The 54,658-nt window shown below is 66.4% G+C and carries 59 protein-coding genes and 1 tRNA gene (1 of these 60 cut by a window edge); 19 read left to right on the top strand and 41 right to left on the bottom strand.

Annotated features, from left to right (window positions below; translation table 11 throughout):
- The 9 genes from hisF to AC5JDC_RS03575 all read right to left on the bottom strand — a co-directional run.
- Positions 1–271, bottom strand: the beginning of a protein-coding gene (hisF, locus tag AC5JDC_RS03615; protein WP_495839185.1) for an imidazole glycerol phosphate synthase subunit HisF. 524 nt of this gene lie to the left of the window's left edge; the window shows 271 of its 795 coding nt (coding positions 1–271); its start codon is at positions 269–271; its stop codon lies beyond the left edge, outside the window.
- 8 nt (positions 272–279) lie between these two features.
- Positions 280–840: a Uma2 family endonuclease gene (locus AC5JDC_RS03610; RefSeq protein ID WP_106774185.1), complete on the bottom strand. Its 561-nt coding sequence runs from the start codon at positions 838–840 to the stop codon at positions 280–282.
- Between the two features lie 12 nt (positions 841–852).
- Entirely contained in the window at positions 853–1,689 is an 837-nt protein-coding gene (locus AC5JDC_RS03605) for an arginase family protein (RefSeq protein ID WP_495839182.1), read from the bottom strand.
- Positions 1,690–1,700: 11 nt separating this feature from the next.
- Complete coding sequence (hisA, locus tag AC5JDC_RS03600) at positions 1,701–2,429, bottom strand: 1-(5-phosphoribosyl)-5-[(5-phosphoribosylamino)methylideneamino]imidazole-4-carboxamide isomerase (RefSeq protein ID WP_495839180.1); 729 nt, start codon at positions 2,427–2,429, stop codon at positions 1,701–1,703.
- A gap of 4 nt (positions 2,430–2,433) precedes the next feature.
- Positions 2,434–2,724 carry a DUF1330 domain-containing protein gene (locus AC5JDC_RS03595; RefSeq protein WP_495839178.1) on the bottom strand — a complete coding sequence of 97 codons (291 nt, stop codon included), beginning with the start codon at positions 2,722–2,724 and terminating at the stop codon, positions 2,434–2,436.
- Positions 2,721–3,371 carry an imidazole glycerol phosphate synthase subunit HisH gene (hisH, locus tag AC5JDC_RS03590; RefSeq protein WP_495839176.1) on the bottom strand — a complete coding sequence of 217 codons (651 nt, stop codon included), beginning with the start codon at positions 3,369–3,371 and terminating at the stop codon, positions 2,721–2,723. The genes AC5JDC_RS03595 and hisH overlap by 4 nt, the downstream gene beginning before the upstream one ends.
- Positions 3,371–3,865 carry a DUF2628 domain-containing protein gene (locus AC5JDC_RS03585; protein WP_495839174.1) on the bottom strand — a complete coding sequence of 165 codons (495 nt, stop codon included), beginning with the start codon at positions 3,863–3,865 and terminating at the stop codon, positions 3,371–3,373. The genes hisH and AC5JDC_RS03585 overlap by 1 nt, the downstream gene beginning before the upstream one ends.
- A gap of 2 nt (positions 3,866–3,867) precedes the next feature.
- Positions 3,868–4,467: an imidazoleglycerol-phosphate dehydratase HisB gene (hisB, locus tag AC5JDC_RS03580; protein WP_495839172.1), complete on the bottom strand. Its 600-nt coding sequence runs from the start codon at positions 4,465–4,467 to the stop codon at positions 3,868–3,870.
- A gap of 86 nt (positions 4,468–4,553) precedes the next feature.
- Positions 4,554–5,066, bottom strand: coding sequence for a hypothetical protein (locus AC5JDC_RS03575; protein WP_495839170.1), 513 nt, complete (start codon positions 5,064–5,066; stop codon positions 4,554–4,556).
- Between the two features lie 154 nt (positions 5,067–5,220).
- Here AC5JDC_RS03575 and hslV point away from each other — a divergent pair, with 154 nt between their 5' ends.
- From hslV to AC5JDC_RS03550, 5 genes are all read left to right on the top strand, one after another.
- A complete protein-coding gene (hslV, locus tag AC5JDC_RS03570) occupies positions 5,221–5,769 on the top strand; it encodes an ATP-dependent protease subunit HslV (RefSeq protein WP_106774193.1) in 549 nt (182 codons plus the stop codon).
- Positions 5,759–6,280: a GNAT family N-acetyltransferase gene (locus AC5JDC_RS03565; protein WP_495839168.1), complete on the top strand. Its 522-nt coding sequence runs from the start codon at positions 5,759–5,761 to the stop codon at positions 6,278–6,280. Before hslV ends, AC5JDC_RS03565 begins: the two co-directional genes overlap by 11 nt.
- Entirely contained in the window at positions 6,277–6,885 is a 609-nt protein-coding gene (locus AC5JDC_RS03560; protein WP_106774195.1) for a DUF2585 domain-containing protein, read from the top strand. The genes AC5JDC_RS03565 and AC5JDC_RS03560 overlap by 4 nt, the downstream gene beginning before the upstream one ends.
- 8 nt (positions 6,886–6,893) lie before the next feature.
- Positions 6,894–8,204, top strand: a complete 1,311-nt coding sequence (gene hslU, locus AC5JDC_RS03555) for an ATP-dependent protease ATPase subunit HslU (RefSeq protein ID WP_495839165.1) — start codon at positions 6,894–6,896, stop codon at positions 8,202–8,204.
- Positions 8,205–8,355: 151 nt separating this feature from the next.
- Complete coding sequence (locus AC5JDC_RS03550; protein ID WP_245428534.1) at positions 8,356–9,294, top strand: DUF1402 family protein; 939 nt, start codon at positions 8,356–8,358, stop codon at positions 9,292–9,294.
- 58 nt (positions 9,295–9,352) lie between these two features.
- Here the strand turns inward: AC5JDC_RS03550 and AC5JDC_RS03545 are convergent, their stop codons facing one another.
- The 5 genes from AC5JDC_RS03545 to AC5JDC_RS03525 form a co-directional block, all read right to left on the bottom strand.
- Positions 9,353–9,727 carry a DoxX family protein gene (locus AC5JDC_RS03545; RefSeq protein WP_495839163.1) on the bottom strand — a complete coding sequence of 125 codons (375 nt, stop codon included), beginning with the start codon at positions 9,725–9,727 and terminating at the stop codon, positions 9,353–9,355.
- Positions 9,728–9,789: 62 nt separating this feature from the next.
- Entirely contained in the window at positions 9,790–10,161 is a 372-nt protein-coding gene (locus AC5JDC_RS03540) for a helix-turn-helix domain-containing protein (RefSeq protein WP_495839161.1), read from the bottom strand.
- Positions 10,158–10,700, bottom strand: coding sequence for a Smr/MutS family protein (locus tag AC5JDC_RS03535; protein ID WP_495839159.1), 543 nt, complete (start codon positions 10,698–10,700; stop codon positions 10,158–10,160). The genes AC5JDC_RS03540 and AC5JDC_RS03535 overlap by 4 nt, the downstream gene beginning before the upstream one ends.
- Positions 10,697–11,806, bottom strand: coding sequence for a murein transglycosylase A (gene mltA / locus AC5JDC_RS03530; protein WP_495839157.1), 1,110 nt, complete (start codon positions 11,804–11,806; stop codon positions 10,697–10,699). The genes AC5JDC_RS03535 and mltA overlap by 4 nt, the downstream gene beginning before the upstream one ends.
- A gap of 24 nt (positions 11,807–11,830) precedes the next feature.
- Positions 11,831–12,532: a Tim44/TimA family putative adaptor protein gene (locus AC5JDC_RS03525; RefSeq protein ID WP_495839155.1), complete on the bottom strand. Its 702-nt coding sequence runs from the start codon at positions 12,530–12,532 to the stop codon at positions 11,831–11,833.
- A 190-nt stretch (positions 12,533–12,722) separates the two neighbouring features.
- On the opposite strand from AC5JDC_RS03525, the gene AC5JDC_RS03520 reads away from it, so the two are divergent.
- Both AC5JDC_RS03520 and secB read left to right on the top strand, forming a co-directional pair.
- A complete protein-coding gene (locus tag AC5JDC_RS03520) occupies positions 12,723–13,226 on the top strand; it encodes an FxsA family protein (RefSeq protein ID WP_495839153.1) in 504 nt (167 codons plus the stop codon).
- A 147-nt stretch (positions 13,227–13,373) separates the two neighbouring features.
- Positions 13,374–13,877 carry a protein-export chaperone SecB gene (gene secB, locus AC5JDC_RS03515; protein ID WP_495839151.1) on the top strand — a complete coding sequence of 168 codons (504 nt, stop codon included), beginning with the start codon at positions 13,374–13,376 and terminating at the stop codon, positions 13,875–13,877.
- Here the strand turns inward: secB and dnaQ are convergent.
- The 5 genes from dnaQ to AC5JDC_RS03490 all read right to left on the bottom strand — a co-directional run bounded on the left by dnaQ (position 13,870) and on the right by AC5JDC_RS03490 (position 17,654).
- Positions 13,870–14,595 carry a DNA polymerase III subunit epsilon gene (gene dnaQ / locus AC5JDC_RS03510; protein WP_495839149.1) on the bottom strand — a complete coding sequence of 242 codons (726 nt, stop codon included), beginning with the start codon at positions 14,593–14,595 and terminating at the stop codon, positions 13,870–13,872. The two genes, secB and dnaQ, sit on opposite strands and share 8 nt — an antisense overlap.
- 78 nt (positions 14,596–14,673) lie before the next feature.
- Positions 14,674–15,267, bottom strand: a complete 594-nt coding sequence (gene coaE / locus AC5JDC_RS03505) for a dephospho-CoA kinase (protein ID WP_495839147.1) — start codon at positions 15,265–15,267, stop codon at positions 14,674–14,676.
- Entirely contained in the window at positions 15,264–16,109 is an 846-nt protein-coding gene (locus AC5JDC_RS03500; protein ID WP_495839145.1) for a shikimate dehydrogenase, read from the bottom strand. Before AC5JDC_RS03500 ends, coaE begins: the two co-directional genes overlap by 4 nt.
- Positions 16,102–16,695 carry a Maf-like protein gene (locus AC5JDC_RS03495; RefSeq protein ID WP_495839143.1) on the bottom strand — a complete coding sequence of 198 codons (594 nt, stop codon included), beginning with the start codon at positions 16,693–16,695 and terminating at the stop codon, positions 16,102–16,104. The genes AC5JDC_RS03500 and AC5JDC_RS03495 overlap by 8 nt, the downstream gene beginning before the upstream one ends.
- 137 nt (positions 16,696–16,832) lie before the next feature.
- The gene (locus AC5JDC_RS03490) at positions 16,833–17,654 is read right to left on the bottom strand and encodes a pyruvate, water dikinase regulatory protein (RefSeq protein ID WP_495839141.1); all 822 of its coding nucleotides are present in this window, start codon (positions 17,652–17,654) and stop codon (positions 16,833–16,835) included.
- Positions 17,655–18,161: 507 nt separating this feature from the next.
- Between AC5JDC_RS03490 and hemJ the strand changes: the two genes are divergently transcribed.
- The 7 genes from hemJ (at position 18,162) to AC5JDC_RS03455 (ending at position 25,959) form a co-directional block, all read left to right on the top strand.
- Positions 18,162–18,644 carry a protoporphyrinogen oxidase HemJ gene (gene hemJ / locus AC5JDC_RS03485; protein WP_495839203.1) on the top strand — a complete coding sequence of 161 codons (483 nt, stop codon included), beginning with the start codon at positions 18,162–18,164 and terminating at the stop codon, positions 18,642–18,644.
- Positions 18,645–18,810: 166 nt separating this feature from the next.
- Positions 18,811–20,076, top strand: a complete 1,266-nt coding sequence (rho, locus tag AC5JDC_RS03480; protein ID WP_106774212.1) for a transcription termination factor Rho — start codon at positions 18,811–18,813, stop codon at positions 20,074–20,076.
- A 202-nt stretch (positions 20,077–20,278) separates the two neighbouring features.
- Complete coding sequence (mnmE, locus tag AC5JDC_RS03475) at positions 20,279–21,622, top strand: tRNA uridine-5-carboxymethylaminomethyl(34) synthesis GTPase MnmE (protein WP_495839138.1); 1,344 nt, start codon at positions 20,279–20,281, stop codon at positions 21,620–21,622.
- Between the two features lie 87 nt (positions 21,623–21,709).
- Positions 21,710–23,590, top strand: coding sequence for a tRNA uridine-5-carboxymethylaminomethyl(34) synthesis enzyme MnmG (gene mnmG / locus AC5JDC_RS03470; protein WP_495839136.1), 1,881 nt, complete (start codon positions 21,710–21,712; stop codon positions 23,588–23,590).
- Positions 23,587–24,222, top strand: a complete 636-nt coding sequence (gene rsmG, locus AC5JDC_RS03465; protein ID WP_495839134.1) for a 16S rRNA (guanine(527)-N(7))-methyltransferase RsmG — start codon at positions 23,587–23,589, stop codon at positions 24,220–24,222. The genes mnmG and rsmG overlap by 4 nt, the downstream gene beginning before the upstream one ends.
- Positions 24,223–24,247: 25 nt before the next feature.
- The gene (locus AC5JDC_RS03460) at positions 24,248–25,045 is read left to right on the top strand and encodes a ParA family protein (protein WP_106774216.1); all 798 of its coding nucleotides are present in this window, start codon (positions 24,248–24,250) and stop codon (positions 25,043–25,045) included.
- Positions 25,046–25,083: 38 nt separating this feature from the next.
- A complete protein-coding gene (locus AC5JDC_RS03455; RefSeq protein WP_495839132.1) occupies positions 25,084–25,959 on the top strand; it encodes a ParB/RepB/Spo0J family partition protein in 876 nt (291 codons plus the stop codon).
- A 69-nt stretch (positions 25,960–26,028) separates the two neighbouring features.
- Here the strand turns inward: AC5JDC_RS03455 and holA are convergent, their stop codons facing one another.
- The 8 genes from holA to AC5JDC_RS03415 form a co-directional block, all read right to left on the bottom strand.
- Positions 26,029–27,081 (bottom strand): DNA polymerase III subunit delta, encoded by a 1,053-nt coding sequence (gene holA / locus AC5JDC_RS03450; RefSeq protein WP_495839130.1) that lies wholly within the window; start codon positions 27,079–27,081, stop codon positions 26,029–26,031.
- A 48-nt stretch (positions 27,082–27,129) separates the two neighbouring features.
- On the bottom strand, positions 27,130–27,918 hold the full coding sequence (locus AC5JDC_RS03445) for an ABC transporter ATP-binding protein (protein WP_495839128.1): 789 nt from the start codon (positions 27,916–27,918) through the stop codon (positions 27,130–27,132).
- Positions 27,915–28,700 carry an ABC transporter ATP-binding protein gene (locus AC5JDC_RS03440; RefSeq protein WP_495839126.1) on the bottom strand — a complete coding sequence of 262 codons (786 nt, stop codon included), beginning with the start codon at positions 28,698–28,700 and terminating at the stop codon, positions 27,915–27,917. The genes AC5JDC_RS03445 and AC5JDC_RS03440 overlap by 4 nt, the downstream gene beginning before the upstream one ends.
- Complete coding sequence (locus AC5JDC_RS03435; RefSeq protein ID WP_495839125.1) at positions 28,697–29,524, bottom strand: ABC transporter permease; 828 nt, start codon at positions 29,522–29,524, stop codon at positions 28,697–28,699. The genes AC5JDC_RS03440 and AC5JDC_RS03435 overlap by 4 nt, the downstream gene beginning before the upstream one ends.
- Positions 29,521–30,504: an ABC transporter permease gene (locus tag AC5JDC_RS03430; protein ID WP_495839123.1), complete on the bottom strand. Its 984-nt coding sequence runs from the start codon at positions 30,502–30,504 to the stop codon at positions 29,521–29,523. The genes AC5JDC_RS03435 and AC5JDC_RS03430 overlap by 4 nt, the downstream gene beginning before the upstream one ends.
- 61 nt (positions 30,505–30,565) lie before the next feature.
- Positions 30,566–32,179: an ABC transporter substrate-binding protein gene (locus AC5JDC_RS03425; RefSeq protein WP_495839121.1), complete on the bottom strand. Its 1,614-nt coding sequence runs from the start codon at positions 32,177–32,179 to the stop codon at positions 30,566–30,568.
- 133 nt (positions 32,180–32,312) lie between these two features.
- Complete coding sequence (gene cysQ, locus AC5JDC_RS03420) at positions 32,313–33,146, bottom strand: 3'(2'),5'-bisphosphate nucleotidase CysQ (RefSeq protein WP_495839119.1); 834 nt, start codon at positions 33,144–33,146, stop codon at positions 32,313–32,315.
- Positions 33,147–33,255: 109 nt separating this feature from the next.
- The gene (locus AC5JDC_RS03415) at positions 33,256–33,678 is read right to left on the bottom strand and encodes a metallopeptidase family protein (RefSeq protein WP_106774224.1); all 423 of its coding nucleotides are present in this window, start codon (positions 33,676–33,678) and stop codon (positions 33,256–33,258) included.
- A 181-nt stretch (positions 33,679–33,859) separates the two neighbouring features.
- On the opposite strand from AC5JDC_RS03415, the gene AC5JDC_RS03410 reads away from it, so the two are divergent.
- The 3 genes from AC5JDC_RS03410 to AC5JDC_RS03400 are packed head-to-tail and all read left to right on the top strand — an operon-like array spanning position 33,860 to position 39,595.
- Positions 33,860–34,825, top strand: a complete 966-nt coding sequence (locus AC5JDC_RS03410; RefSeq protein ID WP_495839116.1) for an ImuA family protein — start codon at positions 33,860–33,862, stop codon at positions 34,823–34,825.
- The gene (locus tag AC5JDC_RS03405) at positions 34,707–36,209 is read left to right on the top strand and encodes a Y-family DNA polymerase (RefSeq protein WP_495839114.1); all 1,503 of its coding nucleotides are present in this window, start codon (positions 34,707–34,709) and stop codon (positions 36,207–36,209) included. Before AC5JDC_RS03410 ends, AC5JDC_RS03405 begins: the two co-directional genes overlap by 119 nt.
- On the top strand, positions 36,206–39,595 hold the full coding sequence (locus AC5JDC_RS03400) for an error-prone DNA polymerase (protein WP_495839112.1): 3,390 nt from the start codon (positions 36,206–36,208) through the stop codon (positions 39,593–39,595). The genes AC5JDC_RS03405 and AC5JDC_RS03400 overlap by 4 nt, the downstream gene beginning before the upstream one ends.
- Before the next feature lie 173 nt (positions 39,596–39,768).
- Here AC5JDC_RS03400 and AC5JDC_RS03395 read toward each other — a convergent pair whose 3' ends face one another.
- The 4 genes from AC5JDC_RS03395 to AC5JDC_RS03380 form a co-directional block, all read right to left on the bottom strand.
- Complete coding sequence (locus AC5JDC_RS03395) at positions 39,769–39,987, bottom strand: Trm112 family protein (protein ID WP_495839110.1); 219 nt, start codon at positions 39,985–39,987, stop codon at positions 39,769–39,771.
- Between the two features lie 14 nt (positions 39,988–40,001).
- Positions 40,002–40,673 carry an LON peptidase substrate-binding domain-containing protein gene (locus tag AC5JDC_RS03390; RefSeq protein ID WP_495839108.1) on the bottom strand — a complete coding sequence of 224 codons (672 nt, stop codon included), beginning with the start codon at positions 40,671–40,673 and terminating at the stop codon, positions 40,002–40,004.
- A 186-nt stretch (positions 40,674–40,859) separates the two neighbouring features.
- Positions 40,860–41,825, bottom strand: a complete 966-nt coding sequence (gene trxA / locus AC5JDC_RS03385; RefSeq protein WP_495839106.1) for a thioredoxin — start codon at positions 41,823–41,825, stop codon at positions 40,860–40,862.
- Positions 41,826–41,882: 57 nt separating this feature from the next.
- Positions 41,883–42,383, bottom strand: a complete 501-nt coding sequence (locus tag AC5JDC_RS03380; RefSeq protein ID WP_495839104.1) for a prolyl-tRNA synthetase associated domain-containing protein — start codon at positions 42,381–42,383, stop codon at positions 41,883–41,885.
- A gap of 193 nt (positions 42,384–42,576) precedes the next feature.
- Between AC5JDC_RS03380 and AC5JDC_RS03375 the strand changes: the two genes are divergently transcribed.
- Positions 42,577–42,651, top strand: a tRNA-Gly gene (locus AC5JDC_RS03375).
- A gap of 385 nt (positions 42,652–43,036) precedes the next feature.
- Here AC5JDC_RS03375 and AC5JDC_RS03370 read toward each other — a convergent pair.
- From AC5JDC_RS03370 to AC5JDC_RS03330, 9 genes are all read right to left on the bottom strand, one after another.
- Positions 43,037–45,232 (bottom strand): xanthine dehydrogenase family protein molybdopterin-binding subunit, encoded by a 2,196-nt coding sequence (locus AC5JDC_RS03370; RefSeq protein ID WP_495839102.1) that lies wholly within the window; start codon positions 45,230–45,232, stop codon positions 43,037–43,039.
- Positions 45,229–45,693, bottom strand: a complete 465-nt coding sequence (locus AC5JDC_RS03365) for a (2Fe-2S)-binding protein (RefSeq protein ID WP_495839100.1) — start codon at positions 45,691–45,693, stop codon at positions 45,229–45,231. The genes AC5JDC_RS03370 and AC5JDC_RS03365 overlap by 4 nt, the downstream gene beginning before the upstream one ends.
- 302 nt (positions 45,694–45,995) lie before the next feature.
- Positions 45,996–47,321 (bottom strand): NAD(P)/FAD-dependent oxidoreductase, encoded by a 1,326-nt coding sequence (locus AC5JDC_RS03360; protein ID WP_495839098.1) that lies wholly within the window; start codon positions 47,319–47,321, stop codon positions 45,996–45,998.
- A gap of 141 nt (positions 47,322–47,462) precedes the next feature.
- Positions 47,463–48,515 carry a flavodoxin family protein gene (locus tag AC5JDC_RS03355; protein WP_495839201.1) on the bottom strand — a complete coding sequence of 351 codons (1,053 nt, stop codon included), beginning with the start codon at positions 48,513–48,515 and terminating at the stop codon, positions 47,463–47,465.
- Positions 48,516–48,671: 156 nt separating this feature from the next.
- The gene (locus tag AC5JDC_RS03350; RefSeq protein WP_495839096.1) at positions 48,672–49,535 is read right to left on the bottom strand and encodes a phosphotransferase family protein; all 864 of its coding nucleotides are present in this window, start codon (positions 49,533–49,535) and stop codon (positions 48,672–48,674) included.
- A 23-nt stretch (positions 49,536–49,558) separates the two neighbouring features.
- Entirely contained in the window at positions 49,559–50,956 is a 1,398-nt protein-coding gene (locus tag AC5JDC_RS03345) for an NAD(P)(+) transhydrogenase (Re/Si-specific) subunit beta (RefSeq protein ID WP_495839094.1), read from the bottom strand.
- Position 50,957: 1 nt separating this feature from the next.
- Positions 50,958–51,380, bottom strand: a complete 423-nt coding sequence (locus AC5JDC_RS03340) for a proton-translocating transhydrogenase family protein (RefSeq protein WP_106774237.1) — start codon at positions 51,378–51,380, stop codon at positions 50,958–50,960.
- Entirely contained in the window at positions 51,380–52,675 is a 1,296-nt protein-coding gene (locus AC5JDC_RS03335; protein WP_495839092.1) for a Re/Si-specific NAD(P)(+) transhydrogenase subunit alpha, read from the bottom strand. Before AC5JDC_RS03335 ends, AC5JDC_RS03340 begins: the two co-directional genes overlap by 1 nt.
- A gap of 88 nt (positions 52,676–52,763) precedes the next feature.
- A complete protein-coding gene (locus tag AC5JDC_RS03330; RefSeq protein ID WP_495839090.1) occupies positions 52,764–53,015 on the bottom strand; it encodes an aa3-type cytochrome c oxidase subunit IV in 252 nt (83 codons plus the stop codon).
- Between the two features lie 100 nt (positions 53,016–53,115).
- Between AC5JDC_RS03330 and AC5JDC_RS03325 the strand changes: the two genes are divergently transcribed.
- Entirely contained in the window at positions 53,116–53,820 is a 705-nt protein-coding gene (locus tag AC5JDC_RS03325; protein WP_495839088.1) for a Uma2 family endonuclease, read from the top strand.
- A 3-nt stretch (positions 53,821–53,823) separates the two neighbouring features.
- Here AC5JDC_RS03325 and AC5JDC_RS03320 read toward each other — a convergent pair whose 3' ends face one another.
- Positions 53,824–54,618: an ABC transporter ATP-binding protein gene (locus AC5JDC_RS03320; RefSeq protein WP_495839199.1), complete on the bottom strand. Its 795-nt coding sequence runs from the start codon at positions 54,616–54,618 to the stop codon at positions 53,824–53,826.
- Positions 54,619–54,658 lie beyond the last annotated feature (40 nt).

The following is a 54,658-nucleotide window of genomic DNA, read 5'->3' as shown; positions in this document are numbered from 1 at the left end:
GGATGTCGGCGACCTGGCGCACGCCGCCGCCGACGGTGAGCGGCATGAAACACTGCTCGGCGGTGCGCGCCACCACGTCGAAGATGGTCTCGCGGTTGTCGGAGGAGGCGGTGATGTCGAGGAAGCACAGCTCGTCGGCGCCGGCGGCGTCATAGGCGCGCGCCGCCTCGACCGGATCGCCGGCGTCGATCAGGTCGACGAAGTTGACGCCCTTGACGACGCGGCCGTCCTTCACGTCGAGGCAGGGAATGACGCGGGATTTCAGGGTCATGCGGGAGCTCAGCCTTCGATGCCGGCGTAGAGTTCGGATAGTTGAAGCGTGATTCCCAGTCCGGCCAGCGACACGGTCTCGCCACGGCCTTCGATCATGTCCGGCTCGGTCCAGGCGCCGTCGTCGGCGCGCGACCAGAGCCACAGTCGCGGCTCGTCCTGTGCGAGGACGAGATAGTGGCGCAACGAAGCCAATGCCAAATAGTCGCTGGCCTTAGTTCCGAAATCCTCTGCCACGCTGGCCGGCGACAGGATTTCCGCCACCAGAAGAGGTGCTGAGGTCGCCAGCGCCTTGCCGTCCCCTGCGGTCGGTTCTACCAGAACGTCGGGATAACGGACGCCATCTCGAGTCCGCACGCCGAAATCCGTTGCACCGATGTCGTAGGCTTCCAGGCCAAGCTGCAACACCAGTTGATGGGTGAGCCGGGTGGCAATACGCCAATGGTTCCTGGTGACGTTAATCATCATTTCGACCACCCTCCCCCTTACGAATTCGCGCTTGCCCTCGCGCCCCTCGTTCCAGCGCAGGAATTCGTCCGCCGTGGTCGGAAGTTTCGACTGGATGTTCATGGGGTCAGATTATCAAATCCGCTCCAGCGCGGCGAGCAGTTCGTTGAGCAGTTCGCCGACCAGCGGCGGCACCTCGGCCTTGGGATCATAGGCCGGGTCGTAGGCGGAGATGGTGACGCCGGCGACCGGGATCGACCTGGCTACGCCGCAGGCCATGCGCCGCAGCTCCTCCGGGCTTGGGCCGCCCGGCGTCGCGTAGCGGTTCGCCTGCAGAAGCGCCGGGTCGTGCACGTCGAGGTCGAGATGCAGATGCGCCTTGGTTGCGCCGGCTGCCTTGAGCTTCTCCACCTGGGCGACCGCATCGCCGCATGGGGCCCTCAGGATGGGCAGGCTCTCCAGCAGCCGTTTTTCGTCGGGATCGAGGTCGCGGGCGTCGACCAGCAGGCAGCGCGCCGGGTCGATCGTGTGGAATCCGGGGATCGATGCGGTGAGAGGACGCCAGCACAGGCCGAGCACCGTCGCCAGAGCCATGCCGTCGAGATAGCCCCAGGTCGAGGTCTCCGGCGTGTTGATGTCGCCGTGCTGGTCGGCCCAGACGATCGCATCCGCCCCCTCCCCGGCCACCGCGCCGGCGGCCGTCAGGCAATTGCCGGCCAGCACCACCGGAAAACGGCCTGCGGCGATGCTCTCGCGGACCTTTTCGGCCACCGCGCGGCAGACGGCGAAGCCGGTGGCGATCTCGCGGCCCTGCGCGTCGCCCACCTCGCCGATGTCCTCGACCGCCACGTCGTGACCGTTGAGGGTGAGCGCCTCGACCAGCCCGCCGGCCAGGATCGCTTCCGGGCCGAGGCCCATGCCGGCATGATGGTGGCCGCTGTCGTAGGGCGCCAGAACGATCGTAAGCCGCATCAGACTGTCTCCTATGCCGCCTTCAGGATCGCCAGCGCCTCGGCCGGATCGATGCGGCCGTCATAGAGGGCGCGTCCGGAGATGGCGCCTTCCAGCCTTTTCGCATCCGGCATGGTCATGCGCCGGATGTCGGCGAGCGAGGCGAGGCCGCCCGAGGCGATGACCGGGATCGACACCGCTTCGGCGAGCGCGATGGTGGCTTCCCAGTTGATGCCGGCCAAGACGCCGTCGCGATCAATGTCGGTGTAGATGATGGCGGCAACGCCGGCGCCCTCGAATTTTTGCGCCAGCTCGACCGCGCCGAGCGACGAAGCCTCGGCCCAGCCCTCGACCGCAACCTTGCCGCCGCGCGCATCGATGCCAACGGCGATTTTTCCGGGAAACAGGCGACAGGCCTCTTTCACCAGTTCTGGATCGCGCACAGCGACCGTGCCGAGGATGACGCGGGCAAGACCTTTTTCCAGCCAGGCATCGATATGAGCGAGCGTGCGGATGCCGCCGCCGAGCTGCACCGGATTTTTGGTCGCCTTCAGGATCGCCTCGACGGCCGCGCCGTTGCGGCTCTCGCCGGCGAAGGCGCCGTCGAGATCGACCACATGCAGCCACTCGAAGCCCTGGTCCTCGAAGGCTTTTGCCTGCGCGGCCGGATCGGTGTTGTAGACCGTGGCCTGCGCCATGTCGCCGAGCTTCAGGCGCACGCATTCGCCGCCCTTCAGGTCGATCGCAGGGAAAAGCATCATGGTGTCACGCACCTTCGACGATGACGAAATGGCCGGTCGACGCGGCGAGGCGGTATTTCAGCGCCTCCTGGTATTCGGGCGAGTTGTAGCAGGCGAGCGCCGTCTCGTAGGACGAGAACTCCACCACGACGTGGCGGTTCCCGGTCGGATCTTCCGGGTTCGCATATTGTCCTGCCCGCACGACGAACTTCGCACCGTATTTGGCAAAGGCGGCGGCATTGGTCTCGATGTATTTCCCGTAGGTCTCGGGATCGGTCACGTCGACCATCGCGACCCAGTAGGCTTTTTTCGTCATGGCTTCCACCTCAGGAAGTTGGCGATCAGAGCGAGGCCGAGGGCCTGGCTCTTTTCCGGATGGAACTGCGTGCCGGCAAGATTGTCGCGGCCGACCGCCGCGGTCACCGGGCCGCCATAGTCGGTTACCGCCAGAACCTCATCTTCACGTAAAGAATCAAGATGATAGGAATGCACGAAATAGGCGTGCAGGCCGCCCTCGCCCGTCGGGATGCCGGCAAACAGCGGATGCGGATGTTTCACGTGAATCGTGTTCCAGCCGATCTGCGGGATCTTCAGCGCCGGGTCGGCCGGCTCGATCTCCTTCACATCGCCGGCGATCCAGCCGAAGCCGCGCGTCACCGTCTTCTCCAGGCCACGCTCAGACATCAGCTGCATGCCGACGCAGATGCCGAGGAACGGTCTTCCGCGCTCGATCGCGGCTTCTTCGACCGCCTCCCACATGCCGTCGACGGCGCGCAGTCCGGCGGCGCAGTCGGCATAGGCGCCGACGCCCGGCAGGACGACGCGGTCGGCGCTGCGCACGCGCCCGGCGTCCGCCGTCAGCTCGATCCCGGCGGCGATGCCGTCCTCGCGCGCCGCCCGCTCGAACGCCTTCACCGCCGAGCGCAGATTGCCGGAGCCATAGTCGATGATGGCGACGCGCATCAGGCGCCTCCGGGATAGTGCAGCAGGCCGAGCGCCGGGCCGGTGGATGGCCGCGGCGCGGCGTGGCGCGCCGGCTGAGGCTCGGGAGAGTTCGCGCCGCGATCGTGCGGCAGGGAGGCCGTTCCGGCCGCCGCGGTGGCGTAGCGGATCTCGGCGTCGGCGATCCTGTCGGCCTCGACGGCGCCCCATTCGCGCCAGCCGCGGCGACGCAGCGCCGCCATCCGGAGCGCCGCGCCCTCCAGCCCGACATAGACGGAGACGAGCAGCGACAGCGCCGAGGCGGCAAGGCCGAGGCCGAGCAGCTCGCCGACGGCGCCGATGCCGAACATGGTGGCGAAGACCAGCACTGCCTCGATCACCAGGCCGTGCCAGAGCAGCCAGAGCGGCGGGACGAGGAAGCCGAGCACGGCAAAGCCGTCGCGGACGATGCGCGCCTCGGCGACCGCATCGCTGCCCAGCGCACCGTCCGGCTCGAAGATGACGAAGCGGGCCATGACTATCCCTTCAGGCTGCCCTTGGTGGACGGGATGGCGTCGGGCTGGCGCGGGTCACGCTCCAGCGCGGCGCGCAGCACCCGGGCGACCGCCTTGAAGCAGGTCTCGGCGATATGATGGTTGTTGGCGCCGTGGAGATTGGCGACATGCAGCGTGATGCCGGCATTCTGCGCCAGCGCATGGAAGAACTCGCGCACCAGCTCGGTGTCGAATGTGCCGATCTTGGGCGAGGAGAAGGCGACGTTCCAGACGAGATACGGCCGGCCCGACACGTCGACTGCGGCGCGCGTCAGCGTCTCGTCCATGGCAAGGTCGAGCGAGGCGTAGCGCATGATGCCGCGCCGGTCGCCCAGCGCCTTGGCCAGCGCCTGGCCGAGCGCGATGCCGGTATCCTCCACGGTATGATGGTCGTCGATGTGCAGGTCTCCCTCGGCCCTGATCTTCATGTCGATCAGCGAATGGCGGCAGAGCTGGTCGAGCATGTGGTCGAAGAAGCCGACGCCGGTGGCCATCTCCGCCTTGCCCGTACCGTCGACGGCGACCGAGACGGCGATGCGCGTCTCCTTGGTCGAGCGGGTGACGTCGGCGGTGCGGGCGGCCATGGGCGGTCCTTGCTGTTGGCGAAAGCGCGAGCCTTGTAACAGCATGGTCGGGGGATTGAAAGTTGGGCTTGTGGCGGCTGAAACGCTTAGCCGTTGTTCTCCCAACAGACTGGAACGATCGCAAGGTCGGCAATCGCGACATAGATCTTGCCGGTGCGAACGATGGCCTTCCCACTCACTTCGTAGCCGCACACCTCCGGCCGCCGGGTGCCATTTCCATAGGGGTCCTCGGCTTCGTATACGTCAAAGCATGCGTCAGCGTCGTCGCAGCGGGAGAGCATGACCCTTGGCGCACCGAGAGGTAGCGGGAATGATCGGTCGAAGGTATCCGAAATGCACTTTTCCATGGCTCTTCGGTCCGGGCAGGCGGCAGGGAGCACGAGCAAAGACGGCCATTGAATATTGCACTGTTCCTGGACAAGGATCGCCGGCAAATTCGGATCGGAACCCACCTCGCCATGCACGGCCTTGTCGCAAACTTCGGCTATCCTTTTCAGAGTGGGAATTTCGCCCTGAATCGCCGTCACCTGCTCGCCCGCGGCGGCAGCAAGGTTTGCCAAGACTGAAAGCCAAGCTGCGAGGGCACCGATAATGCGCATGGCTCATCGATCGTCGAAAGCAGGGTTTTGTCAACACAATCGCGAGGAGTGCTACAATTTGCATTCCCTCAACCGCGGCATACATATGGGCGCATCAAACCCTCGTATCGCGCGGATCGCCGCCTGCCGGGACCGCGCGGAATCGGAGCAAGACATGTCGAACGAACTGACCATGCACGCCACCACGATCGTGACGGTGCGCAAGGGAGGAAAGGTCGTGATCGCCGGCGACGGCCAGGTGAGCCTCGGCCAGACGATCATGAAGGGCAATGCCAGGAAGGTGCGCCGCATCGGCAAGGGCAACGTCATCGCCGGCTTCGCCGGGGCGACCGCGGACGCCTTCACGCTGCTGGAGCGGCTCGAGGCGAAGCTCGAGCAGTATCCGGACCAGCTCACCCGCGCCGCCGTCGAGCTCGCCAAGGACTGGCGCACCGACCGCTATCTGCGCCGGCTGGAGGCGATGATGCTGGTCGCCGACAAGAACGTCTCGCTGGCGCTGACCGGCACCGGCGACGTGCTGGAGCCGGAGCACGGCGTGATGGCGATCGGCTCGGGCGGCAATTATGCGCTGGCGGCGGCGCGCGCCCTGATGGACAGCGACAAGGACGCCGAGGAGATCGCCCGCAAGGCGATGCAGATCGCCGCCGACATCTGCGTCTACACCAACGGCAATTTCGTCGTCGAAACGCTCGATGCCGGCTAAGCCAGCGCCGCGCTACCGCTTCCGGCCGGTGACCGAGCGGGATTTTCCCCTGCTCGGCCGCTGGCTGCGCGAGCCGCATGTGGCCGAATGGTGGGACGACGCCGACGAGGAGCTTGAAGCGATCCGCGAGCACATGGACTCGATCTCGGTCGAGCCGCTGATCGTCGAGCTGGACGGAAAACCGATCGCCTATCTGCAGAGCTACGACCCGCATCTGGAGGACGACCACCCCTATGCCGACCAGCCTTTCGGCACGCTCGGCCTGGATCTCTCGATCGGCGAGCCGGAACTGGTCGGGCAGGGTCACGGCTCGGCGCTGCTCGCGCAGTTCATCGAAGAGCTCTTTGCAGAAGGCACGCCGCGCGTCATCATCGATCCCGATCAGGCCAACAAGCGGGCGATCCGCGCCTATGAGAAGGCGGGGTTCAGGCCGATCGGCGAGCGGACCTCGCAATACGGCCATGCGCTGCTGATGGCGCGGGACAACGAGGAGGGGGAGCTTTCTCCATGACGACGCTACCGGCGCCGGCGGACGATCCCGGGATCGCGGCGAAGAAGCGCGTCTTCCTCGCCGGGCTGCTGCTGGCGGCGGCGCTGGTCGCCGCGCAGGGCGTGGCGCTCTACCTGATGGGCCAGCCGCTCATCTGCAAGTGCGGCTATGTGAAACTCTGGCACGGGGTGGTGCAGAGCAGCGAGAACAGCCAGCATCTCGCCGACTGGTACACCTTCTCGCACGTCATCCACGGTTTCCTGTTCTACGGCCTGCTCTGGCTGGTGATGCCGCGCGTCAATGTCGGCCTCAGGCTCGTCGGCGCGGTGATCATCGAGGCGGCCTGGGAGCTGCTCGAAAACACCGACTTCATCATCAACCGCTACCGTGAATCGACGATCTCGCTCGACTATTTCGGCGACAGCGTCATCAACTCGGTGTCCGACACGCTGTGGATGGTGCTGGGTTTTGCTCTCGCCGCGCGGCTTCCTATATGGGTGACGGTGGCGCTCGCGGTCGTTTTCGAGATCGGCGTCGGCTACGTCATCCGCGACAACCTGACCCTCAACATCATCATGCTGCTGTACCCGCTGGACGCAATCAAGCAGTGGCAAAGTGGATTGTAAGAAGTACCATGACCACCTTCTCCCCCCGCGAAATCGTCTCCGAACTCGACCGCTACATCATCGGCCAGAAGGACGCCAAGCGCGCCGTCGCCATCGCGCTGCGCAACCGCTGGCGCCGGCAGCAGCTGGAAGGCCAGATGCGCGAGGAGGTGATGCCGAAGAACATTTTGATGATCGGCCCGACCGGCGTCGGCAAGACCGAGATCTCGCGGCGCCTTGCCCGGCTCGCGGGCGCGCCCTTCGTCAAGGTCGAGGCGACCAAGTTCACCGAGGTCGGCTATGTCGGCCGCGACGTCGAGCAGATCGTGCGCGACCTGGTCGAGGTCGCCATCGGCCTGACGCGCGACAAGATGCGCGAGGACGTCAAGGCGCGCGCCCATGTCAACGCCGAGGAGCGCGTGCTGGAAGCGCTGGTCGGCAAGACGGCAAGCCCGGCGACCCGCGACTCCTTCCGCAAGAAGCTGCGCGACGGCGAGATGGACGACAAGGAGATCGAGGTCGACGTGGCCGACACCGGCACGGGCGGCATGCCGAGCTTCGAGATCCCCGGCATGCCCGGCGCCAATATCGGCGTGATGAACATCAACGACATGCTGCAGAAGGCGATGGGCGGCAAGCGCACCAAGTCGCGCAAGACCACCGTCAAGGAATCCTACGAGCTTTTGATCAACGACGAGTCCGACAAGCTGCTCGACCAGGACGAGGTGGTGCGGCGCGCGCTGGAATCGGCGGAGAATGACGGCATCGTCTTCCTCGACGAGATCGACAAGATCGCGGCGCGCAGCGACGTGTCCGGCGGCCCGTCGCGCGAGGGCGTGCAGCGCGACCTGCTGCCGCTGGTCGAGGGCACGACGGTGGCGACCAAATACGGGCCGATCAAGACCGACCACATCCTGTTCATCGCCTCCGGCGCCTTCCATGTGTCGAAGCCGTCCGACCTCTTGCCGGAGCTGCAGGGCCGCCTGCCCATCCGCGTCGAATTGCGCGCGCTCGAGAAGGAAGACTTCATCCGCATCCTGACGGAGACCGAGGCCAGCCTGATCAAGCAGTATGTCGCGCTGATGAGGACCGAGGGCGTCGAACTCGACTTCACCGACGACGCCATCGACCAGCTCGCCGGCATCGCGGTGGACCTTAATGCCACGGTGGAGAACATCGGCGCCAGGCGGTTGCAGACGGTGATGGAGCGGGTGCTCGACGAGATCTCCTTCGCCGCGCCGGACCAGTCGGGCAGCAAGGTGACGATCGACGCCGCCTATGTGCAGAAGCATGTCGGCGACCTGTCGAAGAACACCGACCTGTCGCGCTTCATCCTGTGACGATACCGGCCGGCTGCCGCGCGGCGGCCGATCAAGACAATGCCCGAGAGAAAAGCGCTCGACGGATGCGGGCGCTTTTTCTAGTTTGTCGGGACAGGCAGGGCTCGGGCACGTGCGGCAACTTCTACGACAGTTCTTTTTCACCCTTGGGGTGGCCACGCTGGCGCTCGTAACGGCCGACGGGCCCGCGACCGCCCAGACCCTCGTCCCGCCCGGCAACGTCCATGCCGAGCAGCCGCCGATCCCCGGCGCTTCGTCACGACGCACCAAGTCGGGCGGCACGACGTTCGACGCGAAATACCGCAAGGTCTACCGGTTGCTGAAGACCGACGCCAAGCTGAGGAGCAAGATCAAGGAACAGGCCGCCGCCTACGGCATCGACCCGATGCACATGGTCGGCGCCATCGTCGGCGAGCACACCTACAACGTCGATGCCTACGACCGGCTGCAGACCTACTACGTCAAGGCAGTATCCTACCTCTCCAGCAAGCTGCATTTCGCCTATGAAGGCGAGGACGTGACCGATTTCATCCAGCGGCCGCAATTCCAGACCTGCGCGGACCAACAGGGCAGCGATGCGCTGTGGACCTGCCGCGAGCAGGTGTGGAACCGCGACTTCCGCGGCAAGACCGTGGACGGCAAGGCATTCCCCGACAACCGCTTCAGCGCGGTGTTCTTCCAGCCCTTCTATGCCGGCCAGACCTTCGGCATCGGCCAGCTCAATCCGCTGACCGCGCTGCAGATGAGCGACCTCGTCCACGAGGTCTCCGGCCTGCCGCGGCTCGACGCCGGCAACCCCAACCAGGTCTACGAGACCATCATGGAGCCGGACCTGACGCTCGCCTATGTGGCGGCGACGCTGAAGTCTGCGATCGAGGCCTATCGCGACATCGCCGGCTTCGACATCTCGCAGAATCCCGGCATCACGGCGACGCTCTACAACACCGGCAACCCGGAAGAACGCGCCTATTTCCTGCGGACCGAGAACGAGGCGCGCGTCGCCGAGGGCAAGGAGCCTCGTTTGCCGGAGGAGAACTATTACGGCTGGCTGGTCAACGAGAAGCTGCCGGAGCTGCAGGCGCTGTTCTGAGCATGATCCCAAAAAGTTGCAGATCTTTGGGACAAGATCATGCGTCAGACACTGACCATCAGCGACGCCAGGGGAAGATCGCGCGCAGCGCCGCGTCGCGCAGCCACAGGCCGCCCCACATGAACAGGCCGAGATAGACCGAGAACAGGGCGTGGCTGAACAGCGGGTTGCCGACGCGGATCTGCGTCGCCATCGCGCCGCCGAGAATGCCCATGGTCAGCACCGCGCCGAGCACGCTGGTGCGCGGATAGAGATAGAGCAGCACGCAGGCGAGCTCGATCACGCCGATCATCACGGCGTACCCGGCCGGCCAGCCGAGCTGCGCCATGGTTTCCTCCGCCACCGGCATGCCGAACAGCTTCGGCGTCACCGACGCTCCCAGCATGAACAGCGCGTAGAGGCCGGTCAGGGTCCAGCCCGCAATCGTCATCATGCGTCGGTTCATTTCATCGTCCCTCGGTTCGCGTTGCTGCGCCGAGGACGAATGCCACGTGCTCACTCCGACATGGATCGGCCGGCTGTTCGCAAGATGGCGATCAAGGAGTCCAGCGTCGCCTTGTCGAGGCGCCCGATCTTGTCCGCCAGAAGGTTGGCCAGCAGCGTCGCTTCCGGGCTCAGACCGGCGGTGTCTACGACGATGCGCGGATGCGATTCCCAGGCCAGCCGCTCCAGCTCCTCGGCATCGTCCCATATGACGTTGAAATAGCCGATGATCTTCTGCACCGTCGCCCAGTTCGGCGCGCCCCGGCGGCCATGCTCCAGGGCCGAAAGATAGGCCGGGCTGACGCCGAGCGCGGCTGCCATGTCCTTCTGGCTGATGCCGCGCTCCCGGCGCAGCGCCCGCATCTTGGCGCCGAACGGGGTCATCGCGGCGCCGGGCGGCGCAGCCGCACATAGAGCGCGCCGCCGCCGCCGTGATTGCGCGCGGCGTGATCGTGGCTGCTGACCAGACCGCGGAACGGCGCCGTGGCGAGCCAGCCGGGCACGGCGCGGCGCAGCACGCCATCACCGCCCGAGGACGAGCCTTTTCCGGTGATCACCAGCACGTAGCGGATGCCGTTGGCATGGGCGCGATGAAGGAAGGAGAACAGCAGCGGATAGGCCTCGTCCTGGGTGAGGCCGTGCAGGTCGACGCGACCCTCGATCGGCAGCCGGCCGGCGGCAAGCTTGTCATGCGTCGGGCGGTCGAGGGCGTTCTGGGCGAGGGTTTTCGGACGAGCCGGCGCAACCGGCGGCGACGCCGGCGCGGCAGGAGGCGCCTTGTCCAGCACGTCCTTCATGGTCAGCGGCGGCTCGGCCGGCGCTTCCGGATGCTTTCGCCCTTTCAGCGGCGTCGCCGAGCGCGCGACAAGGCTCCACAGCACCCGGTCCTCGTCGGTGAGCGTCTTGTGCGACCGACGGCTCATTGCCGGATGCCCATGGCAAGCGATCGCGGAATCAAGGCAAAGAAGTCGGCCTTGGCCCGCACCACGCCGGCGATCTCTCCTGCCGCGTCGCCCGAACCGGCGAACAGGTCGCCGCGCGCCGGGCCGACGATCGCCGAGCCGGTGTCCTGGGCGATCATCAGCCGCCGGAACGGCTCTCCACCGAAAGCGGTCAGGTCCGGCGCATGGATGAAGAACGGCGTGCCGAAGGTGTGCAGCAGGCGGTCGACCGCCATGGACCGGCCGGGCGTCAGTGGTACCTTGGCGGCGGCCACCGGGCCGAGGGCGGGATCGTCGACGGTCGCCTCGCGGAAGAAGATAAAGGAGCGGTTGCGCCACAAAATCTCGTCGATCCGATCCGGATTCTGTGAAAACCAGGCGCGAATGGACTGCATCGTCACCTTTTCCAGCGGAATTTCGCCGAGATCGGCGAGGATTCCGCCGGGTCCGGTGAAGCGGTGTCCCGATTTCGCGGCATAGCTCACTCGCCGGGTCATGCCGTCCGGCATGATGAGGCGCGCCGCTCCCTGGACATGGATGAAGAAGGCCTCGACCTTGCCGGCGACCCAGGCGATCGCCAATTTTCCGGCGTCGAGCGCGCCCTGCTCGATGGCCTGCCGGTCGAAATAGGGCTTTATGCCGGCCTCGGTCTTCTGGCCGAAGGCGAGATAGGGATCGAAGCCGGCCGGCCGGTTCGCGTCGTCGACGTCGACCAGATCGTGCGGGCGCGCCAGCAGCGGAACCGTGAAATCTGCCGTTCGGACCGGCGAGGCAGAAACCGCGGGCTCGTAAAAACCGGTGACGAAACCCCTGCCGCCGTCCTCCGCGGCGATCCGGGCCGGAACGAAATGCCGCTCGAAGAAGGCCCGCGCCTGCGCGCCGTCCGCGACCTCCGCCACCCTCGCCTCGGCATAGGCGGCTTCGAAGGCGGCGAAGTCGACGCCGAGGCTGCCGGTTCGGTAGGGTTTCGAAAGGACATGGAAGGCAGAGCGCCGGAAAGCGACGAAAGCCTCCCGGCAACCATCCTCATGCCAGCCCGGCAGTTCGTCGAAATGCCCGAAAACGAAAGACGGGGAGAGCGGCGGCATGGCGGCGCTCGGCGGCCCGGACGATCAGTCTTCGGCTTCGGTGGCGACCAGCTTCCAGTTGGGATCCTTGGAGCGGGTGTCGCGGGCGAAGGTCCAGACGTCCTTGACCTCCGCGACGGTCTCCGGATCGCCGTCGATCACCTCGCCGGCCTTGTCGCGGGTCGCCGAGATCAGCTCGCTGACGACGCGCAGCGTGATGTGCGCCTCGCCGCCCTTCATCTCGGCCGAGACGATGTCGGCCTTGTCGATGCCGACGAAGGAGGACTGGATCTTCTCCGAGCGGCTCTCGCGATCGCCGATCGCGGCGACGAAGCCGTCATAGACCTCGCGGGATAGCAGGTTCTTCAAGGTCTTTCGGTCGCCGTCGGCATAGGCCATGACGATCATCTCGTAGGCCATCTTGGCGCCCTCGACGAAGAATTTCGGCTCGAAGGTCGGGTCGGCGTCGCGGATGGCGCGCAGCCCCTTGTTGAGGTCGCTCGGCGGCGGGGCGACGGCGTCGATCGCCGCATAGGTGTCGTCCGGCTCGCCGGGCCCGCGCTTGCGCGGCAGCGACACGACGTTGTCCGTCTTGGAAGGATCCTTGTCGCGGGTGCGGCCGGCGGTATAGGGATCGAAGGGCTGCCGCTCGTTGCCGGTGCGGCGGCCGAGCACGTTGCGCAACTGGAAGAAGATCACGACCGCCGCGACCAAGAAAAAAATCGTCCCGAAGTCGAAGAATTCCATATCTTCCGCCAACCCGATCTTATTGAAGGTGCGACCCCGGCACAGGAACCGGGCACGGCACCGCGTGTCGCAGCAATTCATATAGATCGCAGGGGGCGATCATTCAAATCAAACACCTGCATACCTATGTATGGCACAATGTGCCAGCAGCAATTGCCGGCTCGGCCAACCCCTTCAATCCGGAATCCCAGTGCGACGCATCCTCCTGCCCCTGTTCCTCCTCGCCCTTCCGCTGATCGAGATCGCCGGCTTCGTGATCGTCGGCAGCGAGATCGGCGTGCTGGCGACGATGGCCCTGGTGCTGGCGTCCTGCATCCTCGGCTCGATCCTGCTGCGCCTGCAGGGTTTCGGCGTACTCAGCCGCATCCGCCAGGATGTCGCCGAGGGACGCGACCCCGGACGCCAACTCGCGCATGGCGTGATGATCCTGGTCGCCGGCATCCTGCTGATCATCCCCGGCTTCTTCACCGACATCATCGGCCTGCTGCTGTTCCTGCCGCCGGTGCGCGACCTCGGCTGGCGGCTGGTCCGCGACCGCGTGCAGGTCGTCGGTGACTTCGGGACGTTCCGCGGCAGACCCCATGCGGGCGGCGGGCGCGGTGGCGGCAAGGGGCCGACGATCGATCTCGACGAGGACGACTATGAACGGACGCCCGATCCGGATTCGCCCTGGCGGCGCATCGACCGGGGCTGACCCGAAGCTCGGTAGCAGGTCATCGCGAGCCCGGGATCCGACCATGTCCGCCTGCCCGGCAAAACTTGTGTTGCCCAGCCGAGCATGCTAGCGAGGCCGCGATTTTGATCGGGCCGCAAGACGGCCGAAACGAGAGGATTCCGGCCGATGGCCAGCAACGAGAACACGCCGGCGGGAACGGCGACCAACGGGAACGCCCAGCAGACCAAGCCGACGCTCAACGTGCTTGCGCAGTATGTGAAGGATCTGTCCTTCGAGAGCCCCGGCGCGCCGAACTCGCTGCGCGGCCGCGACAAGGCCCCCGGCATCAACATCAACGTCAATGTCAGCGCCAATCCGCTTTCCGAGAAGGAATTCGACGTCAACCTGACGCTGAACGCCAAGGCCACCTTCGAGGCGGAAGTGCTGTTCAACGTCGAGCTGGTCTATGGCGGCGTCTTCCGTATCGAAGGCTTTCCGCAGGAGCACATGCTGCCGCTGCTGTTCATCGAATGCCCGCGGCTGCTGTTCCCGTTCGCGCGCCAGATCATCGCCGAGGCGACCCGCAATGGCGGCTTCCCGCCGCTGATGCTCGATCCGATCGATTTCGCCCAGATGTTCCAGCAGAAGCTGGCGGAAGATCAGGCCGCCGCCAAGGTCAAGGTCAGCTGAGCGCGTCGGCCGGGCGCACCGCGCCCGGCACCTGCAACCACAGCGCCTTGTCGCCCAATTGCGCGACCAGGCGCGCATGCGCTTCGGTCTCTCCCGACGTCAGCCGCGGCGCAAGCGGCCGCGGCCGCAGCCTGATGGCGACCTCCACGGCTTCGATCGACTGCTCGGCGCGCGCCGTCTCGACGGTGTCGAGGATGAGCGCGGCCTGCTTGCCGCCGATCAGCTCGATATAGACTTCCGCCAGCAGTTCGGAATCGAGCAGCGCACCGTGCTTGGTACGCCGGCTGTTGTCGATGCCGTAGCGGCGGCAGAGCGCGTCGAGCGAATTCGGACCCATCGGATGCTTGCGGCGCGCCAGCGCCAGGCTGTCGACGACCCGCTCCGGCGCCACCGGCGGCAGGCCGAGACGCGCGAACTCGGCATTGATGAAGCCCATGTCGAAGCCGGCATTGTGGGCGACCAGCCGGGCGCCGTCGATGAAGTCGACGAAATCGCCGGCGATCTGGGCAAAGGTCGGCTTGCCGACGAGGTCGGCGTCGCTGATGCCGTGCACGGCCAGCGCATCGGGGTGGACGGGCCGGCCCTGCGGATTGATGTACATGTGGAAGGTGCGGCCGGTGGGGAACCGGTTGTCCAGCTCGACGCCGCCGATCTCGATCACGCGATCATCGCGCGGATCGAGCCCGGTCGTTTCGGTATCGAAGATGATTTCCCGCATCCGAATCAGTTCTTCCGCCTGACGTTCATGAAACCGATTTTCCGGCAGGGACGCGGCCGGAGCAAGGTGTCCGCCGCCTCAGCTGCGGTTTTCCCCCGCCAGATCGGCGATGATGGCGGCAACGGCCTCTCGAGCACTCTCCATGCCGAGCCCGGTATCGATGAGGTAGTCGGCCCGGCGCCGTTTTTCGGCGTCGGGGACCTGCTTCGCCAGGATGGCACCGAATTTCGCCTGCGTCATGCCCGGCCGTGCCAGCACCCGCCTGCGCTGGATTTCCGGATCCGCCGTCACGACGGCGACCTTGTCGACGCGGCCGCGCCCGCCGGTCTCGAACAGCAGCGGAATGTCGAGGACCACCAGCGGCGCGCCGGCGGCGCGGTGCCGGGCGACGAAGGCATCGGCATCGGCCCGTACCAGCGGGTGCACGATCGCCTCCAGCCTGGCCAGCGCCTCGGGCCTGCCGAGCACGTGTCTAGCGAGCTCGGCCCGGTCGACCACCCCATCGCGCACCGTACCCGGAAACGCAGCCTCGACCAGCGGCGCGGCGGCGCCTGAATAGAGCCGGTGCACCGTCTCGTCGGAATCATGCACGGGCACGCCGGCGTCGGCGAACATGCGGGCGGTCGTCGACTTGCCCATGCCGATCGATCCGGTGAGGCCGAGGACGATCATGCCGCCTTCGCGACGATATCGGCGGCGACCAGCGCGCGCAGCTCCGGCGTCACCTCCGGCTTGACGCCGAACCATCTCTCGAAGCCGGGTGCCGCCTGGTGGAGCAGCATGCCCAGGCCGTCGACGGTTTTCAGGCCGCGCCGCCGGGCCGCCGCCAAGAGCGGCGTCTCGAGCGGAACGTAGACGATGTCCGTGACCAACGCGCTGTCCCGCAGATGCCCGAGGTCCAGCGGAAGCTCGGCCTCGCCATGCATGCCGACGGAGGTGGTGTTGACCAGCAGCGCCGCATCGCCAAGCAACTCGCCGGTCGCGGCGAGCGGATGGGCGGAGAAGGCCGGGCCGAACTCGCGGGCAAGCAGCCGCGCCCGCTCCAGCGTCCGGTTGACGATACGGATGTCGCGGAAGCCCCGTGCCTTGAGCGCGTAGAGCACGGCCCGGGCCGCTCCGCCGGCGCCAAGGACCACCGCGGTCCCCGCATGCGCCCATCCCGGCGCATGCTCGTCGAGATTGGCCGCGAAGCCGTAGGCGTCGGTGTTCGATCCATGCAGCAGGCCGCGCTCGAGCCAGAGCGTGTTGACCGCGCCGATCCGTTCGGCCGCGTCGTCGCGACGGTCGACGGCGCGGAATGCAGCCTCCTTGTGCGGCAAGGTGACGTTGCCGCCGACGAACGTGCCGCCTGCGAGCGACGAAACGAAGGCCTCGAAGTCGCCCGGCGCAACGTCGACGGCTTCGTAGCTTCCGGAAAGTCTGTAGCGGGCGAGCCAATGCGCGTGGATCTTCGGCGACCGCGAATGGGCGATCGGGTGCCCGCAGACGAAGGCCCTGCGTCTTGCCTCAGGCATCGATCGCCCCCAGGTCGCGCAGCGCCGCCAGCACCGGCAGCAGGGGCAGGCCGACAATGGTGAAATAGTCGCCGTCGATCCTCTCGAACAGCTGGATCCCCTCGCCCTCGATCTGATAGGCGCCGACGCTCCGCAGCGCCTTGTCGCCGACGCGGGCGAGGTGGCGGCCGATGAAGGCCGGGTCGAGAGGCCGCATGGTCAGTCGCGCGACCGAAACCGTGCGCCACAGCGTCTCGCCGTCGCGCACCAGGACCGCAGCGCTGTTGAGATGATGGGTCTTGCCGGAGAGCGCCAGCAGATGGCGCCGCGCATCCTCCATGTCCTTCGGCTTGTGGAACAGCCTGTCGCCCAGCGACAGCGTCTGGTCGCAGCCCAGCACCAGGGCTCCGGGATTGCGCCCGCTCACCTCGATCGCCTTGGCCTCGGCCAGCACCTCTGCCACCTCCTCCGGCGTCGCGCCGGAACCGGCGAGCGGCGCCTCGACCATGCGCTCGTCGATCCGGGCGGCAACAGGCCGGATGTCGAGGCCGGCATCGACCAACATCGTCCTGCGGAACGGGCTCGCAGAAGCCAGGATGAGCGTCATCGTCGCGCCCTCGCGCAAGTGGTGTCGGTAATCGCCCTAGAGCGGAATGCGATCGGATCGAACCGGCATCCCGTTCTATCTCGTTGTTTTGCCGCATGATCTTGTCGGAAAAGTCTGCAGCTTCCCGGGATCATGCTCTAACGCGTCTTGCCGCGCAGGGCAACGATCGCCGCCGCCGTCTCCTCGATCGAGCGCCGGCTGACGTCGATCGTCGGCCAATTGTGGCGCGCGCAGATCTGGCGGGCGTAGGCCAGCTCCTCGGCGATGGTAGCGCGGTCGACATAGGCCTGGGAGTCGAAGCCGGTGGTCATGCCGAGCACACGGTTCTGCCGGACATGCGAAACGCGTTCGGCGCTGGCGATCAGGCCGACGATCAGCGGCCGGGTCGCCAGCGCCAGGCTTTCGGGCATAGGCACCCCGAGCACGATCGGAATGTTGGCGGTCTTGATGCCGCGGTTTGCGAGATAGATCGATGTCGGCGTCTTGGACGTGCGCGATATGCCGATCAGGACGATGTCGGCCTCGTCGACGTCGTCGGGCGACTGGCCGTCGTCATGCTCCATGGTGAAGTTGAGCGCGTCGATGCGGCGGAAATATTCGGCGTCGAGCACATGCTGGGCGCCGACGCGCCGGCCGGCCGGCGTGCCGAGATAGGACTGGAAGACGCCAAGCACCGGCTCCAGCACCGACACGCAGGGCAGGCCCATCTCGGCGCAGCGCGAATCGATCAGTCCCGCCAGGTGCTGGTCGACGATGGTGTAGAGGACGATGCCCGGCTCCTCATCGATGTCCTCGAACACCTTGTCGAGCTGCTTTTCAGTGCGGATCAGCGGGTAGATGTGTTCGATCGCCCGCGCATGCTTGTACTGCGCGGCCGCGGCACGGCCGGCGGCGAGCAGCGTCTCGCCGGTGGCATCGGAAATCAGGTGGAGGTGGAAGAAGTTCTGCGACTTGTTCACAGAGCGCGCCCGGTCCTGTGGGGGGATGTGGACAACGGGCCGGAATACGCCCTGCCCGTCGGGCGGACTGTATCAGAACGCCGCTTGTCCACAATTCACCGCGGCGCGAAGCCTGATGGCGCGGTGCTGGCAATTATGGGGAAAACCGGGCAGACCCAATCGTCGTTCAACGGGAGCGGGAACCCAGTCGTCTGGAACTCTCTGAAAAACAGGAGGTTTTGGCGTTTTCCCCGCAGTTCTCCCCATCCCGGCGGGAGGCACCCACAGCCGAAAGCCGGCCCGCGACACAATGCCCGGCCGGGAAAACGTCCAATCACCGATTCCAACAGAGTCATAGAATCAGAAATTCCTTTATGAATGTTTAAAGTTTTAGAGGAGCGCCAGGGACAGCGAAGTCCGTCTCCGACCGGACGGGACGCTTCATTCGGCGACCAGCGTGGGAGCAGTGCAGTGAGCAGCACGGACAGCAACACCAGCAGCGGCCGTGTCGCCGCCAAGCGAGCGGCGATGGCGCTCGTCCTTTTCGCAGTCGCCGCGGGCCTGCTCTTCCTTCTCGATCCGGTCGATCTCAGCCTCTGGATCAAGGCAGCCCATGTGATCGCGGTCATCTCCTGGATGGCCGGCATGCTCTATCTGCCCCGGCTGTTCGTCTATCATGCCGGAGCCGAGCCGGGCTCGGTGCAATCCGAGACCTTCAAGGTCATGGAGCGGCGGCTCTACCGCCTGATCATCAATCCGGCGATGATCGCCACCTGGGTGTTCGGACTGTGGCTGGCCTGGAGCCAGTTCGGTTTCATGGGCGGCTGGCTGCATGCCAAGATAGCGCTGGTGGTGGCGATGTCGGCCGTGCATGGCTATCTCGGCAGTGCGCTGCGGCGCTTCGCCGAAGACCGCAACGAAAAGCCGGCGCGGCATTGGCGCATCGTCAACGAGGTTCCGACCGTGCTGATGATCGTGATCGTCGTCCTCGTCGTGGTCAAACCGTTCTGATCGCTGGAACCGAAAAGGCGCCTTGCTCTTTCTCTAGCGAGGCGGTAAAAGCGGGGCCCTCCTCTCCGCCACACGCCGCCCCTCATCTTGGAATTCGCAGTCGGTTGCGTCAGGCGCGCTCATCGCATTCGTCGATAGCTTTTTCTCACCTTCGCCAAGGCCTCCTATGCAGGAAATGAAACTTCAGGACTTCAAGAACAAGAAGCCGATCGACCTGATCGCCTTCGCCGAATCGCTCGATGTCGAGAATGCCAGCGTCATGCGCAAGCAGGAGCTGATGTTCGCGATCCTGAAGAAGCTGGCGGCGCAGGATGTCGAGATCATCGGCGACGGCGTCGTCGAGGTGCTGCAGGACGGTTTCGGCTTCCTGCGCTCGGCCAACGCCAACTATCTGCCGGGCCCGGACGACATCTACATCTCGCCTTCGCAGATCCGCCGCTTCTCGCTGAAGACCGGCGATACGGTCGAGGGACCGATTCGCAGCCCGAAGGAAGGCGAACGCTATTTCGCGCTGCTCAAGGTCAACTCGATCAATTTCGACGATCCGGAGAAGATCCGGCACAAGATTCACTTCGACAATTTGACGCCGCTCTATCCGACCTCGCGGTTGAAGATGGAGATGGAAAACCCGACCACGAAGGACATCTCCCCGCGCGTCATCGACCTGGTGGCGCCGATCGGCAAGGGCCAGCGCGCGCTGATCGTGGCGCAGCCGCGCACCGGCAAGACGGTGCTGCTCCAGAACATAGCCCATTCGATCACCAGCAATCATCCGGAATGCTACCTGATCGTGCTGCTGATCGACGAGCGCCCGGAAGAGGTGACCGACATGCAGCGCTCGGTGAAGGGCGAGGTGGTCTCCTCGACCTTCGACGAGCCGGCCGTACGGCACGTCCAGGTGGCCGAGATGGTCATCGAAAAGGCCAAGCGACTGGTCGAGCACGGGCGCGACGTCGTCATCCTGCTCGATTCGATCACCCGCCTCGGCCGCGCCTACAACACCGTGGTGCCGTCCTCCGGCAAGGTGCTGACCGGCGGCGTGGACGCCAACGCGCTGCAGCGGCCGAAACGCTTCTTCGGCGCGGCGCGCAACATCGAGGAAGGCGGGTCGCTCACCATCATCGCGACCGCGCTGATCGATACCGGCAGCCGCATGGACGAGGTGATCTTCGAGGAGTTCAAGGGCACCGGCAATTCGGAAATCGTGCTCGACCGCAAGGTGGCGGACAAGCGCATCTTCCCGGCCATGGACATCCTCAAGTCCGGTACCCGCAAGGAAGACCTGCTGGTGCCAAGGCAGGACCTGCAGAAGGTGTTCGTGCTGCGCCGCATCCTGGCCCCGATGGGCACCACCGACGCGATCGAGTTCCTGATCGACAAGCTCAAGCAGACCAAGTCCAATTCGGACTTCTTCGATTCGATGAACACCTGACGCGAGATCGCCGAGGGTTGTCGATTCGCACTCGAAACAAGTCTTCTGATAAGCGGTTCGATTCGGCTCCGGAACGTACGTCGGGACCATTGGATAGAGCCGCGACTGTCGCGGAGGTCCGCGATGGTCTGCCACCGCGAAATCGAGTGGCCACAGGCCTGCGGTCCACGCTAGGCTGACGCCGGATTCCAACGGCTGGAAGATGCGTATTACAGGCTCCTCTCCTGTTGCCGGCAAAACAAGCGACACGATCGTTGCCTTGTCGAGCGGGCGTCTGCCGGCAGGGGTCGCGGTCGTACGCATGAGCGGACCGGCGGTCAGGGAGACGATCACGGATCTTGCCGGATTGCTGCCGCCACCGCGAATGGCGCGGTTCGGTGTCCTGAGGCTGCCTGACGGGTCGGTGCTGGACAGCGGCCTGACGTTGTTCTTTCCCGGACCTCACAGTTTTACCGGCGAGGATTGCGGCGAGTTCCAGATTCATGGTGGCCGGGCGGCGGTCGATACGTTGCTGCGGACCATTGTCCAGCGGCCGGGCTGCCGGCTGGCGCAGGCGGGAGAGTTCACGCACCGCGCCTTCGAAAACGGTAAGATGGACCTGCTGGACGCCGAAGCGACGGCCGACATCATCGCCGCCGAGACCGAAGGCCAGCGGCGCTTCGCTGTCGAGAACAGCAGCGGCCAGCATGCGAAGCTCTACAGCGGATGGCGTGGCCGGTTGATCCGGGCGCGGGCGCTGGTCGAAGCCGAACTGGACTTTGCCGACGAAAGCGACGTGCCCGGCTCTGTCTCGGATCAGGTTTGGGCCGACATGGAGACGCTTCTGACCGAAATCCGCGGGCATGCGGGCAGCTATGCGAAAGCCGAAATGCTTCGCGACGGTTTCGATGTCGTGCTGGTCGGCGCCCCGAATGCCGGAAAATCCAGCCTGCTGAATGCATTGGCTCGCCGCGAGGTGGCAATCGTCACCGAGGAGCCAGGCACGACCCGCGACCTGATCGAAATCGCGCTCGATCTGAACGGCACGAAAGTAAGGTTAACGGATACGGCCGGATTGCGCGAAACCGGCGGCAAGGTGGAGCGCCTCGGCATGGAGAAGGCGCGGGCGCGGGCGCAAGGAGCCTCGCTCGTGCTGGCGCTTGAAGACCTGTCCGCTCCCGTGGCGGTCAGCGAGCGCTTTCCCGGCGAAGTCCTGCGAGTGGGGACCAAGCGCGACCTGGTCGGCCAGATGGAGTCAACGGACCCGTATGATTTTCTCATCTCCTGCGTAAGCGGCGAAGGCTTGCCCGAGTTGCTGGCGGCGATCGAGGACCGTGCCGCAAAGGCGGGGCCGCAGCGTGGCGAACTGATACCGTGGCGGATCCGCCATGTAGCGTTGCTTGAGGAATCTATGACCCATCTTCGGCGCAGCCTGGCTGCGATACCATTGGAACTCCGCTCGGAGGAGCTTCGGCTGGCGAGCAATGCCTTGGGGCGGATCGTCGGAGAAATCGACGTGGAGGATCTGCTGGAGGCGATCTTCGGCCAGTTCTGCATCGGCAAATAGCTCGTGATTCACGTGAAACATGCGCTTCACGGGCGGTGCACGAGCGCGAATACTTGACAGGCGCCGCGAGGCGCCTATGCAAACGACATGGCACAATCAGTGATGTTCGACGTGGTGGTGGTCGGCGGCGGCCATGCCGGCAGCGAAGCTGCCGCGGCGGCTGCGCGCGTCGGTGCCCGGACCGCCCTGGTGACGATGAGCGCCGCGGCGATCGGCACCATGTCCTGTAACCCGGCGATCGGCGGCATCGGCAAGGGCCAGCTCGTGCGCGAGATCGACGCGCTGGACGGCATCATGGGCCGTGCGGCCGACATGGGCGGCATCCAGTTCCGCCTGCTCAACCGGCGCAAAGGCCCGGCGGTGCGCGGGCCGCGCACCCAGGCCGATCGCAAATTGTATCGCGAGGCGATCCAACACCTTATCCAACTGCAGCCGAACCTTTCCGTCCTGGAAGGCGAAGTTGCCGAGATCGTTGTCAACGACGGCCAAGCGCGTGGCCTGATACTGACCGACGGTACGCATATCCTATGCGGGGCCATGGTGCTCACCACGGGTACCTTCCTGCGCGGCCTGATCCATATCGGCGAGCGGCGCATTCCCGCCGGCCGGATGAACGAGAAGGCGGCCGCCAGCCTTTCGGCTTCGCTGAGCCATGCCGGCTTCGCGCTAAAGCGCCTGAAGACGGGAACCCCGCCGCGCCTGGATACCGCAACGATCGACTGGGCAGGCCTCGACCGGCAGGCCGCGGACGAGGAGCCTGTGCCTTTCTCGCTGATAACCGAATCGATCGCCAATCCGCAGATCGAATGCGGCATCACCCGCACCACGGAGGCTACGCATCGCGTCATCCGCGACAATCTGCATCGGTCGGCGATGTATTCCGGCTCCATCGAGGGGGTCGGGCCGCGCTACTGCCCTTCGATCGAGGACAAGATCGTCAAGTTCGGCGACCGAGACGGCCACCAGATATTTCTCGAGCCGGAAGGCCTGGGCGATCCGGTGGTCTATCCCAATGGGATTTCGACTTCTCTTCCAGAAGACGTGCAGCTCGCCCTGCTCAAGACCATTCCGGGGCTGGAGCGCGCCAAGATGCTGCAGCCGGGCTACGCGATCGAGTACGACCACGTCGATCCGCGCGAGCTCCACGCCACCCTCGAGACCCGCAAGATCGCCCGCCTTTTCCTGGCCGGGCAGATCAACGGCACCACCGGCTACGAGGAGGCGGCGGCGCAGGGTCTGCTGGCCGGGCTCAACGCGGCACGGCGCGCTTCGGGCGAAGCGGGCGTCGTCATCGGCCGCTCCGAGGCTTATATCGGGGTCATGGTCGACGACCTTACGACAAGGGGCGTGACCGAACCTTACCGCATGTTCACGTCCAGGGCGGAGTTTCGCCTGTCGCTTCGGGCCGACAATGCCGACACGCGGCTGACTCCGCTTGCGGAAAAATGGGGCCTGGCGTCGGTCGAGCGCCGTAGCGCCTTTGCAGCGCTGGCTCGCCGGCGGGAGCAGGCCATGGGTCTTGCGCAATCCTTGTCGCTGACGCCCAACGAAGCGCGGCGGCACGGTCTGAACATCAATATGGACGGCAAGCGACGGTCGGCCTTCGAGCTGCTGTCCTATCCCGAAATCGATGTCCCGCTGCTGTCGGGCATATGGCCCGAGTTGGCTGCTCTCGACGCGAAGACCGCGGAGAGCCTGGAGATCGAAGCAGGATATGCGGTGTACCTCGACAAGCAGACCGGGGATATCGAGCAGATAAGAAGGGACGAGGAACGGCTTATTCCGGAAGGCCTTGATTTTGCTTCGCTTCCCGGCTTGTCCAACGAGTTGAAGCAGAAGATGGCGCATCGCAGGCCGGCATCGATCGCCGCGGCGGCGCGGATGGAAGGTATGACGCCGGCGGCTATGGCGATCATCGCCGCGCGTGTCCGCGAGGCAGAGCGGGGCGCTGGAGACCGGGCGGCGTGAACGCCGAAGCATCCGAGGCGCTTGTCAAGATCGCAGGGCCTGTTTCACGTGAAACTTTCTCCCGCCTGCAGCGGTTCGTCGCACTTTTCCAGCGCTGGAACGCGGTAACGAATCTGGTTGCCGCTTCGACGGTGGAGGATCTGTGGGACCGACACATTCTTGACAGCGCGCAACTGGCAAAGCTCCGGCCGCTGTCCGGCAGATGGGTTGACCTCGGGTCCGGCGGCGGCTTTCCGGGTCTGGTCTTGGCCATTCTTGGGCGTGAGAAGCCGGGCTTCCATATAGACCTCGTCGAGAGCAATCGAAAAAAGACCGCGTTCCTTCAGACGGCAAGCGGCGAGCTCGGCCTGCCGGCGGCCATCCATGGGCGGCGGATCGAACAGGTCCACGAAAAAATCGGGCAGGTCGACGTCGTCACGTCGCGTGCTCTCGCATCCCTTTCCGACCTGCTGGCTCTTTCGGAGCCATGGCTGACAAAGGGTGCAACGGCGCTATTCCACAAAGGTCGTGAATATCGTCGCGAGATCGAAGAAAGTTCTCACTTGTGGCACTATCACCTGATAGAACACCCAAGCGCGGTCGAATCGCAGAGCGTTATCCTGGAGATAAGCCGGCTGGATCGGGCGCGCTGACAGAAACAGCCATCGCGGCGGAACCATGTCCCAATCGCCTCGGATCATCACCATCGCCAACCAGAAGGGCGGGGTGGGCAAGACCACCACCGCCATCAACCTGGCGACGGCCCTGGCCGCGATCGGGGAGCGGGTCTTGCTCGTCGATCTCGATCCGCAGGGCAATGCCAGCACCGGCTTGGGCATCGACCGCCGGGATCGTGTCTCGTCCTCCTACGACGTGCTCACCGGGGCGCTGTCGCTCGAAGACGCGGCGATGGAGACGGCCGTTCCTGGCCTGTTCCTCGTTCCCTCCACGCTCGACCTGCTCGGCGTGGAAATGGAGATCGCAGGCACTCCCGACCGCGTGCTGCGGCTGCGCAATGCGGTTCGCTCCTCGGCAGCGAGAGTGGGTCTCTACAGCTATATCTTGATCGATTGTCCGCCCTCCCTCAACCTGTTGACGTTGAACTCCATGGCGGCGGCGGATTCCGTGCTTGTTCCCCTGCAATGCGAGTTCTTTGCGCTGGAAGGCTTGAGCCAGTTGCTCGAGACGGTCGAAGAGGTCCACCGGACGGTCAACCCCGATCTCACCATCCAGGGGATCGTCATGACCATGTATGACGGCCGCAACAACCTGGCCAATCAGGTCGTCGACGACGTGCGGGCCCATCTCGGCGACAAGGTCTACAACACGATCATCCCCCGCAACGTGCGCGTCTCGGAAGCGCCGTCGCACGGCAAGCCGGCGATCCTCTACGATCTCAAATGCACGGGCAGCCAGGCGTATCTGCAGCTGGCGTCGGAAGTGATCCGGCAGGAGCGCCGCCTGCGGGCAGCGTGAGGTTGCCTGGGGACGAACTGTAAGTTGAGCGACGTATCATGAACGATGATCCTTCCAGACGTAGGCTTGGGCGCGGACTTGCCGCGCTGATCGGCGAAATCGACAAGCCGGCGGAGCCGCAGCAGCCGGTTGTGCAGGGCGATCGCAAGGTGCCGATCGAATTCATCGAGCCCAACCCGCGCAATCCCCGGCGTGCCTTCGGCGACGCCGACCTCACCGACCTGGCGCAATCCATCAAGGAACACGGCATCGTCCAGCCGGTGGTGGTGCGGCCGTCCGGCAATACGCCGGGGCGCTACGAGATCATCGCCGGCGAGCGGCGCTGGCGGGCGGCCCAGCGGGCGGGGCTGATCGACATCCCGGTGATCGTGCGCGAGGTCAACGACCGCACGGCGCTGGAGCTTGCGATCATCGAGAACGTCCAGCGCACCGATCTCAACCCGATCGAGGAGGCGATGGGCTATCAGCAGCTCATCGACGACCATAGCTATACCCAGGCCGATCTCGGCCAGGTGATCGGCAAGAGCCGCAGCCATGTCGCGAATACGTTGCGGCTGCTCAAGCTGCCCGACGACGTTCGCGGCATGCTGATCGATGGCGCCCTGTCGGCCGGCCATGCACGGACGCTGGTGACGGCGCAGGACCCGACCGGCCTGGCCAAGCGCATCGTCGACGAGGGCCTGTCGGTGCGCCAGGCCGAGGCGCTGGCCCAGCAGCCGGCGGAGACGCCGCAAGAGGCGCCGGCCAAGACGCAGCGCGAGAAGGATGCCGATACGGTCGCGCTGGAGAAGCTGCTGACCAACGTGACCGGGCTGAAGGTCGCGATCAACCACAAACAGCAGGGCGGCGAGATGCGCATCGCCTACCGCAGCCTGGAACAGCTCGACGATTTGTGCCGCCGGCTAAAGACATAATTGCCAAGATAGTTTGCCGGCTGCTTTGGCGCATGATCCTAAAAGTCGGCAACTTTCGGGGATCATGCTCTAGCGTAAAGCGCCCTTGGCGTTCTGCCGGGACTCCACTGCGATCTGCAGCAGGGTGCCGTGTGCCAGGGCGACGGCAAGGTCGGGCCGCCGCCTGGTTTGCAGCACCGTATCGTGCAGTCTGGACAGGATGCGGGCCAGCCCGCGGCTGGTCCATCGCCCCAGCGCCTGTTCGACCAACCGCCGACGGCTGAAAAAGACGGCTGGTTTTGCGGCAGCGACGGCGGAGGCGGCATTCGTCCCGTTCCTCTCCATCGCCACGCGCATGAGCTGAAGCGCCTGGAGCTGCCGCTGCAGCGACGAAAGAACCGCATAGGCCTGGCTGGAGCCGACTGCCTGGCGCGCGAAGGCCGCATCGAAGGCCTGGAGATTGCCCTCCAGAACGGCGTCCACGGCCTCGTCCACGGAAATCGACGAGACATCGCCGGTCAGCGCGCGGACGTCCTCCACCGATATGCTGCCGGTGCCGAGTGCATAAAGCGCCAGCTTGGCGACCTCGCCGCGGCTAGCCATGCGATCGCCGCCGAGATTGCGGCGCAGCAGCGCGCGAGCCTCCGGATCGATCGACAGGCCGGCCTTGCGCAGCTCGTCGTCGATGACCGCGTCGACCGAGCGGGCGTCGTCGGCATAGCAAGGCAGTGCTATGCCGGCAGCCGCCGATTCCACCGCCGCCCGCAGGCCGGTCCCTTTCTTGAGGTCGCCTGCCTCGATCAGCAGGACGGCGTCGGCGAGCGGGGACGCACACAGCGCCTTCACGTCTTCAGCAAAAGTCTTCTGGCCCTGCGCATTGCGCACCCACAACAGCCGGCGTCCGGCAAACATCGGGATCGTGTTGGCCTCGTCGAGAAGCCGGCCGGGATCCTTGTCGAGCTCGGCGGCGTCGAGACGAACGACCGAGAAGGGGTCGTCCAGTGCAATCCCCGTGTTTTGAGCGAAACGGCGCGCCCGCTCGCTGACCAGGCCGCGGTCGGGGCCGTAGATGAGGACGACGGGCGTCTCCTGGCGCGGCCGGGCGAGCCACGCATCGACTTCATGGGCTTTGAGCTGTGCCATGCGCCAGGGGTTAGCATGGTTGCGAATGGGGCGAAATGGCGTCGAGCATCATGGCCGCGGGGACGCGGCCGGCAGCCGTATCGCCGCCACGACCAGTGCCTGACCCATGGCCGATTGCGGCGCGGCTATCACGCGACGGGCGTCGCCGGTCTCGACGATGCGTCCGCCGTCCATCACGGCGATGCGGTGGGCGAAGCTGCGGGCGACGGCGAGGTCATGGGTGATGAACAGATAGGCGATCTGCCGGTTCTGACGCAGACCGGCGAGCAGGTCCAGGATGTCGGCGCGCACGGAGACGTCGAGAGCCGAAACCGCCTCGTCGAGCACGATCAGCTCCGGCCGCGTGGCAATGGCGCGGGCAATCGCCACGCGCTGCCGCTGCCCGCCCGAGATCTCGTGGATACGCCGCTCTCGCAAGGCGCGGGAGAGGCCGACTTCCTCCAACAGGGCGTCGATCGCAGCCGGGCGTCCGGATCGAGGAACGAGGCCGTGGATACGCAGGGGGTCGTCGAGCACGCGCTCGACCGTGGCGCGCGGGTTGAAGGCGGCGAGCGGATCCTGGAACACCATCTGAACTCTGGGCCGCAGGCGGCGCAACGGGGCGCCGCGCAGGGCAAGCAGGTCTATTCCGTCGAAGAACAGGCTGCCCGCGTCCGGCTCGACGAGCCGCATGACCACGCGGGCGAGCGTCGACTTGCCGCTGCCGGACGGGCCGACCAGCGCCAGCGTCTCGCCGCGCGCCAGCGAGAAATTGACGCCGTCCAGTGCGGCCAGGCGGTTCTCCCCCCGCCTGAAGGTCTTTCGCAGCCCGGTGGCAGTCAGCAGGCGTTCGGTCATACCCGACCCTCGCCGGGAGATGCCGGATCGTCGAGAGGCAGGCAGGAGGCAAGCAGCGCGCGTGTGTAATCGGCCTGCGGTTCCCGGATGATCCCGGCGGCGGTGCCGGTTTCGACGATCGCCCCATCCTTCAGCACGACGATGCGGTCGGCGATCGACGCGGCGAGGGCGATGTCGTGCGTGACGATCAGCAGCGCCATGCCGGTGTCGCGCACCAGCGTGTCGATCAGCCTGACGATCCCGGCCTGGACGATGGTGTCGAGCGCGCTGGTCGGCTCGTCGGCGATCAGCAGGGCCGGCTCGGCCGCGATGGCGGCGGCGATGCCGACGCGCTGCTTCTGCCCGCCGGAGAGCTGGTGCGGATAGGCATGCAGCAGGATGTCCGGATCGGGCAGGCGGACCCGGCCGAACAGTTCTGCGGCACGGCTCATGGCGGACCGGCGGTCGAGGCCGAGATGGACTTTGACGACCTCGGCGACCTGACGACCCACCGTCGCGACCGGGTCGAGGGTTCCCGCCGGGTCCTGGAAGACGAAGCCGACATCCTTGCCGTTGCGTGGCGGCCGCGACAGGCCCGGCCAGGAGAGCACGCCGCCGACCCGCGCGTCGCGCGGCAGCAGGCCGGCGATCGCCAGCGCCAAAGAGCTCTTGCCCGAGCCGCTCTCGCCGATGACGGCGACGCGCTCGCCGGCACCGATCGTCAGGTCGATGCCGGCCAGCGCCTCGCCTGCCGCGGAGGCATAACGCACGCGCAGCCCGGCGATTTCCAGCAGCGGCGTCACGACAGGCTCCTGCGCGTCGCCGAAGCCTCGACCACGCTTTCGCCGACGAGATAGACGCCGAGCACCGACAGCACCAGCGCGATGCCGGGGATGATGGAGAGGAAGGGTGCCGAGCGCAGCACGGCGCGGCCCTCGGCAATCATGCCGCCCCAGGTCACGCGGTTGGGGTCGCCCAGGCCGAGGAAGGACAGCGAGGCCTCGATCAGGATGGCGCCGGCGACGATGACCGAGCTCAGCGCCAGCACCGGCGGCAGGGCATTGGGCAGCACCTCGCGCAGGGCGATCTCGACCGGATGCATGCCGACGACGCGGGCGCCGGCGACGAAATCGCGCTCGCGGATGGACAGGATCTCGGCGCGGGCGATGCGGGCCGGTCCGGTCCAGGCTCCGAGGGCGATGGCGCCCACCACGGTGGCCAGCGACGGACCGGCGACGCTGACGAAGGCCAGCGCCAGCAGGAAGCCGGGAACGGTCTGGAAGGCGTCGGTGATGCGCATGAGCACATCGTCGGTCAGGCCACCGGCGAAGCCGGCCGCAGTCCCGACAAGCGAGCCGGCAACGATTGCGGCGGCGGCGGCCGCCAGCCCGACGGCGAGCGAGGTGCGGGCGCCGTGGAACAGGCCGGCGAGCACGTCGCGGCCGAGCCTGTCCGTGCCGAGCGGCAGCGACCAGTCCTGGAATGGCGGGGTCAGCGGCCGCCCGGCGATCGACAGCGGATCGGCCGGGAACAGGAGCGGGGCGACAAGCGCCATGACCACGAGCGCGGACAGGATCGCCGCGCCGGCAAGCGCCTCGGGCGAGCGCAGGAAGCGTCGCAAGGTCATGCCGCCTCGCCGGCGCCGACGCGCGGGTCGAGCACGGCATAGAGGATGTCGACCGCCAGGTTGATGATAACCACCAGCACGGCGCTGACCAGGATGATGCCGAGCAGCAGCGGCGTGTCGCGGCCGGCCACCGCCTCCTGCGCCAGCCGGCCGAGCCCGGGAACCGAAAACAGGCTTTCGATGACGACGCTGCCGCCGAGCATCGCCGCCGATTGCAGGCCGAGCATGGTGACCAGCGGCAGCAGCGCGTTGCGCGCCACATGGCCGATGACGATGCGGCGGCGCGGCAGGCCGCGGGCGCGGGCGGCGAGCACGAAATCCATGCGCCAGGCCTCCGCCATGCCGGCGCGCATGACCCGCAGGTAGAGCGCCAGGTAGATGAGGCCGAGGCTGGCGACGGGAAGGACCAGATGCCGACCGATGTCGAGGGCGCGGTCCAGCCCCTGCTTGCCCGACGCGATGGTCTCGATGCCGCTCACCGGGAACCAGCGCAGTTGCACGGAAAACAGCACCGTCAGCACGAGGCCGAGCCAGAAACCGGGCACGGCATAGAGGGCGAGCGAGCCGATCGACAGCAGGCGGTCACGCAGACTGCCTGGTCGTGAGCCGGCAAGGATTCCGAGCAGCGACCCGAGTGAAAACGATAGCGCCGTGGCGCTGCCCATCAGCAGCAGCGTGTTGGGCAGCCGCTCCAGCACCACGTCGAGCACCGGCCGCGAAAAGGTGACGGAACGGCCGAGATCGAGCTGCGCGAGCGACCAGACATAGAGGCCGAAGCGGGCGAGCGGCGAGCGGTCGAGACCCCAGGCCTTTCTGAGCTCCTCGATCATGCCGGCATCGCCGCCGGTCGACGCGACATAGGCGTCCACCGCATCCCCCGGTGCTGCCTCGAGCAGGAAGAAGCCGCCGACAATGACGATCGCCAGGACCGCGACGGCGCCCACAAGGCGGCGCAGGATGACGGCGCGGACGCGGTTCATGAGGGCGCTCACCTCAGGAATTCAGCATCCGCGACGCCGGTATGCAAGCATTTGTCACAGATTACGCACCGAGCCAGGTGTCCGCCCAGTTGGAGACCACCCAGCGCGGATTGTTGGCGATGTTGCCGACCGATTCGTGCGCGACGCTGACGAAACCCCATTCGGCGACGTTGATCAGCGGCAGGTCCTCGGCGACGAGCTTCTGGAATTCGCGATAAAGGGCGATGCGGGCCTCCGGATCGATCGTCTCCGACGCTTTGGCGATGAGGGCGTCGATGGCCTCGTTCCTGTAGCCGCCCTGGTTGGAGAAGGGCACGCCGTCCGGCAAGCCGCTCTGCACGAGGATTGTGGTGGAGATCGCCGGATCGACGCGGAAGACCGGCGGGGCCACCGCAAGATCGAAGGCATGGTCGGTGTAGACGGCCTTCTGATGCGCCGCGGCGTCGTTGTTGACGATCTCGGCATCGATGCCGACCACGGCGAGCGCCTGGCGCAGATAGTCGCCGAACTGCCGCGTCTCGTTGAAATAGGGGGCCGGCAGCAGCTTCAGCGAGAAGCGCTTGCCGTCGCCGCCGCGCGGATAGCCGGCCTCTTCGAGCAGCGCATCGGCCCTGGCGGGATCGAAGGCGTAGAGCGGCACCTCGTCGGTATAGAAGGTCTTGCTGTTGAGCGGCACCGGGCCGGTCGAGGCGTTGGCGTAGCCGAGGAAGATGGTGTCGACGACGAACTTCCTGTCGATCGCATGGGCGATGGCTTGGCGGACCTTGCGGTCGGCGAGTTCTTTGCGGCGGTGGTTGATCTCGACGACGAGCTGATAGGTGAGATCCTCATAGCCGCGCGACACCACCTTGAGGCCGGGGACCTCGGCGATGCGGGCGAGGTCGGCGAGCGGCACGGCCGAGAAGGCGGCAAGATGAATCTCCTCCGCCTCGAGCGCGCCGGCGGCGGCGGCGCGATCGGGCAGGACGCGGTAGATGATCTCGTCGAGAAGCGGCAGGTCCTTGTCCCAATAGGACGCATACCGCTCCAGCCGGTAATATTCGCCAGGCTTGTGCTCGGCGAAGCGGAACGGGCCGGTGCCGATCGGCGCGGTGTTGGCCGGGTTGTCGGCGATCTCGCCCTGCTCGTAGACATGCTTCGGCAGCACGCTGGTCAGCGGCGGCAGGGCGTTGCGGATGAGCTGGAACGGCGTCGGCTTAGAGAAGCGGAAGACGGCGGTATGTTCGTCCGGCGTGTCCACCGCCTCCAAATCCTTGAAGACGACGCGGCCGAGATTCTGCAGCGGCTTCCATACGTTGAGCGCCGAGAAGGCGACATCGGCCGAGGTGAAGGGTTTTCCGTCGTGCCAGGTGACGCCCTCGCGCAGCCGGAAGGTGACGGACAATCCGTCGCCGGAACCTTCCCAACTCGTCGCCAGCCGCGGGACCAGACCGTCGGCGCCGTCAAAGGAGGCTTCGGCGAGCGGCTCCACCACCTTGCTCGCCACGAAGAACACGCCGTTGGAGGCGACCATCGCCGGGTTGAGGTTGCGCGGCTCCGAATCGGCGGCGACGATCAGGCGCCCACCTTTCTTCGGCGTCTCCTGCGCCCACAGATGGGCCGGCAAGGCGGTGGAGGCGAGCAGCGCGGCCGAGCCGGACAGCAGCGAACGTCTCGAGAGCGGGAAAAGGGGCATCGTGGCGGTCCTTGCTGGGCGGTTCGTCTGCGTCAATTAGCCAGAATAGCCCGGCCGCCCACAAGGGGCGAGAACGGAAATGTCGTTGAGGCAGCCGCGGCAGGAACGCGGTTGCGCAGCCGGGACGGCCCGATCAGCGGACAATGTGCCTGTCCGGCTCCAGCAACCGCCTTCCCGCAGCGTCACGCAGCATAAGGTCGCCGAGCGCCACGAAAGAGGGGTTGGCGAAATCGGCTTGGCCGGGTCGGTCGCGATTGCCATAGGTGAGCGGAACGCCGTCGGCGGTCATGGTCATGCCGCCGGCAGCCCGCAGGATGGCGTCGCCGGCGGCCGTGTCCCATTCCATGGTGCGGCCGAAACGCGGGTAGAGATCGGCCTCGCCGCAGGCGACCAGGCAGAATTTCAGCGACGAGCCGCGCGACACCAGCGCCTCGACGTCGAAGCGCTTCAGCCATTCGATGGTGTCCTCGGCGCAGTTGACGCGGCTGCCGACGACAGCCAGGCGCGTCGGCGCAGGGCGGGTGACGATGCGGCGCAGCGGCCCGGCAAGGCCGTGCTCGACGTCGGCACGCCAGGCCTCGTTGCCGGCGGCGGCGAAGACCAGGCCGAGCGCCGGCGCATGGATCATGCCCATGACCGGACGGCCGCCTTCGATCAGGGCGATGTTGACGGTGAACTCGCCGTTGCGCTGGATGAATTCGCGGGTGCCGTCCAGCGGGTCGACCAGGAAGAATCGTTCCGCCGTGCGCGGCACGCGACCGGCGGCGGCTTCCTCCTCGGCGACCACGGGAATGCCGGGGTATTCAGCCGCCAGTCCCTGCAGGATTATGGCCTCGGCGCGATGATCGGCTTCGGTAACCGGCGAGCCGTCGGTCTTGCGGCGGTGGCCGAACGCCCCGTCGGCATAGACCGCCATGATTTCGCGGCCGGCCGCGAGGCCGATGTCGATCAGGGTTTTTGGGGTCACGCGAGAGTGTCCGATCGGGTCCGTTGCTGTCTGCCGCTATAGCATTGCGCACCCGGAAATCCACGAGGATCGCATGTTGGTCGTGAAGCGGGCTTGGTCGAGTGATGAGCTATTCGACGCTTTCCTCGATCTTTTCCATGTCGTCGTCGGAAAGGCCGAAATGATGGCCGATCTCGTGGATCAGCACATGGTTGACGATCGAGCCCAGCGTCTCCTCGTTCTCGGCCCAATAATCGAGGATGGCGCGGCGGTAGAGCGTCACCCGGTTCGGACCTTCGCCGGTCGCCGGGTTCCAGCGTTCGGCGATGCCGCGGCCCTCGAACAGGCCGAGCAGGTCGAACGGCGTTTCCAGCGAGAGATCGTCCATGATCTCTTCGGTGGGGAATTCGGCGATCTGGATGATCACCTCGCCCGTCAGCTTGCGGAATTCTTGCGGAAGATGCGCATAGGCCTCCAGCGCCAGAAGCTCGAATTCCTCCATGGAGGGCGAAAGCTGGTCATGCCAGGCGCGGGTCTGATAGATGCGGGCCATTTCCTGTCCTTTCGGGCGCATATAGCCTTTTGGCCCGCGGGTTTCGAGGCTTTTGCGCGGGAACCGGAGAAAAGCGCCAGTCCAGAGGAATAAATTCTTGCAGAGTCTGCTTGACTCCCGGGAGGCGCTCTGGAATCTATTAGAACATAACAGGAACAATGTCGGTCGGAAGTTTATCGTCATGGCAGCGCATGCCGTGGCGCAGGATCTCGTTCGCACCCTGCGCCATCAAATCGCGAAGATCGAGGGACGTCTGGCCGAACGCCTCGACGAGCGGCAGGAGGCGGCTTCTCAGGAGCTGGATGCCACAGGCGGCAAGGACATGCTGCCCATCGGCGTGCAGCGCCTGGATGCGGCCCTCGGCGGCGGACTTCCCGCCAGCGGCCTCGCCGAAATCCACGGCCATGCCAGCCGCGATGCCGGCGCGGCCGCCGGTTTCGCGCTGGCGCTCGTGCGCCTTCTGGCGCGGGAGAAGGGCGTCCGGCCCCTGCTGTGGGTCGGCACGGCGGACATCTTCCGGGAGGCGGGCCGGCCCTATGCGCCGGGGCTGGCCGCACGTTTCGGCCTGTCGCCGGAAAACCTTCTCGTCGCCGAAGCCGAAAAGCTCACCGACGTGCTGTGGATCGCCGAAGAGGCCGCGCGTCTCGATGCCTTCCAGGCCGTCCTGCTCGAAATCCGCGGCAATCCGCCGGTGCTCGACCTCACCGCGACGCGGCGCCTGCACCGGCGCGCCCTGCTTGCCGGGCTGCCGCTCTTCCTCGTCCGCGCCGCCGGCGAACCGGAACCGACGGCGGCACCGCTGCGCCTCACCGTCGCGGCGGCGCCGGCGGCACCGCGGCTTACCCTGGCGGGCCCTCTCGCCGGCTCGATCGGCCCGCCGGCCTTCCGGGTGACGATCGGCAAGAGCCGGACCGCAATTCACGCCGCCTTCACCCTGGAGTGGATCGATGATGCCTTTCGCGAAAGACGGAAGCATTCCGCAACGGATACTGTCCCTGTGGTTCCCCTACCTCCCCGCGGACCGGCTGTTGCGGCAGCGGCTGGGAAAGGCCTGGCGGGCGCAGGGGCATGGCGGGACGCAGCCGCTGGTGTTCAGCCGGCTGGAGAGCAATACGCGGCGCATCGCCGCCTTCGACGCACGGGCTAGGGAGCTGAAGCTCAGGATCGGCATGGGCATCGCCGAGGCGCGCGCCATCCATCCGGCGATCGAGGTCGTCGAGGCGGATGGCACGGCCGACCGGCGGCTGCTCGAAAGCCTTGCCGATTGGTGCGACCGCTACACCCCGCTGGTGGCGCTCGACGACGAGGACGGGCTGTTCCTCGACATCACCGGCTGCGCGCATCTGTTCGGCGGCGAGCGCGCCATGCTGGACGACCTGCTCGGCCGCTTCTTCCATCAGGGTTTCGACGTGCGCGCCGGCCTTGCCTCGACGGCCGGGGCTGCCTGGGCGGCGGCGCGCTTCGGCGGCGCCACGGTGGTCGGGCCCGGCGAGGAGGAGGACCTGCTGGCGCCCTTGCCGCTGGCGGCGCTGCGGCTGGAACCGGAGACGCGCGCCCTTCTCGAAAGCGTCGGGCTGCGCACCTCGGGCGCCATCATGGCCGCGCCGCGGGCGCCGCTGGTGCGCCGGTTCGGCAGAAAGGTGGTGCTGAGGCTCGACCAGGCGCTGGGGCGGGTGCAGGAAACCATCTCGCCGCGGCTGCCGGTTCCATCGCTCTCGGCCGAGCGGCCGCTCGCCGAGCCGATCGGCCTGCTGGACGACATCGAGATGATGGTGGCGCTGCTGGCAAGGCAGTTGAAGAGGGATCTGGAGCGGCGCGGCGAAGGCGCCGAGCGGCTGCAGCTGCATCTGTTCCGGGTCGACGGGGCCGTGAGCCGGATCATGGTGGGCAGTTCGCGCCCGCTGCGCGAACCCGGGCTGATCCAGAGACTCTTCCACGAAAAATTGACTGCGCTCGCAACGGACATCGACGCGGGTTTCGGTTTCGACCTGATCAGGCTGTGCGTGCTGGCGGCGGCACGCCTCGATCCCGCACAGGCCGATCTCGACGGGACCATGGCGGACGCCGCCGGCGACATCGCGCTTTTCGCCGACCGGGTGCGCGTCAGGCTCGGCGACGAGGCCATCCGCAGGCCGCGCCTCGTGGAAAGCCATCTTCCGGAGCGGGCAGCGGCGGCAGTTCCCTTCTCCAGCCTGCCCGATGATGCAAGAACGGCGATCCGTCAGCCGGCTGTCGGAAAGGAGCGCCCGCTCCGCGTCTTCGACCAGCCCGAACATGTCGAGATCACCGCTGCCGAGGTGCCGGAGGGACCGCCGCTGCGGTTCCGCTGGCGACGGGTGTCCTATCGCGTGGTGCGCGCGGAGGGACCGGAGCGCATCGCGCCGGAATGGTGGCGCGAGGCGGAGAAAAGCGAGACGCGCGACTATTTCCGCATCGAGGACGAGGAGGGCCGCCGCTACTGGCTCTATCGGCAGGGTCTTTACGGTGCGACGACAGCGCCGCGCTGGTTCATGCAGGGGATCTTCGCATGAGCACGCAGCCTGCAAGGTCTCATCAGCCGGCTTCGCCGCATTATGTCGAGTTCGGCGTGCAGTCGAATTTTTCCTTTCTGCGCGGCGCGTCCAGCCCGGAGGAGCTGGTGGTCGCGGCCTGCGCTCTCGGCCACGCCGGCATGGGGCTTGCCGACCGCAACTCCGTCGCCGGCGTGGTCCGCGCCTGGAGCCGGTCGAAACTTATCAAGCTGTCGGAAGAGGACGAACCGGTTTCACTGGCTTATCATCCCGGCTGCCGGCTGGTTTTCGGGGACGGCACGCCGGACATCCTTGCCTATCCGCAGGATCGGGAGGGTTGGGGACATCTCTGCCGCCTACTCACCCAGGCGAACATGCGCAAGGAAAATCCGAAAGGCGCGACGCTCCTCGAACTGGGCGATCTGCTCGAATGGGGCGACCGGATGTCACTTGCCGTGCTGCCCGACCTGTCGCCCGCAGCCGATGATCCGCTTGCGCTGCTTCGCCGGCTCAAGGCGCGCTTCGCCGGCAATCTTTGGCTGGCCGTCGCTCCCGACTATGGCGGTGACGATCGATTCCGGATCGAGCAGGCTGCGGCAATTGCGGCATCGGCGGGGCTTCGGCTGATGGCGACGAACGACGTGTTCTATTACTCGGCCAGCCGGCGCCCGCTGCAGGATGTGCTGACCGCCATAAGGCTCAATGTCCCGATCGGCGAGGCCGGCTTCGCGCTTTCCGCCAATGCCGAACGCCACATGAAGCCGCCGGCCGAGATGGCACGCCTGTTCCGCCGCTATCCCGAGGCCCTGGCCGAAACGCTGCGGTTCGCGCAAAGCCTGTCCTTTTCTCTGAAGGAACTGCAGCACAATTACCCGGAAGAGACCACCGAGGAGGGAGTGGACCCGCAAACCGAACTGGAAAGATTGACCTGGGAGGGAGCAGGGAAACGCTATCCCGACGGTGTTCCGGACAAGGTCGCCGGCCTGATACGGCATGAGCTGGGGATCGTCGGCGAAAAGAAATATGCCCGATATTTTCTGACTGTCCGCGACATCGTCCGGTTTGCCCGCGAGGAAGCCAAGGTGCTTTGCCAGGGACGCGGCTCGGCGGCGAACTCCGTCATCTGCTATTGTCTCGGCATCACCGAGGTGAACCCCAACCTAACGGAGGTTCTGTTCGAGCGCTTCGTGTCGACGGAACGCGACGAACCGCCCGACATCGACGTCGATTTCGAACATGAGCGACGCGACGAGATCATCGCCTACATCTACAGGAAATACAGCGAGAAACGCACCGCCCTTGCGGCTGCCGTGGTCTGCTATCGCGGCCGCTCGGCCATGCGCGAGGTCGCCAAGGCCATGGGCCTGTCCGACGACGTGCGCGGCGCTCTGTCGGGATCGATCTGGGGCTGGTCGTCGTCCGAGCTCGGCGACAAGGAGGCGAAGGCCGGCGGCCTCGACAAGGCCGAGCCGTTGACCCGGCACGTGATCGCGCGCGCCAACGAGATCATGGGATTTCCCCGCCATCTCTCGCAGCATGTCGGCGGCTTCGTCATCACCCGGGACCGGCTCGACGAGATCATGCCCATCGTCAAGACGGCGATGGAGGAACGCAAGATGGTCGAATGGGACAAGGACGATCTCGACGCGGTCGGCATCCTCAAGGTCGACGTGCTGGCGCTCGGCATGCTGACCTGCCTCAAGCGAGCCTTTGCCCTGCTCGAGGAGCATTACCGGTTGCGCGACCGGCATGGCCGGCTGCTGACGCTCGACACCATGCCCAAGGAGGACCCGCGCGTCTACGACATGATCTGCCGGGCCGATACGCTGGGCGTGTTCCAGATCGAGTCGCGGGCCCAGATGTCCATGCTCCCGCGGCTGCGGCCGCGAAAATTCTACGATCTGGTCATCGAGGTGGCGATCGTCCGCCCCGGTCCGATCCAGGGCGACATGGTGCATCCCTATCTGCGGCGGCGGATGGGCATCGAGAAGGTGGATTATCCGAGCCCGGAGCTGAAGAAGATCCTTGTCCGGACTTTGGGCGTGCCGCTGTTTCAGGAACAGGCGATGAAGATCGCCATCGACGCCGGCGGCTTCTCTCCGGGCGAGGCGGATCAATTGCGCCGTGCGATGGCGACCTTCAAGCGCAACGGGACGATCGAGGAGTATGAAACCCGAATGATCGAGGGGATGATCAAGAACGGCTATTCCAGGGAATTCGCGCAACGCTGCTTCAACCAGATAAAGGGTTTTGGCGACTACGGCTTTCCCGAAAGCCATGCAGCGTCCTTCGCGCTCCTCGTCTATGCCTCCTGCTGGTTCAAGACCTTCTATCCGGACGTCTTCTGCGCCGCGATCCTGAACTCGCAGCCGATGGGCTTTTACCGGCCTGCCCAGCTGGTGCGCGATGCGGAGGATCATGGCGTCGAGGTCAGGCCCGTCGACGTCAATCTTTCGGACTGGAGCTGCACGCTGGAGCGGGCCCGCTTCGATCCCGCGCGCATCATCGCCCGCCATGTCGAGATGCGCCGCGTGATCAGGACCATGAATGCCGTCCGCCTCGGCTTCAACCAGGTCAAGGGGTTGTCCGAGGACCGGATGGAGCGATTCCTCGACAGGCGCGGGAGCGGCTATGAATCGGTTCGCGACGTGTGGCTGCGTTCCGGCCTCCATATCGAGGAGATCGAAAAGCTGGCACAGGCCGATGCGTTCGGGTCGCTCGGCCTCGACCGGCGCGCCGCTCTATGGGCGGTGCGGGCGCTCGACGGCAGGAGCGCGGCCGAACGGCTGCCCCTGTTCGATCGGCCGGAAATCCGGCTGGTCGACAACGAACCCAAAACCGTGCTGCCGGTCATGCCCGTCGGCGAACATGTGGTTCACGACTACCGTTCGCTCGGTCTGTCGCTGAAGGCCCATCCGGTTTCATTCCTGCGCCGGCGTCTCGACCGGGCCGGCATCGTGCCCAATGAAAGGCTTGCGGCGGTGGAGAATGGCAGGCGCGTCTCCGTCGCCGGGCTGGTGCTGGTGCGTCAGCGGCCCGGCAAGGGCAATGCCATTTTCCTCACCCTGGAGGACGAGAAGGCGGTCGCCAACATCATCATCTGGGCACGCGAGTTCGAGCGGTTCCGGCCGGTCGTCATGGGCTCGAAATTCATCCGCGTCACCGGCAAGCTGCAGTCGGAGTCGGGAGTCGTCCACATCGTCGCCGAGCGCATGGAGGATCTGTCTTCCTGGCTCGGCCTGCTGCTGGAAGGATCCGAAACGGGCTCTCCCCCTCCGGCTGCGGACCATGTCCATGCTCCCGAGGACAGGCCAGGGGGCCCGCCAAACCCCGCAAGATCGAAAACGCCGAGAATGATGGTGCAGGAGGTGCAGAAGGTCATGCCGAAGGGGCGCAATTTTCAATAGAGCATTTCCTGTCTTCGAAGCGACGGAACTGCTCTCCCCCTTGTCTTTCGCAATTTCGGGCGGAAATCCCGCCGGAGCTGCTCCGGCAGCGCGAGCGGAGGTCAACCAGCCCGTCGCTGCCAATGCCTGCCGCATTCACCGCCAACCGGAGGAGATGTCCGTCAAGAGAGGGTTCAGGGTTCCTTTCGCGGTGAATCGTCTTCGGAGAACGAGCGTGCCTCGGAAGGCAGCATCACCGGGATGCCGTCGCGGATCGGATAGGCGAGTTTTGCCACGCGCGAGACGAGTTCGCCATGCTCCGCATCGAAGCTCAGCGGGCCCTTGGTGAGCGGGCAGACCAGAAGCTCCAGCAGTTTCGGATCGATCCTGTTCCTGTCCGCTTCGTCGCGCATCCGTTCCGGCCCATCTATTGCAGGCTGGAGCCGAAATCGTCGTTTTCGCGCGCCAGCGTCATCTCGGTGATGGCGATGAGCGTGTCGGCGCGCGTCTTCAGATCCGGCGCCTCGAGCAGCGCCTGCTTCTCGGCCATGCCGTAGGGCGCCATCATCGACAGCGCATTCACCAGCATCGCATTGTCGGCGCGGCTGACGCTCTCCCAGTCGGCTTCCAGGTCGTTGGCCTGCAGATAGGCGCGAAAAGCCTTCAGCAGCGCCGGGCGGTTGACGTCGCCGCCGCCCTGGTCCTCGGCAAGGTCGCCGATGAAGGGGGCTATGCGGCACTGCCGGAACGGCGTCTTCACCGGCAGTTCCTGCAGGATTCTGTAGCGGCAGATGCCCTGCAGCGAGATCAGGTAGCGGCCGTCGCCGGTTTCGGCGAGCGAGATGATACGCCCGAGGCAGCCGACTTCGCACAGTTCCGGCTCGCCGTCCTCGCGCTTGCTCCCGTCGAGCGCCGGCTGCACCATGCCGACGATGCGCTCGCCACGCATCGAATCATCGATCAGCTGCAGGTAACGCGGCTCGAAAATGTTGAGGGGCATGCGGCCGCCGGGCAGCAGCAGGGCTTCCGACAGCGGAAACACCGGTACCATCGTCGGCACGTCGGAGGCGGTTCGGTAATTGGCGTTTCCCGCCTGCATCCATCTCCTCCGTTGCCATCCGCTTCCTTAAAGCGGTACGCGATCAGGTTGAACCGGCATCCCGCTCCACCTTTTTGTCTTGCCGCATGATCTTTGTCCGAAAAGTCTGCAGCTTTTCGGGATCATGCTCTAATCTGGAGCGCCGGCCTTCATTCGCAAGGCCGGCTCCACGAGACTCTCCGACGATCAGGAAAACAGCATCGAAGAGAGCTTTCTGCGGGTCGCAAGGGTGACCTCGTCCATCAAGCCCCACGCGTCGAAGAACTGCAGCAGCTGGGCACGCGCGGCGTCGTCGTTCCATGTCCGATCGGCCTTGACGATGGCGAGCAGATTGTCGGCCGCCTCTGTACGCTTGCCGAGCGCGTTCTGGATCATGGCGAGATCGAAGCGCGCCTGATGATCCTTCGGGTTCTCGGCGAGCCGGCGCTCGAGCTCCGCGGAGTCGCCCAGTTCGGCGGCCTGCGCGGCCAACGCGATCTTGGCGCGTACCGCCGCAACCGCGGGCGCGTCCTTCTTGTCCTCCGGCACGCCGGCCAACAGCTCCTCGGCGCCGGCGCGGTCGCCGGTCTCGAGCAGCAGATCGGCAAGTCCGCCGAGCGCGTCGACATTGTCGGGTTGCTCGGCAAGAACAGCCTCCAACAGGCCGGCCGCCGTCTGCAGGTCTCCGGCCTCGCGGGCCTGCGCGGCGGCGGCAAGCGCCTCGGCGATCTGCGGACCCGCGCCCTTGCCGGCGACACGGTCGATGAACTCGCGGATCTGGGTTTCGGGAACGGCGCCCATGAAACCGTCGACCGGCTGGCCGTTCTTGAAGGCGATGACCGCCGGGATCGACTGGATGCCGAGCTGGCCGGCAACGGAGGGATGCTCGTCGATGTTCATCTTGACGAGCTTGACCTTGCCGCCGGAGGCGCGGACGACCTTTTCCAGGGCCGGGGCGAGCTGCTTGCAGGGGCCGCACCAGGGCGCCCAGAAATCCACCAGAACCGGCTGCTTGCGCGATTCCTGCAGCACGTCGGTGGCGAAACTCGCCGTCGTCGTGTCCTTGATCGCGGTCGCAGCCGCCTGGGTATCGGCGTCGGGCTGCGTGCCGAACTGGACGCTCGCCGAATAGGGGCTGGCCGCGCTTGCGTAGGGATTGTGCTCGTTGCTCATCTGTGTTCGTCGTTCGCCCTGTCTCTGGCGCCAAAAGCCGGTTTGCCCAGCATGTGGCTATCCCGCCGTCACTTTCAAGATGGCAGCCTCGTGGCCGGTCGCCTGCACGAAGCGCAGCAGGTCGCCGCTTGCAATCGTCGTCGTCGCCTCGTTGGTCAACGGATGGGCGTTGACCAACGCATTGCGCATGAGCGACTCGTCCAGTACCGCGCGGACCCGGCGGCCGTCGTCGTTGATCAGACCGAATACCGTGACCGCCCCGGGCACGACGCCCAAAAACCCCATCAGCGCTTCGGGCCTGCCGAACGACACCCGGCCGGCGGCGCCGATCAGATGGTGAATCTGCTTGAGGTCGACCTCGGCCTCCTCGTCCACCGTGACCAGGAAGTAATTGTCCTTCTTGTCCTTGAGGAACAGGTTTTTCGTGTGGGCGCCGGCGATCTCGCCGCGCAGGGCCCGGGAATCCGCCACGGTGAACAGCGGCGGGTGCTCCTTCGTCGCCACAGCGATGCCGAGCTTATCCAGGAAGGCAAAAAGCTCGGCGGGGGTCTTCGGCATGATCGGGCTCGGGTTCGGGCTGAAGCCCTTGCTTATGGCCAATGCGCGAAGCCGAAACAAGCCTTCCGCTGCGACACGCCGCGCTGCCCGCCGAACCCCGGCTCATCGCTGCTCCGCTTCGTCCAATTTCCCTGTTGCAATCGGCCGGCGCTTCGGCCATATAGGCGCGGCTTGCGGCGCCTGCGCCGCGCGAGCGGGTGTAGCTCAGGGGTAGAGCACAACCTTGCCAAGGTTGGGGTCGAGGGTTCGAATCCCTTCGCCCGCTCCAATTCTACTTATGTTTGAATGGCTTACAGGCTCGGGCGACCGGGCCTTCTGCTTTTTGGCGCCGGGGAGTTTTGCTTCGAGAGCCGGAGGGCCGCGCCGTGCAAAATTGCGCGGCGATGCCGTCATAGCCGTGCCCCTTGCCGGTGAGGATATGCAGCCGGTCATAGGCCGGGCTTTGTTTCGCGCCCGCCATCGGAGTGCAGGCGGCGAACCAATTCCGCCGATACGGCCCGGAGCAAGCGAAGCGATGGTGACCAGCCACACTCCCGCTGCGTTCGTTCTCCGTTCAACCGAAATACATCCGTCCGCGCAAGGACGCGTGCAGGTCGGCAAAAGCCTTCAAGGATGGCCGTGCAGCATTGATGGGCTGGTCCTGCCGGGTCGCGTCAGGACCAGCTCAGATCATGCCGGCTGATCGGTGTCGAGCGGGCGCGCTTGCCGGTGGCGAAGAAGATCGCGTTGGCGACGGCGGGTGGCACTGGCGGGCCGCCGGGTTCGGCCACGCCGCCCCACCAGCCGTCCTGCGAAAGCGCGAAATGGCATTCCACCGCGGGCATCTGGTCGATGCGCATCAGATTGTAGCTGTCGAAGTTCAGGTTGGCGAACTGTCCGTCCCGCAATTGCAGACCGCCGTTCAGCGCATGGCTCAGCTCCCAGCAGGCGGCACCCTCCATCTGCTCGGCCGCGTTGAGCGGATTGATGATGTAGCCGCTGTTCATCACCAGGACGATCTTTTCGATGCGAAGCTCGCCGCCGCGGCTGACCGTTACGGTGGCGCAGGCGCCGCAATAGGAGCCATGGTCCTCGACGACGGCGACGCCCGTGCCCTCGCCGCGCGGCAGATCGGTTGTGAAGCCCGAGACCTCCTTCAGCTTGGTCAGGACCCGCTGCCAGGGCTCCAGGCCCTTGGTCATCTCCAGCCGCCATTCAAGCGGATCCCAGCCGCCGGCCAAGGCCATCTCGTCGACGAACTGTTCGATGATGAAGCCGTTCTGGTTGGCGCCAGGGGCGCGATGCGTCGTGGTGGGGATATGGGCGGCGGGGTTGTGGCGTTCATGGCGCCGGTTCGGTACCCGATACGGCATCGTCCCGATGGCGTAGTCGGCCGTCGCCGGGCCATGACTCGACGCCCCCTGGTACGCGAACCAGACGGCGCGCGAGAAGAACGCCTCGGGAAGGCCGTTCTCGCCCAGCGCGGCCGAGAGCCGAGTGTAATGCGGCGGCCGCTGCTTGTCCTGGGCGATGTCCTCCTCGCGCGACCATATGACCTTGACCGGCCGGCCCAATTGCCGGGAAAGCATTGCCGCCTGGCGCGTGACGGCGGTGTTGCCGCCGCCGTTGCCGCCAAAGGCGCCGCCGATGAACACGGTGTGGACGAAGACATCCCTGGTATCGCGGCCGAGCTCGTCGGCCACGATCTCCAGCGCGCTCGCCTGGTTCTGCGTCGGCGACCAGACGTCGACGCGTTCGCCAGTGACGCTGACGGTCGCGTTGATCGGCTCCATGCGGGCATGCGTCTCGTAGGGCCGATGGTATTCGGCACTCACCACGCGCGCGGAGGCTGCGATCATGGCGAGGGTGTCGTCGCCCTCCTCGTGGCTGACCTGTCCGGGCTCTTCCCAAAGCCGTCTTGCCTCGGCAGCCTGCGTTTCGTCGCTGACCCCGCCGTCGGGGCCGAAATCCCACTCCACGGTAATCAGGTCGAGCGCGCTCCTGGCGCGGTACCAGCTATCGGCGACGACGGCGATGCCGTCCTGAAGGTGATTCGGCCCGGTCCTGCCGGGTACCGCCCGGAACTCGACGACATCCACAACGCCGGGGCGGTTCCTCGCTTCGCCGGCGTCGTAGCCGGCCAGGCGCCCCCACGGCACGGGGCAGCTCTTGACCGCGGCATAGACCATGCCGGGAAGGCGCGTGTCGATGGCGTAATGGGCGCTGCCGTTCACCTTCACCGGGACGTCCAGCCTCGCGACCGCCGTCCCGAGCAGCCACCATTGATCCGGCGGCTTGATGCCCGGCTCCAGGTCCAGCGTCACCGCCGCCGCGGCCGTGGCGAACTCGGCATAGCTGCCGCTGCGGTTGCCGGCCGAGAGCGTGCCCTGCCGGGCGGTGACGGCCGAGCGGTCGACCCCCCAGGCCTCGGCGGCCGCCTGCTTCAGCCGCTCGCGCGCGGAGGCCCCGGCCCGCATGATGTGGGGATGCTGCATGCGCACCAGCTGCGAGCCGTGCGTGCTGGTGACGATGTACTCGCCGCCCCTATTGACATGGCGGTTCATGTCGGCAAACACGGCCTGGACGCTCTTCCACGGCACGTCCAGCTCTTCCGCCACCATCATGGACACCGACGTCAGGGCGCCCTGGCCCTGCTCGGTATGCGGCACGCGGATGGTGACCTTGCCGGCCGCGTCGATCGTCAGCCACGCGTTGATCTCGACGCCTTCGGTGGGTGTGGTCCAGGGTTTCGGCGCGACCACGGCGGCTGCCGCGCCGGGAATGTGAAAGCCGAGGGCCAGTCCGCCGCCGGCCCCGAGCATCGCCCGCATCAGCGTCCGGCGCGAGATGTGCGTGTCCATGACGGTCATGCGTCCTCCATCAGCTCGGCGGCGCGGCGGATCGCCTGGCGGATGCGCGGATAGGTGCCGCAGCGGCACAAATTGCCCGCCATGGCGGCATCGATGTCGTCATCCGTCGGATCGGGCGTCTGCCGCAGCAGCGCCGCAGCGGACATGATCTGCCCCGACTGGCAGTAGCCGCATTGCGGGACGGCATGCTCGATCCAGGCACGCTGGACCGGATGGCTGTTGTCGTCTGAAAGGCCTTCGATGGTGGTGATTTGCGTGCCGACGACGCTGTCGAGGGGAAGGGCGCAGGACCTGACCGCCTCGCCATCCACATGCACGGTGCAGACGCCGCATTGCGCCACGCCGCAGCCGAATTTCGTGCCGGTCAGGCCGATGCTGTCGCGCAGCACCCACAGCAGCGGCGTTTCGGGCTCGGCATCCACCTCATAGGTGGCGCCGTTCACGGTCAGCGTGAGTGTCATGCCGGCATTCTCCACGTCCAGAGCTCGATGTCGACGTCCGTCTCGCCGTTCATTGTCCGGGTCCGGATCTTCTCCGTTGCGCCATCCGTCCGAAGCGGGACGGCCGCAGGGGAAATGCTAGCGAGGCACTGTCGCAGAAGCTTGTCCAGGCATGGCTGCCGATACAATTGGATACAATTGTCACGAATTGTTGATGCGGTCGACGCGGGCGATTGGCTTTCACGGTACGGAGCTGCTACGGCGACCGCCCTTGCTCTTGCCGGGCGCGCGATGAGGCCGGAGGGCCGAAGCGGGCGTCGGCGTCAAACGCCCGTCGTCGGGCGCGGGCGCGTGCCGTCGATGAAGCGTTCGTAGCGGAAGGCGGCGGGGTCGACGAGCGGTGCGTCGCCGGTCGCCAGATCGGCGGCGAGCCGGCCCGCCGCCGGCCCAATGCCGAAGCCATGGCCGGAGAAGCCGGTGGCAATGACCAGCCCGGGCAGCGACTTCACCGGCGCGATGACGGGAACGGCGTCCGGCGTGGCGTCGATGAAGCCTGCCCAGCGCTGCAGCACCGGCACGCCCTTCAGCACCGGAAAGACTTCCTCCATGGTCCGCAGCGCCTGGTCGATATGCGGCACCGGCGCCGGGTCGAGCGTACGATGGCGTTCGTACACCGAGCCGCTGTCTCCCAGCGCAGGCGCCAGTCCGGCCGGGCCGGTCACGAAGCCCGCGCCGACGCGCAGGCCGACCGAGCGCCATTCGTTCATCAGCATCGGCAGGAAGTCGCGGAAATAGCGAAAGCTGTCCGGAACGATCTCATGGTAGCTCAGGGCGCCGCCCGCGATCGTGTAGCCGCCGTCCAGACGTTTGCGGTAAGCGAAGCCGTCCGTCCACGCGGCGGTCTCCGGTCCGCCCTCGACCGGACCGGTGCGCAGGACCGAGGCGCGCACGACCAGCTGTGGCAGGCGCAGGCTGAGCGGCCGGCACAGCCGGCTCGACCAGGCGCCGCCGGCGACGATCACCGTGGAAGCGCGGATAAGACCTTTCTCGGTGACGACGCCGCAAACCCGCCCGCCGGCGGTGTCGATCGCGCGCACCGCGCAGTTCAGAAGGATTTTCGCGCCGGCGCGCCTTGCCGCGCGGGCGATCGCCGGGGCCGCCTTCTGCGGTTCGGCGCGGCCGTCGCTCGGCGTGTAGAGCGCAGCCCTGAAGCCGCGCCGCGCGCCGGGCATCTGCGCCGAAAGCGCCTCTCCGTCGATCAGACGGGTGTCGAGGGCATAGTCGCCGGCGCGCTTCAGCCAGTCCTCGTGGAATGCCACGTCGCTGTCGTCCCGGCAGAGATAAAGAATGCCGGAGCGGCGGAAGCCGACGTCCTCGCCGACCAACTCCTGCATGGCCGGCCACAGCTTCAGCGCCTCGACGATCAGCGGCAGTTCGCGCGGGTCGCGCCCCATGCGTCGGCACCAGCCCCAGTTGCGGCTCGACTGCTCGCCGGCAATATGGCCCTTTTCGGACAGCACGACGGAAACGCCCTTCTTCGCAAGGAAGAGCGCCGCGCTGACCCCGATGATGCCGCCGCCGATGATGACGACGTCGGCCGCATCGGGCCTGGCATCGTCCGTCGGGACCGGATCGACCGCAGGGCCCATGGATTTCCCCCAATGCTTGCGGCATCGCGCCGGATTGTCACGTGCCAGTCCATGCCTGCGCGAAGCGATCCTTGCAATGCACCAGCGCCGGGCAGCGGTCGAGCCTGAGTCGGTCGCCGCTTCCGACGAGCACCCGGATGGCTATTTCTGGCGGGCTTCCTTCAGGTGCTCGCCCGGGATGACGAAGCGGCCAGAGCGGCGCTCGACGACCGCCTGGGCAAGGGTCCGCGCCGCGCTGCGGACCTCCTCCTGGATCGCTTCGTCGCGGTCCAGTTCCTGGTGGCTGTCGGCGTAGGGTTTCCAGTAGCCGATATAGCGGTCGAGCTCGGCCAGCGGACCGGCCGGCGCGAGCTTCATGAAGCGCAGCCAGTCGGAAAGCGAGCGGCGCACGTTCTCCGCCCCTTCGACGTCGCCGTGGACGACGGCCGAGAAGAGCCGGCCGGCCAGGTGGCGCGGGTAGTCCCAGCCGTCGAGCTCGACCTTCTTCGCCTTCTCGGCATCCTTGCCGTCGGTGAGCGTCGGGTCCGGGTTGCCGCCGTCGGCGCAGACCAGCCGGTCCATCATCAGCTTCACCGGCGACGACACCTGATACCAGTTCACCGGCGTGACGATCATGATACCCGCCGCCGCCACCCAGAGCGGATAGATGTCGTTCATCCAGTCCTGGACCTGTCCTAGCGAGTGGTTGGGGTAGCAGGAGCAGGGCCAGTGACAGAGCGGTGCGGCCGTCGAGAAGCAGGCCTTGCAGGGATGGATGTGCCGGCCGTATTCCGAGGCGAGCCGCGACAGGTCGAGGATCGTCACCGGCAGGCCGAACTCCTGCTCAACAGTTTCGCGCGCACACTCGACCAGGCGAAAACTCTTCGACATCTCGCTCGGGCAAGTGTGCTCGCTGCGCGACGAGCCGTTGATGAGCAACACGCGGGGTTTTCGCGACCTGTCCTCGTAGATCTCCTGCGCGGCGAGGATGGCGTCGCGCGCGGCGATCCAGTCGACCGAAAGGTCGTAGTCGGGATTGTGGAACGTTTCCCCGGCCTTGCGCGTCACCGGGCTTTTTCGCGATTGCTCGTAGGCTTGCCAGGCGACCTCCGCCACCTTGTCCAGCTCGCCGCGAAGCGTGTCGAATGCCGGATCGAAGAACTGCTCGAGGTAGCGCTTCTTGAACGCCCTTTCGGAGAGGCGAGGACTGGGCATGCCCTTGCGCGGGGTCGTCGATCCGGAAAGCCGTCCGGAAACCTTCATCGGAAAAATCGCCACGTCTCGTTGATCGCTCATGCCTCAACGCACGCAAGGTGTTGCAGTTGCAGCCGCCGGCGGACGAGCCCGCCGACCCTGCTGGAAACTGCCGAGCTATCTAACCGCTTGCTGGCGCAGCCAGCCGGTGACGAAATCCAGGATCATCGGCACGTTCTCGCCCGTCTCGACGGCGCCGGCGAGCTCGGAGAGCCGCATGGCGGCCGCGAGCAGGAAGACCCGCCGCGGCTCGAGCGCTTTGCCGGTGCGGACCTCGTAGGTGCGCATGGCGCGCCGGGCGAGATCGGGATCGATGAGCGACACCTGCACGAACTCGCGATGCGGCGGGCCGAAGCCGGAATCGGCGAAGTCGAAGATTCCGCGCAGCCGCATCGCGTCATGGTCGAAAGCCATGTTCCAGCCATGTGCGTCGAAGAAGCCGTAGACTTCGCCGAGCGGGTCGGGGCCGAGCGCATGATAGTCCCGGATCGCCACCTCCGCTTCCGCGCGCAGCTCCGGCGGCAGCAGCGGCCAGGCGGGAGCCAGCGTGTCATCGCGCGTATCCCACCAGCCGACCGGCTCGGCGCCCGCGGCGCGCATGACCGGCGGGTCGACGGCATGCAGCTCGGCGAAGAACAGGGCGAGATCGTCGGCGAGCTGCTCCCGGGCGGCATCGTCCAGGCTGGGATAGTCGGAGGGCTCCAGCGTGCGGCCGGGCAGCTTGCCGTGTTTTGAAAACAGCGGCGGACCCGGGTGGACCGTCATGTCCGGCACCGGCATGGTGACCAGCGGGCGCACGGCCGCGAGCAGCTTCGCCTCGCGCAGCAGCGCACTCTCGGCCTCCTCGCCTTCGGGAAACTTGAAGATCAGCCCGCCCGCTTCGACGGCGAGGCTGTGCCAGCCCTTGCCGGCGACGCTGAAGACGGAGCCGGCCAGATGCGGGTAGGCCGCGAGGATGGCGTGCCGGCAGTCCTCCGGCACGTTCGTCGGTACGGAAACGCTGGTCAGTGGTCCATCGCCTTGACGATCTCTTCCGTCATCTTCTTGGCGTCGCCGAGCAGCATCATGGTGCCGTCCTTGTAAAACAGCGTGTTGTCGATGCCGGCATAGCCGGAGCCGAGCGAGCGCTTGACGAACAGGCAGGTGCGCGCCTTGTCGACGTCGAGGATGGGCATGCCGTAGATCGGCGAGGACTTGTCGTCGCGCGCCGAGGGATTCGTCACGTCGTTGGCGCCGATGACATAGGCGACGTCGGCCTGGGCGAACTCGGAATTGATGTCCTCCAGCTCGAACACCTCGTCATAGGGCACGTTGGCTTCGGCCAAGAGCACGTTCATGTGGCCGGGCATGCGGCCGGCGACGGGATGGATGGCGTATTTCACCTCCACGCCGGCGGCCTTCAGCTTGTCGGCCATCTCGCGCAGCGCGTGCTGGGCCTGGGCCACCGCCATGCCGTAACCCGGCACGATGATCACCTTCTGGGCGTTCATCATCAGATAGGCGGCATCGTCGGCCGAGCCCTGCTTGACGGTGCGCTCGATGCCGTCGTCGGCGACCGCGGCCGTCTCGCCGCCGAAGCCGCCGAGGATGACGGAGATGAAGGAGCGGTTCATGCCCTTGCACATGATGTAGCTGAGGATCGCGCCCGAGGAGCCGACCAGCGCGCCGGTGATGATCAGCGCCAGATTGCCCAGCGTGAAGCCGAGCGCGGCGGCAGCCCAGCCCGAATAGGAATTCAGCATCGACACGACGACCGGCATGTCGGCGCCGCCGATCGGGACGATGAGCAGCACGCCCAGCGCCAGCGAGGCGATGACGATCAGCCAGAAGATGGTCGTGCTCTGCGTGGTGACCAGGAGCACGATGAGCACGACCAGCGCGGCGCCGAGCAGGATGTTGATGACATGGCGTGCCGGCAGCAGGATCGGCTTGCCCGACATGCGGCCGTCGAGCTTGAGGAAGGCTATGACCGAGCCGGTGAAGGTGATGGCGCCGATGGCGACGCCGAGGCTCATCTCGACCAGCGCCTGGCCGTGGATGGCGCCGACAGCGCCAATGCCGAAGCTTTCCGGCGCGTAGATGGCGGCGGCCGCCACCATGACGGCGGCGAGGCCGACCAGGCTGTGGAAGGCGGCGACCAGCTGCGGCATCGCCGTCATGGCGATGCGGCGCGCGACATAGGCGCCGACACCGCCGCCGATGGCAAGTCCGGCCGCGATGAGCAGCCACTTGCCGCCCGAAGGCAGCGCCAGCAGCAGCGTGGTGACGATGGCGATCGCCATGCCGACCATGCCGTAGATATTGCCCTGCCGGCTGGTGGTGGGATGCGACAGGCCCCTGAGCGCCAGGATGAACAGGATGCCGGAGACCAGGTAGAGGAAGGAGGCGACGTTCTCGTTCACGTCACTTCTCCTTCTTCTTGTACATGGCCAGCATGCGCTGGGTGACGAGGAAGCCGCCGAAGATGTTGACCGAGGCGAGCATCAGCGCGACGAAGCCGAAGCCGGTGGCGAGACCCGAGGCCGAGATGCCGACCGCCAGCAGCGCGCCGACCACGATGACCGAGGAGATGGCGTTGGTGACGGCCATCAGCGGCGTGTGCAGCGCCGGTGTCACCGACCAGACCACGTAATAGCCGACGAAGATCGCCAGCACGAAGATGGCGAAGCGGAAGACGAAGGGGTCGATCGCGCCGCCGGAGACGGCATGCGCGGCATCGCCGGCCACATCGGCCGCCCCGGGTCCGAGGTTCTCGGCTGCCGCGCGTACCGCCGCCACGGCGTTTTCGAGCTGGTCGAGCGTCTGCTCGAGAGCAGTCTTTTCCATCACGCAACCCCCTTCGGCTTGCCGGCGGACTTGGCGGCCCCAGCACCCGCGGCTTTCTTCGGCGCCGCCTTCTTCGGCCGGGCCGGCTCGGCGCCTGCCGCGGCATCGGCGACCAAGGTCGTCGCCGGGATCGCCGGCGGTTCGACATGAGGCACGTCCGCCGCCTTGGCGAAGTTCGGGTGCACCACCTTGCCGGCGTCCGTCAGCATGGTCGCCTTGACCAGATCGTCATCGCGGTTGATCGAAAGCTGCTTGCCGGTTTTGTCGATCAGCGTCTCCAGGAAGGCGAACAGGTTTTTCGCATAGAGCAGCGAGGCCGACGCTGCGACGCGCCCCGGCACGTTGAGATGACCAACGATCTTCACGCCGTTGGCGGTCGTCACCACCTCACCGGCCTTGGCGCCTTCGACATTGCCGCCGCGCTCGACGGCGAGGTCGACGATCACCGAGCCCGCCTTCATCGAGGCGACCATCGCGGCCGAGATCAGTTTCGGCGCCGGCCGGCCGGGAATGAGGGCCGTGGTGATGACGATGTCCTGCTTGGCGATGTGCTCGGCCGTCAGCGCCGCCTGCTTGGCCTGATATTCCTTCGACATCTCCTTGGCGTAGCCGCCCGCCGTCTCGGCCGCCTTGAATTCCTCGTCCTCGACGGCGAGGAATTTGGCGCCGAGCGACTGCACCTGCTCCTTGACCGCAGGGCGCACGTCGGTCGCCGTCACGACGGCGCCAAGGCGGCGCGCGGTGGCGATCGCCTGCAGGCCGGCGACGCCGACGCCCATGACGAACACCTTTGCCGCCGGCACGGTACCCGCCGCCGTCATCATCATCGGCAGCGCCCGGTCGTATTCGGCGGCGCCGTCGATCACCGCCTGGTAGCCGGCGAGGTTGGCCTGGCTGGACAGCACGTCCATCACCTGGGCGCGGGTGATGCGCGGCATCAGCTCCATGGCGAAGCCGGTCACGCCGGCCTTCGCCATGTCGGCAAGGGCCGCGTCGTTGCCGTAGGGATCCATGATCGCCAGCACCGCCGCGCCCGGCTTGTAGCCTTTCAGTTCGGCTGCCGTCGGGCGGCGCACCTTGAGCACCACGTCGGCCTTGGCGGCGTCCGACGCCCTGCCGAGCACGGCACCAGCAGCCGCGAAATCGGCATCGACGATGCGCGAGCCGAGACCGGCGCCGGCCTCGACGATCACGTCGAAGCCGAAGCCTTTCAGCCGCTTCACCGTGTCCGGCGACCCGCCGACGCGCGGCTCACCCGAATCCGTTTCGCGGGGTATGAATATGACTTGTCCCACCGCCTCAATCCCTCCGGTTGGAACGTTGCCCCTCATGCGGCCAGCACAGGCGGCCGCAGAACGAAATCGTCAGGCGGGGACGGCCTGGTCAGGTAATATGCGCAGGAATGTCGCGCAGCAGATATCCGCCGCCGGCAACGAGAATGATGAACACCACCAATGCGGAGAAAAAGCTGCCGCCGGAGGTAAAAAAGCCGAAGGCCATCGCCGCAACCAGCGCGACGCAGACGATCGTGCCCCATTTCGCCAGTTGCACGAACAGCTTGTAGGTATTTTCGTGCTCGGAATAATCCATCTTGGCGCCCAGCTCGAGCGGTCCGGTCGGGGTTTGGTCGGCCATGCTGTCCCTCCGAAGGTCTTCTCCGGCACATAGCGAAATCGTGACGCGAGGGCAATGCCGCGATTGCCATTCTTGCTGCGACAAGAACGTCGCGCATTTCTTGAAAATCGACCCGGGGCCGCCTGGCGACGCGCCGGTTCCTATCGATCGCTTCTTTCGCCGCTCCGCATTTGCTATCCTGGCGCCCCGTGAAGCGATCGGACCGGACATGGCTGAGATATGTCAAAAAAAGATGACGGTCGAGGAGTTCTTCGAATGGCAGCAGCGCCAGGACAGGAACTACGAGCTGGTCGACGGCGTGCCGGTTCTGACCGTCAAGGCGATGACGGGCGCGACGGATCGACACGACAGCGTGACGGTCAACGCCATCGTCTCGCTGGGCAATCAGTTGCGCGGGAAACCTTGCCGCCCTCGCACGGATGACCGTTCTGTTCGGACGTTCCGGGGAATAAGGCGGCCGGACATTCTTATCGAATGCGGAAAACCGGACTCCCGCTCCATGGAGGCCGCCGACCCAAGAATCGTCATCGAGGTCCTATCGCCCTCCACCACCCGCTATGACCGGTTTCAGAAGCTGGAGGAATACAAGCTGCTTGCTGCGGTCAAGGTGATCCTGCTGGTCGATACCGAGGCGCCGCGGGTCACGGTTTGGCGCCGCGGCGAGGCCGGATGGCACAACCACGAGGAAAAGGGCCTCGACGCGACGATCGACCTGCCGGAGGTCGAAGCGGCATTGCCTCTCTCGGAACTTTACCTGGACCTGTCCTTCGAGCCGACCGACCTCGCTCAGGCCATGGACGAGTAGCCCCTACGACAGCCAGCGCTTCCTGCGCTTGTAATGCTTCACGTCTCGGAACGACTTCCGCCCCTCGCCGCCGATGCCGAGGTAGAATTCCTTGACGTCCTCGTTGCGGCGCAGCGCCTCGGCCGCGCCGTCGAGCACCACGCGGCCGGATTCGAGGATGTAGCCGTATTTGGCGTAGCGCAGCGCAATGTTGGTGTTCTGCTCGGCGAGCAGGAAGGAGACGCCCTGCTCCTCGTTGAGTTTTCGCACGATTTCGAAGATTTCTTCGACGAGCTGCGGGGCCAGCCCCATCGACGGCTCGTCGAGCAGGATCATCTTCGGGCGGCTCATCAGCGCCCGGCCAAGCGCCGTCATCTGCTGCTCGCCGCCGGAGGTATAGCCGGCCTGGCTGCTGCGCCGCACCTTCAGCCGCGGGAAATAGTCGTAGACCAGGTCGAGGTCGGCGCGGATCGCGGCATTGCCGTCGCGCCGGGTGAAAGCGCCGGACAAGAGGTTGTCCTCGACCGAGAGGTGGCCGAAGCAATGGCGGCCTTCCATGACCTGGATGCAGCCGCGGCGCACCAGCTCGTTGGGCGAGCGCGCCTGCACCTCCTCGCCCTCGAACACGATCGAGCCTTTCGTCACCTCGCCGCGCTCGGCACGCAAGAGGTTGGAGATCGCCTTAAGGGTGGTGGTCTTGCCGGCGCCGTTGGCGCCGAGCAACGCCGTGATGCCGCCGGTCGGGACCGACAGCGACACGCCCTTCAGCACCAGGATAACGTGATCGTAGATCACCTCGATGTTGTTGACCGAGAGGATGGGGGTGGATGAGACGCTTCCCTCCCCCTCGAGGGGAGGG

The organism is Kumtagia sp., from assembly GCF_059502445.1.
The sequence above is the reverse complement of the archived record's forward strand: the minus strand, read 5'-3'. Positions and strand labels throughout refer to the sequence as shown.

Coding starts and splice junctions, on each gene's coding strand:
- AC5JDC_RS03560 (WP_106774195.1), top strand. CDS start 6,277: ATGACGACGCTACCGGCGCCGGCGGACGATCCCGGGATCGCGGCGAAG.
- AC5JDC_RS03380 (WP_495839104.1), bottom strand. CDS start 42,383: ATGCCGAAGACCCCCGCCGAGCTTTTTGCCTTCCTGGATAAGCTCGGC.
- AC5JDC_RS03585 (WP_495839174.1), bottom strand. CDS start 3,865: ATGGCCCGCTTCGTCATCTTCGAGCCGGACGGTGCGCTGGGCAGCGAT.
- AC5JDC_RS03575 (WP_495839170.1), bottom strand. CDS start 5,066: ATGCGCATTATCGGTGCCCTCGCAGCTTGGCTTTCAGTCTTGGCAAAC.
- AC5JDC_RS03495 (WP_495839143.1), bottom strand. CDS start 16,695: ATGACGCTCATCCTGGCTTCTGCGAGCCCGTTCCGCAGGACGATGTTG.
- hisH (WP_495839176.1), bottom strand. CDS start 3,371: ATGCGCGTCGCCATCATCGACTATGGCTCCGGCAATCTGCGCTCGGCG.
- mnmG (WP_495839136.1), top strand. CDS start 21,710: ATGGCACAATCAGTGATGTTCGACGTGGTGGTGGTCGGCGGCGGCCAT.
- mltA (WP_495839157.1), bottom strand. CDS start 11,806: ATGCCGCCGCTCTCCCCGTCTTTCGTTTTCGGGCATTTCGACGAACTG.
- coaE (WP_495839147.1), bottom strand. CDS start 15,267: ATGATCGTCCTCGGCCTCACCGGATCGATCGGCATGGGCAAGTCGACG.
- AC5JDC_RS03535 (WP_495839159.1), bottom strand. CDS start 10,700: ATGAGCCGTCGGTCGCACAAGACGCTCACCGACGAGGACCGGGTGCTG.
- hisA (WP_495839180.1), bottom strand. CDS start 2,429: ATGATGCTTTTCCCTGCGATCGACCTGAAGGGCGGCGAATGCGTGCGC.
- AC5JDC_RS03415 (WP_106774224.1), bottom strand. CDS start 33,678: ATGGCCCGCATCTATCAGACCCGCGCCTGGCATGACCAGCTTTCGCCC.
- hslU (WP_495839165.1), top strand. CDS start 6,894: ATGACCACCTTCTCCCCCCGCGAAATCGTCTCCGAACTCGACCGCTAC.
- AC5JDC_RS03395 (WP_495839110.1), bottom strand. CDS start 39,987: ATGCGCGACGAAGCGGACAGGAACAGGATCGATCCGAAACTGCTGGAG.
- secB (WP_495839151.1), top strand. CDS start 13,374: ATGGCCAGCAACGAGAACACGCCGGCGGGAACGGCGACCAACGGGAAC.
- AC5JDC_RS03595 (WP_495839178.1), bottom strand. CDS start 2,724: ATGACGAAAAAAGCCTACTGGGTCGCGATGGTCGACGTGACCGATCCC.
- AC5JDC_RS03500 (WP_495839145.1), bottom strand. CDS start 16,109: ATGCCTGAGGCAAGACGCAGGGCCTTCGTCTGCGGGCACCCGATCGCC.
- rho (WP_106774212.1), top strand. CDS start 18,811: ATGCAGGAAATGAAACTTCAGGACTTCAAGAACAAGAAGCCGATCGAC.
- AC5JDC_RS03330 (WP_495839090.1), bottom strand. CDS start 53,015: ATGGCCGACCAAACCCCGACCGGACCGCTCGAGCTGGGCGCCAAGATG.
- hemJ (WP_495839203.1), top strand. CDS start 18,162: ATGGCGCTCGTCCTTTTCGCAGTCGCCGCGGGCCTGCTCTTCCTTCTC.
- AC5JDC_RS03355 (WP_495839201.1), bottom strand. CDS start 48,515: ATGCCCAGTCCTCGCCTCTCCGAAAGGGCGTTCAAGAAGCGCTACCTC.
- AC5JDC_RS03605 (WP_495839182.1), bottom strand. CDS start 1,689: ATGCGGCTTACGATCGTTCTGGCGCCCTACGACAGCGGCCACCATCAT.
- AC5JDC_RS03545 (WP_495839163.1), bottom strand. CDS start 9,727: ATGATGACGATTGCGGGCTGGACCCTGACCGGCCTCTACGCGCTGTTC.
- AC5JDC_RS03445 (WP_495839128.1), bottom strand. CDS start 27,918: ATGACCGAACGCCTGCTGACTGCCACCGGGCTGCGAAAGACCTTCAGG.
- AC5JDC_RS03410 (WP_495839116.1), top strand. CDS start 33,860: ATGGCAGCGCATGCCGTGGCGCAGGATCTCGTTCGCACCCTGCGCCAT.
- AC5JDC_RS03610 (WP_106774185.1), bottom strand. CDS start 840: ATGAACATCCAGTCGAAACTTCCGACCACGGCGGACGAATTCCTGCGC.
- AC5JDC_RS03540 (WP_495839161.1), bottom strand. CDS start 10,161: ATGACCCCGTTCGGCGCCAAGATGCGGGCGCTGCGCCGGGAGCGCGGC.
- AC5JDC_RS03390 (WP_495839108.1), bottom strand. CDS start 40,673: ATGCAGGCGGGAAACGCCAATTACCGAACCGCCTCCGACGTGCCGACG.
- AC5JDC_RS03340 (WP_106774237.1), bottom strand. CDS start 51,380: ATGGAAAAGACTGCTCTCGAGCAGACGCTCGACCAGCTCGAAAACGCC.
- AC5JDC_RS03565 (WP_495839168.1), top strand. CDS start 5,759: ATGCCGGCTAAGCCAGCGCCGCGCTACCGCTTCCGGCCGGTGACCGAG.
- AC5JDC_RS03525 (WP_495839155.1), bottom strand. CDS start 12,532: ATGGAATTCTTCGACTTCGGGACGATTTTTTTCTTGGTCGCGGCGGTC.
- hisB (WP_495839172.1), bottom strand. CDS start 4,467: ATGGCCGCCCGCACCGCCGACGTCACCCGCTCGACCAAGGAGACGCGC.
- AC5JDC_RS03365 (WP_495839100.1), bottom strand. CDS start 45,693: ATGACACTCACGCTGACCGTGAACGGCGCCACCTATGAGGTGGATGCC.
- hslV (WP_106774193.1), top strand. CDS start 5,221: ATGTCGAACGAACTGACCATGCACGCCACCACGATCGTGACGGTGCGC.
- trxA (WP_495839106.1), bottom strand. CDS start 41,825: ATGAGCAACGAGCACAATCCCTACGCAAGCGCGGCCAGCCCCTATTCG.
- AC5JDC_RS03460 (WP_106774216.1), top strand. CDS start 24,248: ATGTCCCAATCGCCTCGGATCATCACCATCGCCAACCAGAAGGGCGGG.
- holA (WP_495839130.1), bottom strand. CDS start 27,081: ATGGCACAGCTCAAAGCCCATGAAGTCGATGCGTGGCTCGCCCGGCCG.
- mnmE (WP_495839138.1), top strand. CDS start 20,279: ATGCGTATTACAGGCTCCTCTCCTGTTGCCGGCAAAACAAGCGACACG.
- AC5JDC_RS03455 (WP_495839132.1), top strand. CDS start 25,084: ATGAACGATGATCCTTCCAGACGTAGGCTTGGGCGCGGACTTGCCGCG.
- AC5JDC_RS03430 (WP_495839123.1), bottom strand. CDS start 30,504: ATGAACCGCGTCCGCGCCGTCATCCTGCGCCGCCTTGTGGGCGCCGTC.
- AC5JDC_RS03425 (WP_495839121.1), bottom strand. CDS start 32,179: ATGCCCCTTTTCCCGCTCTCGAGACGTTCGCTGCTGTCCGGCTCGGCC.
- dnaQ (WP_495839149.1), bottom strand. CDS start 14,595: ATGCGGGAAATCATCTTCGATACCGAAACGACCGGGCTCGATCCGCGC.
- AC5JDC_RS03400 (WP_495839112.1), top strand. CDS start 36,206: ATGAGCACGCAGCCTGCAAGGTCTCATCAGCCGGCTTCGCCGCATTAT.
- AC5JDC_RS03435 (WP_495839125.1), bottom strand. CDS start 29,524: ATGACCTTGCGACGCTTCCTGCGCTCGCCCGAGGCGCTTGCCGGCGCG.
- AC5JDC_RS03370 (WP_495839102.1), bottom strand. CDS start 45,232: ATGACCGTCATGGACACGCACATCTCGCGCCGGACGCTGATGCGGGCG.
- AC5JDC_RS03360 (WP_495839098.1), bottom strand. CDS start 47,321: ATGGGCCCTGCGGTCGATCCGGTCCCGACGGACGATGCCAGGCCCGAT.